Origin of the sequence: Aestuariivivens sp. NBU2969 (genome assembly GCF_019931125.1) — a bacterium.
Classification (GTDB): domain Bacteria; phylum Bacteroidota; class Bacteroidia; order Flavobacteriales; family Flavobacteriaceae; genus Aestuariivivens; species Aestuariivivens marinum.
In genome coordinates this window covers 1-57,671 of record NZ_JAIOUU010000008.1, presented here as the reverse complement: position 1 = coordinate 57,671, position 57,671 = coordinate 1, and the positions used below count along the sequence as shown (strand labels likewise).

48 protein-coding genes, 2 tRNA genes and 1 pseudogene (1 of these 51 running past the window's edge) are annotated in these 57,671 nt (G+C 36.8%); 27 read left to right on the top strand and 24 right to left on the bottom strand.

Annotated elements, in window-relative coordinates:
• The 3 genes from K7G79_RS14750 to K7G79_RS07800 all read right to left on the bottom strand — a co-directional run.
• Window positions 1-4,322, bottom strand: partial view of a cytochrome c3 family protein gene (locus K7G79_RS14750; RefSeq protein WP_304504274.1) — the 5' portion only. Its footprint begins 760 nt before the window's first position; only the first 4,322 of its 5,082 coding nucleotides appear in the window; it begins with the start codon at window positions 4,320-4,322; its stop codon lies off the left edge, out of view.
• Window positions 4,323-4,326: 4 nt separating this feature from the next.
• On the bottom strand, window positions 4,327-8,832 hold the full coding sequence (locus K7G79_RS07805) for a PKD domain-containing protein (RefSeq protein ID WP_223550778.1): 4,506 nt from the start codon (window positions 8,830-8,832) through the stop codon (window positions 4,327-4,329).
• 755 nt (window positions 8,833-9,587) lie between these two features.
• Window positions 9,588-9,661 (bottom strand) — tRNA-Arg (locus tag K7G79_RS07800).
• Window positions 9,662-9,743: 82 nt separating this feature from the next.
• Here K7G79_RS07800 and K7G79_RS07795 point away from each other — a divergent pair.
• The 7 genes from K7G79_RS07795 to K7G79_RS07765 all read left to right on the top strand — a co-directional run bounded on the left by K7G79_RS07795 (window position 9,744) and on the right by K7G79_RS07765 (window position 14,260).
• Window positions 9,744-10,373, top strand: coding sequence for a Crp/Fnr family transcriptional regulator (locus K7G79_RS07795; RefSeq protein WP_223550777.1), 630 nt, complete (start codon window positions 9,744-9,746; stop codon window positions 10,371-10,373).
• A gap of 73 nt (window positions 10,374-10,446) precedes the next feature.
• Window positions 10,447-11,004, top strand: a complete 558-nt coding sequence (locus K7G79_RS07790) for a YeeE/YedE family protein (protein ID WP_223550775.1) — start codon at window positions 10,447-10,449, stop codon at window positions 11,002-11,004.
• Window positions 11,005-11,006: 2 nt separating this feature from the next.
• Window positions 11,007-11,420 (top strand): DUF6691 family protein, encoded by a 414-nt coding sequence (locus K7G79_RS07785; RefSeq protein ID WP_223550773.1) that lies wholly within the window; start codon window positions 11,007-11,009, stop codon window positions 11,418-11,420.
• On the top strand, window positions 11,421-12,212 hold the full coding sequence (locus K7G79_RS07780; RefSeq protein ID WP_223550771.1) for a sulfite exporter TauE/SafE family protein: 792 nt from the start codon (window positions 11,421-11,423) through the stop codon (window positions 12,210-12,212).
• Between the two features lie 110 nt (window positions 12,213-12,322).
• Window positions 12,323-13,732 carry a rhodanese-like domain-containing protein gene (locus tag K7G79_RS07775; protein ID WP_223550769.1) on the top strand — a complete coding sequence of 470 codons (1,410 nt, stop codon included), beginning with the start codon at window positions 12,323-12,325 and terminating at the stop codon, window positions 13,730-13,732.
• Between the two features lie 55 nt (window positions 13,733-13,787).
• Window positions 13,788-13,994, top strand: a complete 207-nt coding sequence (locus tag K7G79_RS07770) for a DUF2892 domain-containing protein (RefSeq protein ID WP_223550766.1) — start codon at window positions 13,788-13,790, stop codon at window positions 13,992-13,994.
• The gene (locus K7G79_RS07765; protein ID WP_223550764.1) at window positions 13,991-14,260 is read left to right on the top strand and encodes a heavy-metal-associated domain-containing protein; all 270 of its coding nucleotides are present in this window, start codon (window positions 13,991-13,993) and stop codon (window positions 14,258-14,260) included. The genes K7G79_RS07770 and K7G79_RS07765 overlap by 4 nt, the downstream gene beginning before the upstream one ends.
• Before the next feature lie 27 nt (window positions 14,261-14,287).
• Here K7G79_RS07765 and K7G79_RS07760 read toward each other — a convergent pair whose 3' ends face one another.
• From K7G79_RS07760 to K7G79_RS07725, 8 genes are all read right to left on the bottom strand, one after another.
• Window positions 14,288-14,563 carry an ATP-dependent Clp protease adaptor ClpS gene (locus K7G79_RS07760; RefSeq protein ID WP_223550762.1) on the bottom strand — a complete coding sequence of 92 codons (276 nt, stop codon included), beginning with the start codon at window positions 14,561-14,563 and terminating at the stop codon, window positions 14,288-14,290.
• 27 nt (window positions 14,564-14,590) lie between these two features.
• On the bottom strand, window positions 14,591-15,427 hold the full coding sequence (prmA, locus tag K7G79_RS07755; RefSeq protein WP_223550760.1) for a 50S ribosomal protein L11 methyltransferase: 837 nt from the start codon (window positions 15,425-15,427) through the stop codon (window positions 14,591-14,593).
• A gap of 42 nt (window positions 15,428-15,469) precedes the next feature.
• On the bottom strand, window positions 15,470-16,219 hold the full coding sequence (gene tpiA, locus K7G79_RS07750) for a triose-phosphate isomerase (RefSeq protein ID WP_223550758.1): 750 nt from the start codon (window positions 16,217-16,219) through the stop codon (window positions 15,470-15,472).
• Between the two features lie 69 nt (window positions 16,220-16,288).
• Window positions 16,289-16,774: a TlpA disulfide reductase family protein gene (locus K7G79_RS07745; RefSeq protein ID WP_223550756.1), complete on the bottom strand. Its 486-nt coding sequence runs from the start codon at window positions 16,772-16,774 to the stop codon at window positions 16,289-16,291.
• 25 nt (window positions 16,775-16,799) lie between these two features.
• Window positions 16,800-17,876, bottom strand: a complete 1,077-nt coding sequence (locus K7G79_RS07740) for an ABC transporter permease (protein ID WP_223550874.1) — start codon at window positions 17,874-17,876, stop codon at window positions 16,800-16,802.
• A gap of 82 nt (window positions 17,877-17,958) precedes the next feature.
• On the bottom strand, window positions 17,959-18,327 hold the full coding sequence (locus K7G79_RS07735) for a four helix bundle protein (RefSeq protein WP_223550754.1): 369 nt from the start codon (window positions 18,325-18,327) through the stop codon (window positions 17,959-17,961).
• Between the two features lie 59 nt (window positions 18,328-18,386).
• On the bottom strand, window positions 18,387-19,481 hold the full coding sequence (locus tag K7G79_RS07730) for a BT_3928 family protein (RefSeq protein WP_223550752.1): 1,095 nt from the start codon (window positions 19,479-19,481) through the stop codon (window positions 18,387-18,389).
• Between the two features lie 87 nt (window positions 19,482-19,568).
• Window positions 19,569-20,108, bottom strand: a complete 540-nt coding sequence (locus K7G79_RS07725; protein ID WP_223550750.1) for a DUF1599 domain-containing protein — start codon at window positions 20,106-20,108, stop codon at window positions 19,569-19,571.
• Window positions 20,109-20,299: 191 nt separating this feature from the next.
• Between K7G79_RS07725 and folP the strand changes: the two genes are divergently transcribed.
• The 3 genes from folP (at window position 20,300) to K7G79_RS07710 (ending at window position 22,726) form a co-directional block, all read left to right on the top strand.
• A complete protein-coding gene (gene folP, locus K7G79_RS07720) occupies window positions 20,300-21,124 on the top strand; it encodes a dihydropteroate synthase (protein ID WP_223550748.1) in 825 nt (274 codons plus the stop codon).
• Between the two features lie 97 nt (window positions 21,125-21,221).
• On the top strand, window positions 21,222-21,905 hold the full coding sequence (locus K7G79_RS07715) for a hypothetical protein (RefSeq protein WP_223550746.1): 684 nt from the start codon (window positions 21,222-21,224) through the stop codon (window positions 21,903-21,905).
• Between the two features lie 35 nt (window positions 21,906-21,940).
• Window positions 21,941-22,726 carry a diadenylate cyclase gene (locus K7G79_RS07710; protein ID WP_223550744.1) on the top strand — a complete coding sequence of 262 codons (786 nt, stop codon included), beginning with the start codon at window positions 21,941-21,943 and terminating at the stop codon, window positions 22,724-22,726.
• Window positions 22,727-22,757: 31 nt separating this feature from the next.
• On the opposite strand, the gene K7G79_RS07705 is transcribed toward K7G79_RS07710, so the two are convergent.
• Entirely contained in the window at window positions 22,758-24,527 is a 1,770-nt protein-coding gene (locus K7G79_RS07705; RefSeq protein WP_223550742.1) for an ABC transporter ATP-binding protein, read from the bottom strand.
• Window positions 24,528-25,271: a tRNA pseudouridine(38-40) synthase TruA gene (truA, locus tag K7G79_RS07700; RefSeq protein WP_223550873.1), complete on the bottom strand. Its 744-nt coding sequence runs from the start codon at window positions 25,269-25,271 to the stop codon at window positions 24,528-24,530.
• A 109-nt stretch (window positions 25,272-25,380) separates the two neighbouring features.
• Here truA and K7G79_RS07695 point away from each other — a divergent pair, with 109 nt between their 5' ends.
• The gene (locus K7G79_RS07695; protein WP_223550740.1) at window positions 25,381-25,875 is read left to right on the top strand and encodes a metallophosphoesterase; all 495 of its coding nucleotides are present in this window, start codon (window positions 25,381-25,383) and stop codon (window positions 25,873-25,875) included.
• 60 nt (window positions 25,876-25,935) lie between these two features.
• On the opposite strand, the gene K7G79_RS07690 is transcribed toward K7G79_RS07695, so the two are convergent.
• A complete protein-coding gene (locus K7G79_RS07690; protein WP_223550871.1) occupies window positions 25,936-26,352 on the bottom strand; it encodes a DUF4293 domain-containing protein in 417 nt (138 codons plus the stop codon).
• Between the two features lie 193 nt (window positions 26,353-26,545).
• Here K7G79_RS07690 and rho point away from each other — a divergent pair, with 193 nt between their 5' ends.
• The gene (gene rho / locus K7G79_RS07685) at window positions 26,546-28,168 is read left to right on the top strand and encodes a transcription termination factor Rho (protein ID WP_223550738.1); all 1,623 of its coding nucleotides are present in this window, start codon (window positions 26,546-26,548) and stop codon (window positions 28,166-28,168) included.
• Between the two features lie 163 nt (window positions 28,169-28,331).
• Here the strand turns inward: rho and rpsT are convergent, their stop codons facing one another.
• The 3 genes from rpsT to proS form a co-directional block, all read right to left on the bottom strand.
• Window positions 28,332-28,583 (bottom strand): 30S ribosomal protein S20, encoded by a 252-nt coding sequence (gene rpsT, locus K7G79_RS07680; protein ID WP_223550737.1) that lies wholly within the window; start codon window positions 28,581-28,583, stop codon window positions 28,332-28,334.
• A gap of 27 nt (window positions 28,584-28,610) precedes the next feature.
• Window positions 28,611-28,682: transfer RNA gene (locus K7G79_RS07675), tRNA-Glu, on the bottom strand.
• A gap of 149 nt (window positions 28,683-28,831) precedes the next feature.
• Complete coding sequence (gene proS / locus K7G79_RS07670; RefSeq protein WP_223550735.1) at window positions 28,832-30,310, bottom strand: proline--tRNA ligase; 1,479 nt, start codon at window positions 30,308-30,310, stop codon at window positions 28,832-28,834.
• Window positions 30,311-30,407: 97 nt separating this feature from the next.
• Here proS and K7G79_RS07665 point away from each other — a divergent pair, with 97 nt between their 5' ends.
• From K7G79_RS07665 to yidD, 5 genes are all read left to right on the top strand, one after another.
• Window positions 30,408-31,571 (top strand): hypothetical protein, encoded by a 1,164-nt coding sequence (locus K7G79_RS07665; protein ID WP_223550734.1) that lies wholly within the window; start codon window positions 30,408-30,410, stop codon window positions 31,569-31,571.
• An 87-nt stretch (window positions 31,572-31,658) separates the two neighbouring features.
• Window positions 31,659-33,155 carry an OmpP1/FadL family transporter gene (locus tag K7G79_RS07660; protein WP_223550732.1) on the top strand — a complete coding sequence of 499 codons (1,497 nt, stop codon included), beginning with the start codon at window positions 31,659-31,661 and terminating at the stop codon, window positions 33,153-33,155.
• 313 nt (window positions 33,156-33,468) lie between these two features.
• Window positions 33,469-34,143, top strand: coding sequence for a GTP cyclohydrolase I FolE (gene folE / locus K7G79_RS07655; protein ID WP_223550730.1), 675 nt, complete (start codon window positions 33,469-33,471; stop codon window positions 34,141-34,143).
• An 80-nt stretch (window positions 34,144-34,223) separates the two neighbouring features.
• The gene (cysS, locus tag K7G79_RS07650; RefSeq protein WP_223550728.1) at window positions 34,224-35,705 is read left to right on the top strand and encodes a cysteine--tRNA ligase; all 1,482 of its coding nucleotides are present in this window, start codon (window positions 34,224-34,226) and stop codon (window positions 35,703-35,705) included.
• 76 nt (window positions 35,706-35,781) lie between these two features.
• The gene (yidD, locus tag K7G79_RS07645) at window positions 35,782-36,003 is read left to right on the top strand and encodes a membrane protein insertion efficiency factor YidD (RefSeq protein ID WP_223550727.1); all 222 of its coding nucleotides are present in this window, start codon (window positions 35,782-35,784) and stop codon (window positions 36,001-36,003) included.
• A gap of 321 nt (window positions 36,004-36,324) precedes the next feature.
• Here the strand turns inward: yidD and K7G79_RS07640 are convergent, their stop codons facing one another.
• A complete protein-coding gene (locus K7G79_RS07640; protein ID WP_223550725.1) occupies window positions 36,325-37,785 on the bottom strand; it encodes an aminoacyl-histidine dipeptidase in 1,461 nt (486 codons plus the stop codon).
• Window positions 37,786-37,858: 73 nt separating this feature from the next.
• Between K7G79_RS07640 and K7G79_RS07635 the strand changes: the two genes are divergently transcribed.
• The 5 genes from K7G79_RS07635 (at window position 37,859) to K7G79_RS07615 (ending at window position 44,126) form a co-directional block, all read left to right on the top strand.
• Window positions 37,859-38,926, top strand: a complete 1,068-nt coding sequence (locus K7G79_RS07635; protein WP_223550724.1) for a DUF3810 domain-containing protein — start codon at window positions 37,859-37,861, stop codon at window positions 38,924-38,926.
• A gap of 22 nt (window positions 38,927-38,948) precedes the next feature.
• Complete coding sequence (locus tag K7G79_RS07630; RefSeq protein WP_223550722.1) at window positions 38,949-39,746, top strand: RNA methyltransferase; 798 nt, start codon at window positions 38,949-38,951, stop codon at window positions 39,744-39,746.
• Window positions 39,747-39,774: 28 nt separating this feature from the next.
• Window positions 39,775-41,007 carry a M48 family metallopeptidase gene (locus K7G79_RS07625; protein ID WP_223550720.1) on the top strand — a complete coding sequence of 411 codons (1,233 nt, stop codon included), beginning with the start codon at window positions 39,775-39,777 and terminating at the stop codon, window positions 41,005-41,007.
• A gap of 281 nt (window positions 41,008-41,288) precedes the next feature.
• A complete protein-coding gene (locus tag K7G79_RS07620; protein ID WP_223550718.1) occupies window positions 41,289-43,064 on the top strand; it encodes a DEAD/DEAH box helicase in 1,776 nt (591 codons plus the stop codon).
• Between the two features lie 285 nt (window positions 43,065-43,349).
• A complete protein-coding gene (locus tag K7G79_RS07615; protein ID WP_223550716.1) occupies window positions 43,350-44,126 on the top strand; it encodes a carboxypeptidase-like regulatory domain-containing protein in 777 nt (258 codons plus the stop codon).
• Window positions 44,127-44,200: 74 nt separating this feature from the next.
• Here the strand turns inward: K7G79_RS07615 and K7G79_RS07610 are convergent, their stop codons facing one another.
• Window positions 44,201-44,875, bottom strand: a complete 675-nt coding sequence (locus tag K7G79_RS07610) for a hypothetical protein (RefSeq protein WP_223550715.1) — start codon at window positions 44,873-44,875, stop codon at window positions 44,201-44,203.
• A 601-nt stretch (window positions 44,876-45,476) separates the two neighbouring features.
• Entirely contained in the window at window positions 45,477-48,761 is a 3,285-nt protein-coding gene (locus K7G79_RS07605) for a glycosyl hydrolase (RefSeq protein WP_223550713.1), read from the bottom strand.
• 160 nt (window positions 48,762-48,921) lie between these two features.
• Here K7G79_RS07605 and K7G79_RS07600 point away from each other — a divergent pair.
• Window positions 48,922-49,478, top strand: a pseudogene (locus K7G79_RS07600) (ExbD/TolR family protein).
• An 11-nt stretch (window positions 49,479-49,489) separates the two neighbouring features.
• On the opposite strand, the gene K7G79_RS07595 reads toward K7G79_RS07600, so the two are convergent.
• From K7G79_RS07595 to K7G79_RS07585, 3 genes are all read right to left on the bottom strand, one after another.
• Window positions 49,490-49,867, bottom strand: a complete 378-nt coding sequence (locus K7G79_RS07595) for a 3D domain-containing protein (RefSeq protein WP_223550711.1) — start codon at window positions 49,865-49,867, stop codon at window positions 49,490-49,492.
• Between the two features lie 75 nt (window positions 49,868-49,942).
• On the bottom strand, window positions 49,943-50,815 hold the full coding sequence (locus tag K7G79_RS07590) for a sterol desaturase family protein (RefSeq protein ID WP_223550709.1): 873 nt from the start codon (window positions 50,813-50,815) through the stop codon (window positions 49,943-49,945).
• Window positions 50,816-50,825: 10 nt separating this feature from the next.
• Window positions 50,826-52,817 (bottom strand): thiamine pyrophosphate-dependent enzyme, encoded by a 1,992-nt coding sequence (locus K7G79_RS07585; protein ID WP_223550707.1) that lies wholly within the window; start codon window positions 52,815-52,817, stop codon window positions 50,826-50,828.
• A gap of 223 nt (window positions 52,818-53,040) precedes the next feature.
• Here K7G79_RS07585 and K7G79_RS07580 point away from each other — a divergent pair, with 223 nt between their 5' ends.
• From K7G79_RS07580 to K7G79_RS07565, 4 genes are all read left to right on the top strand, one after another.
• Window positions 53,041-53,991: an isopenicillin N synthase family oxygenase gene (locus K7G79_RS07580; RefSeq protein WP_223550705.1), complete on the top strand. Its 951-nt coding sequence runs from the start codon at window positions 53,041-53,043 to the stop codon at window positions 53,989-53,991.
• Window positions 53,992-53,995: 4 nt separating this feature from the next.
• On the top strand, window positions 53,996-54,325 hold the full coding sequence (locus K7G79_RS07575; RefSeq protein WP_223550703.1) for a translation initiation factor: 330 nt from the start codon (window positions 53,996-53,998) through the stop codon (window positions 54,323-54,325).
• A 136-nt stretch (window positions 54,326-54,461) separates the two neighbouring features.
• Entirely contained in the window at window positions 54,462-55,334 is an 873-nt protein-coding gene (locus K7G79_RS07570) for a nucleoside phosphorylase (protein ID WP_223550702.1), read from the top strand.
• A gap of 344 nt (window positions 55,335-55,678) precedes the next feature.
• On the top strand, window positions 55,679-56,887 hold the full coding sequence (locus tag K7G79_RS07565; RefSeq protein ID WP_223550700.1) for a T9SS type A sorting domain-containing protein: 1,209 nt from the start codon (window positions 55,679-55,681) through the stop codon (window positions 56,885-56,887).
• Window positions 56,888-56,946: 59 nt separating this feature from the next.
• On the opposite strand, the gene K7G79_RS07560 is transcribed toward K7G79_RS07565, so the two are convergent.
• The coding region (locus K7G79_RS07560; protein WP_223550698.1) for a T9SS type A sorting domain-containing protein at window positions 56,947-57,671 on the bottom strand (725 nt) is incomplete at its 5' end.

The following is a 57,671-nucleotide window of genomic DNA, read 5'->3' as shown; positions in this document are numbered from 1 at the left end:
TGTGAAGGCTCATTGGCCCCGCCACTACCATGGCCCCAATGACATTCACTACAAGTAAATCCATACAATAGTCCTGCATGGGCTTCATGAGCTCCAGTTGCAGGATATTCCTGAGGTCCTGCAGCATCTTCGTGACAGGCGTGACAACTTCCGTTAGGGAATGACGTACCTGTATCAGGGTCTCTATGGGGGTGACAACTGGTACAGGTCTTTCCAGCATTATGGGTATGATCCCCTGCCGGATTATTATAGTGATACGTACTAGGATTGTTAGTATGGCATACCTCACAAATACCATCATAAACGCCATCGCCGTCTGCAAATGATTTGGCAGCAGCCTGAACAGGTGTAGCAGTAGTCCCTTGAGAATTAAATACCACAGTCCTGAGATCAACACCTGCAGTTAAATCAATATCAATTTGATCTTTTATTAGCATAATATTATTCGCATTATGCAATTGGTGACAATCCAGACAATTGAATCCTTGATGCGATTGATAATTATGGCATTCCATACAAGCTGCACTGGTCATGGTTTCCCTAAGTAGGTTACCATCTGTAGTGGTCGCATTGTGAACAGAATGACAACTTGAGCATTCAATATTTCCGCTAACAAGCCCTACCTGAGTACTGCTTAAGGTTGGGGCTGGATCTATATAGTTGCCACCAGGGACATAGGTTAAACCAACAGGATGACTTCCTTTATTATTGACAATATCGTCTGTAAATCTTCCAACATCTCGTGCCGAATGACAATCTTTACACATGGCATCACCAGTATTAGTACTTACCAGTAATTTTCCATTGGTATTGTCGTGAGGGTTATGACAGGTTGAACATACAATATTTCCAGAGTCAAGACGTGCCAACATGCCTGGGTCGGTAGGCGTATTGGTTTGATAGTTACCTGAACTTGCACTAACCGGATTAGTAGCCGTACTAAACGCATGTCCTGTTCCGCTCGTTCCAGGAATGGCAATATCGGCAGAACTGATGTTGGTACTTGCAACACCTCCGTCATGACAGTCATTACAAACTTCGTAATTGGTAGCAAACTTGGTCAACGTAGGATATTGCGATCCATGTCTTTCGTGGCACAACAAACAGGTATCATTTCCTGTATCATGAGGAATGCCTATGTATGACGATTTATCATATGGATTTCCTCCAGGGAAAGCCGTATCTGATATATCTGTCCAAAGTCCGGTAGGAGGTGCTCCGTCGTGGCATCCAATACAATACACATCAGTATCTGTACCCGAAAAAACGGTGTTAAGACTTTCGGGGTTTTCCAATAGCATCTGCGATGTCGGGTGATCTCCTGCACTTTCGTAATGACAGGCCTCACAAGTTATCGCGTCGGGTTCTACAGGTGTTGCTCCGCCAACATGTGTTGATGTTTTGCTGAGTATATCAAACTCTCCACCAGAACCTACGATCTGAACGACTGATCCACGACCTCCACTTTGTGCTGATGCGTGACAACTTGTACAAGATTGTGGCCCAACGGGTTGTGTAAAACTATCATTATGAAGATGACAGCTTGTGCAGGTCTGTCCTCTTTTATCAGTAGCATCATCATGGTTTGATGCTCCAGTATCATTATAATTGTCATGGGTCAAACCCTCATGACAGACTACACAAATACCATCTCGAGAACCTGATAGATTTACAAAAGAATCAGAACCCGATTTATTTAAAAATACCACGGGTCTGTTGCCTCCAGGAGTATTAATATTATCTCTTATCATCATAATATTGTTTCCAACAGTGCCATCCACCGTATTGTGTACTTCGTGACAGTCTAAACAATCAAATCCATTATGATCCTGCGGATAGGTATGACAATCTCTGCACAGGTTGATGTCATTTGAAACGCGCAGTAAATTTCCATCATCGGTTAAAGCCAATGCACCAGTTACATCGTGGGCGGCATGACATGATGAACATTCTATTTTCCCGCCTGGTGTTAATAGAGCCGGGTCATCTGGGGTTGGATTTAATTTGGATAACCCGCCGTCGTAAATAACGCCCACGGGGTGACTGCCCTTATTTGTAGCACCATCTTGAAATCGTTGTACATCCCTTATTGTATGGCACACCTTGCACATGGCATCTCCGGTATTGTCTACCCTTAAATACGGGGAGCCCGCATTACCATTGTTATGCTGGTTATGGCAGGTAGAACAAATAATGTTCCCTTCCGGTAAACGCTTACCCATTGCCGTGGTTGGATCTGGAGCTGTTGTTTGGAAACCTGCACTATTATCAGCTGGAACATCCCAGGAGTGGGAATTTCCGCTTACACCTGGAATCGCCTTATTGCCATCAACCAAAGGTTTTTCTGTGGCAAGTAGGCCATCGGCATGGCAACTTTGGCATAACAGGGCATTTCCCGCCTTATTTGTTAAATTTGCACCTGGTGCATTGTGCCCAATATGACAGGAGGCACAGGTTGTAAAGGTATGATTCAATGAACAGGTCGTAGGAGGAATGATTTCAAAATTGTCTATCGTACACGATCCATCAGTAGCATCGGTAATGGTAATGGTAATTGGTCCTGCCGAAATAAGGTAGGGACCAAAAAGTTCATTCACTCCATATGAAATACTATTTCGAGTGATACCACCACTAACATGATAAGCCGTGCCAAGATTAGTCCCAACAGGCTTTAATGTAAAAGTAAAAGTGTCGTCCGTTTCATCAGACAGCGTTCCTTGATTGTCACAAAAGAGGCTTGATAAACCCGCAGAGGTTAAATTACAGCCGTTGGAACAAGATGCCGGAGCTGTGACCGTAAAAGGGCCGAAAGAGCAATCTGTAGAAACATCGGTTATGGTGATACTTAGATTTCCTCCTGATATGGGGTAAGGCCCAAAATTTGTTGCTGAGCCATAAGAAATTCCAGATTGAGCTACATCCCCGCTTACGCTATAGGTAGCTCCTAAGAGGGTTCCTGTTGGGTTCAGATCAAAATAAAACACATCATCATTAGGGTCTGAAGAAGTTCCATTATCATTACAGGTGATATTTGTTAATCCCGAGGCTGTTAAGTTACAAACAGGTGTAGAACAAGGCACAGGAGCGTTTACCGTTTCAGCAATGGTACAGGAGCCATCGGTGTCATCGGTTATCGTAATGTTAAGATTACCACCTGATATGGGATAGGGCCCAAATGTTGTAGCCGACCCATAAGTGCCAGATCCTGATGCGCCACCACTAACCGTATATGAAGTGCCTAAATTGGTTCCCGTTGGGTTTAAATCGAAGGTAAAGGTGTCATCTCCAGGAATGGTAGGAGTTCCATTGTCGTTACAAAGAATATTTGTTAATCCCGAAGCGTTTAAATTACAATCTGTGGAACAAGTCGCAGGGGCTGTTACCGTTTCACCGATAGAGCAATTTCCAGAAACATCTGTAATGGTTATGCTTAGATTGCCACCTGAAATGGGATAAGGACCGAAATTTGTTGCTGATCCATAAGTACCTGAATCGGTTACGTCTCCTGTGATGTTATAAGTAGCACCTAAATTAGTTCCCGTTGGATTTAAATCGAAAGTAAAAGTATCATCTGAAGGATTTGATGGTGTACCATTATCATTACAAACAATGTTCGATAAGCCAGAACTGGTTAAACTACAGCCCCCCCCTGGAGTATAGGTAATAACAATACGACCATCGGCTCCGGCTCCACCACCTTGATTTTTACAACAGCCACCACCACCACCACCACCTGGGATAGATCCATCGGTACCAGTAGTATTATTACCGCCGGCACCTCCGGCACCGCCATTAGCTCCTGCCCCACCATCACCTCCAGAAGTACCCGCACCGGCACTTCCATTTGTCCCTGCTATATTCGCATCATTTCCTATACCACCGGTTCCACCAACACCTCCAGCACCTCCATGAATACCACCGCCACCTCCATTTGCTAATACAGTTCCACCATCAAATGAGGTATTTCCTCCTTGTGAACCATTTCCAGCTGCTGCACCAGCAGAGGCGCCGGCTCCAACCTGAAAACTATAGATTCCTGGACTAATATTGATGGATCGACTGTATTCTCCACCACCACCACCACCACCGGGTATATTATTTGACCCAGACTTATCACCACCGGCACCACTACCACCGGCACCCCAGCATTCCACAATGACATTGGTTGCACCAGCAGGAATTGTGACCGTATTACCATTATCAGCTGTGGTAAGCGTAACTGTAGTCTGGCTAAAGGCAGTTTGGGATAATCCTAAACAAAATAACAGGATTGTTCCAAAACATACTCCAGATCTTAATATATGGTGTTGTTGTGATTTCATATACCTAATGTTTTAACATTATTTTACCCTGTTCAGCATAACTTCCTGAATGGACATAAATTAAGTAAGTACCACTATCAAAGTTGGACAAGGACATGGGTATATAATAGTTCCCTTCAAAGTAATTAAATGCCCCGGCATTATAGACTTTCATAAAAATGCTTTGTCCTGAGGAATTATTGATATACACATGTATATCTGTAAGTATTAGGCCATCCGTTTTTAATTTGAGCGTAAAATCGCCGGTTGATGGGTTAGGATAGACATCCAATACCTTGTTATTCTTAAAATTATTGGCTATCGATGCAATTGTGCTTTCGTCCACAACTTCTATAGGCTCTGTATACTGGTAAGTTCCACAACTACTGCTTGTTGCTGTATATACCACCTGATAGGTTCCAGAAAAACCGTAAGTATGTATTGGATTTTCATCTGTAGAAAAGTTTCCATCTCCAAAATCCCAATGGTGTGAGTCTACATTATACGAATCATTTATGAATTGTACTTCAAGAACATTTGAGTAATAGTGAAACGAGACTTCAGGTACAGGTATTACCTCTACAGTAACCAAATCGGAGGCCGTACAACCAGAGGCATTACTTACCACAACACTATAAGTACCTGATGTATTGACTTCCAGTATTCGATTGGTACTGCCATCACTCCATAAATAGGATTCAAATCCGAAGCCAGCATCCAATACATAGGAATTACCGGTGCAAATCGAAATATCGGCCCCAAGGTCAACCACCGGCTGCTCAGAAGCAGATACCGTAACCTGTCCTGAGACCAGACCATTACAGTACATATCAGAAACAGCAGTTAGGGCATAAATACCAGGTTGTGAAACCGGAAGCAAGTACGGATTACTGCTAGTTTCAATGGCCACCGGGTTTAAACCATCAATGGTATAGGTAAAATGCCATGAGGAACCTGCTCCCGTAAAAGCTATGGCAATATAATCGGTTTGACCTGTACAGATGTCAATGGCCGCATCGACAATGGTTGCCGTAGGTAAGGTATTGACATTAATATTTGCAATACCTTGGTTTACTGTTCCAGTACAAGCGTAATCTTGAATGGACAAAATTTCATATAGCCCAGATGTTTCAGGAATCAATATAAATGGGTTATCTGTTGTTGTCATTTCAATAGGGTTCTGTCCGTCAATGGCATAAGTGAATGTAAAGGGTGCCATTCCTGTGAATGCGACTTCAATGCCAGTGCCATCAGACTCACATTTAATAAGTTCAGTGGTTAAAAAAGTTGCTGTAGGCAACGCATCGGTCAACACAATATTTGTAGTTCCTGTAAAACAGCTACCGCTAGTCGCCGTGCCATCTGTAAGAGCGCTTATACGATAAAGCCCTTGTTCTGTTACCGGTATATTGAATGTAGTCACTTGTGGATCGGAAGTAATGTTTGAAGTATGGATGGTTTGAGGATTTAACCCATCAATGGTATAAGTAAAGGACCAGGGGGATGTTCCCGTAAGTTGAACTTCAATAACTGCATTTTCCAAAGAACACACGGTTTGATCAGCGCTTGTAATGGTGGCTGTTGGAAGTTGCTCGGTAATGGAATAAATTTCAATGGATCCCTTGTTCATAGATGATACAAAAGCATGATTATCAGAAGTGAAAACGATATCTATGGGAAGATTCAGCTTGCCTTGTTCATTCCCATAACCACCGAGCATGGCTATAAAATTACCGTAATTGTCGAACACACTTACACGCCCCAGATAAGGATCTACAGCGTAATAATTTCCACAAGGGCCTACTGCTATACCCTGTATTCTGTGAAACAAACCGTCTTCCTGTCCAAAACAACCAAAAGTACTCACATGATTGCCTGCAAGATCAAACATATAAATGGACGTTTGAGGACCGGTAGTTGTCCAGCAAAGGCTACAACCGCCACCACATTCCATATCTTCTCCAATGCCTCCATGCTCACCCACCAAAATATATTGGTTATAGGGATCGAAAGCAATTCCTGTAGGATATACAAAAGAGCTGTAGGTAAAATTGGTCACGATACCGCCAGAGCTATTCAGTCCAATAACTTTGCGCTTTTGACTATCGGTAAGATACAAAATGTCGAATCCAAAAACCATTGAGTTTGGTATAAATTCTCCTGAATAGAATAAAGTTTTATTACCGTTTTCAGAAACCCTGTAAATAGTACCGGTTTTTTTATCGCTTACAAAAAGGACGTCTTTAGGGTTAATGGCTATGGCTGAAGCATTAAAATCAAGACTGATGGTACTTATATAATTACCATTGGCATCATATTTAATGATGCTTTTTTGAATGGCATCCGTTACATAGACCTTGTCCTGAGTATCAACAGCCATTTTTCCTGGAGCACTCATGGCTTCAGAGAACGACTGAAGGGGTGTAATCACCGAAACAGGCGGTTCACTTATGGTAACAATAACCGGTTTTATGGAAGCACATCCTTCGGTATTGACCAGCTTGATATAATAAGTACCCGATGTTGTTATGCTTTCAGGTGCAACAAGAGCATTTGTGGCGGCTGCATTGGACCAATAGGTTAAGGTACCGGCATCACTTCCTGCGGTTACGGCTGGATCGGTAAGATTAACCGTGGCAGGCAAATAGGTTTCATTGGGGTTGGTTATGGTTAAGACAGGAGTCGCAACCACCGCCACAGTTGCCGTTACATTACTTAATGATAGGGTACAGTTACCATTGCTTACTTCTGTTAGATTTACAGTAGTATCGGCGGTAACCCCATTAATACTAATATCTACATAACCACTTGGCCCAATTAGGGCAACTCCAGAGGCATTACCAGAATAATTAACGGTATCTCCCGCTGCTCCCAAAATGGTAAACACAGCGTTTGACCCTTGGCAAACGGGGCTTGCCGCACTAATGCTTGGCACTGTTGGTAATGCCATTATGGTTACCTGTACCGGTTTTATAGAAGTATAACCACTAAGATCGTCGAGTTTGATATAATAGGTACCCGATTGGCTAACGGCGTTTGGAGAAACTAGCGCTATGGTAGCCCCAGCATCGGTCCAGTAAGACAAGGTGCCCTCATTGCTTCCTGCAGTTACAGCGGGATCGGTTAAGTCGACCGTTGAAGGGGCACACACCGGAGCTGGATCGGTAATGTTAAGTGAGGTTAATTCGGTTATGGTTACCAATACCGGCTTAATGGTATAACACCCCTCTATATTGGTTAATTTAATGTAATAGGTGCCTGATAGGGTTACCGCCTCAGGAGTAGAAAGCTGATTTGTGGCGGATGGATCGGTCCAGTACGAGAAGCTGCCAGAATCACTGCCAGTAGTAATGGCGGTGTCGGTTAAATTGACCGTTGAAGGCATGAATACCTCATCAGGATTGGTAATAATAAGATTTGGTTTAGCATTGACGCTAATTTGGGTGGTATTGGAGGCCAAAGCCTGTGTCGTATTGGTTTGTAAGCAACCGTTATCGGTAGCATAGCCTACACAGAAGTACCAGCGTGACCCTACATCTGCTGCTGTACTGGGAGGTGTAAAGTTTGCTGAAGTGGCCCCGTTAATTAAAGTAGCCCCGGCAACCTGATTGCTATCTGTTGTATTATAATACCACTGATAAGAAGGCGTGTAAGACCCGTTATTGTAACTCAAAGGATTGCCACTGTCTAAATTTACGGTAGCCCCAGGAACAATGCTTGAAGCTTCCTGTGCGCCCAGTCCAAATCGATTTTTATAATAGTTAAAGTTCTGTATTATTTCTTCAGCCGTAAATGCTTTGTTGTTATAAAGATTAAAAACAGGTATCTTACCCTTAAAAGGTTGGGAAGAAACTCTACCTATTTCATTAACTTGGGATACATTACCCCCTGATGAACTTGATATAGTTTGTGCATAGCCATTTACATATACTTTATAGTTACTAGAAACAGTACCTCCATTATTTGTAATAATAATTTGATTCCAAGCACCATCTATTATTGAGTTTTCAGGAATTCTATAAACTCCAGAACCTCCAAAACCAAAGGCTAAGCTCTTAAGATTATATGAGCCAGTCACATTTGTTAAAAAACAATAAAATGAAGAATTTAAATTGGATTTAACCGTAAATAAACCTGGATACGAATATGAGTAGTCCTCAAGATTGAACCATATTTCTATAGTAAATGAGCTTGTTGAATTTACAGAATACCCACTATTTCCATATACTTTATCATCAATCCCATCAAAAGTCAACACACCGCCATTAACAGCATCGAAGCCCACACCATTTTGTAAAACCGCATTATAGCCATTGCCACTCAAATCCAACCAATCGGTAGCAGAGGCAGCCACAGGGGCCGGTGTGATCGTGGCCGTTAAAGGAGCGAGGGCTTCACCTTCGCATACACTTTGTGATAGCAAAGGAGTTACAGTGGTAGCCGTAGGACAATCTACACCGCTTTGGGCCCATAGTCCAACAGAGCTAGTGATTAAAACTAAATATAAGAATATGTTTTTAAAACTGTCCATTCTTTATACACATTGCGCTGCTTAAAAAATTAATAATTCCTTTATCGCTTGCGCAGCACTTATTTTTCTTATTGATTACGCAAAACATAAAAAATTGCAACATATGATATGTACTTATAAGGTAAACATGAGATTACAACAACCAACTTCAAATATATAATTTGATATCTGTTAATTCTATGACATAAGTCAGCTAATTCATTTATTTTTAAGTCATAATACCCCTACAGCTACTTAGTTAACGCTTCAAGTATAATTGTAAATAGGGACTGAAAAGATTAGACTTTTAAGTTCATCAATTCAATGCCAGATTAATACTGTGTAAACAATGCTTATTTTTTCAATTTTTAAAAAATTAAGCTACTATAAAAGAATAAATAATAACAAAAGGCAAGAGAGATTAGGAACGCTGTAATATACAAGGTTATATAATGAAAAGGATAACCGATATATTTTATATCTTCCAAATCTTGAAAAAACACGCAAGGGTATAAAATGGAAACTAACAATCATTTATTAAAAATTATAAGCTATATTTTAAACTCTTTTTTTTAATAAAAACCCTAATAATATTGATGAAATTAAGCAAGAAAAAGTGTCGTGCAATTAGGCATATGTCATTTCTTCTAAAAATACGGCTTATGCGATTTACAATGCCATCCCTTTGATTAAATTTTCCATTACACTTAACAGGAATAACTTGAAAAACAAAAAAGCAACTTATTGATACTTAATAAGTTGCTTTTTAATTAAAGTGACCTCGACAGGATTCAAACCTGTAACCTTCTGAGCCGTAATCAGATGCGCTATTCAGTTGCGCCACGAGGCCGTTTTGAGGGTGCAAATATAGTATTTTTATTAAAATTTAACCAAAATATTCAATTCAATTTTCAATTCACTATTTTTGATATATGGATAAACTAATACTACAAGAAAAATACGGCCATATCTTGGACGAAAACCTACTAGGTGAGATCTTACAGATAGGCAGGTTTAAAACTTATAAAAAAAATGATATTATCATAGACATTGGTCAACCTCTGAAATTTATTCCGCTTTTAATATCTGGTAATATTAAAATTTTAAGGGAAGATAATGAAGGTAATGAGTTGCTAATTTACTTTTTGGAGGCTGGCGAAACTTGCACCATGTCCCTAACATGCTGCATGGGAACAACTAAAAGTAAAATTCGTGCCGTAGCAGAAAAAGACTCCAGTTTGGTTATGATACCTGTTCAAAACATGCTGCAATGGTTTCATAATAACAGGAGTTGGAGAACTTTTATTTTGGAAAGTTATCAGGAACGCTTTGATGAAATGCTAGATACAATTGATAATATAGCATTTATGAAAATGGATGAGCGACTGAACAAGTACCTTGTTGAAAAAACAAAACTTCATGGTTCAAAAACCATTAATGTAAAGCACCAAGACATAGCTGAAGATTTACATACCTCTCGGGTAGTTATTTCTAGGTTGCTAAAACAATTGGAAAATGAAGAGAAAATAAAATTAAGTAGAAACAAAATCGTAGTGTTATAAGGGTAATTAACTTTTGTAACACAACCAACCTAGATGTAAAACTATTTTCGCATCATATAAACACTAAAACTTCATGGAACACTTATTAAATCCCTGGCCGTGGTATGTATCTGGCCCACTAATAGCATTAGTAATGGCTTTATTGCTTTACTTTGGCAAAACCTTTGGCATGTCGTCTAACCTTCAAACCTTCTGTACTATGGCAGGAGCTGGAAAATTTTCTAATTTTTTTAAGTTGAATTGGAAGGAACAGTCTTGGAATTTAATTGTAGTGGCTGGCGCCATTATTGGTGGATTTATTGCCACACAATATCTATCCAATGATAGTATTACAGATTTAAACCCTACTACAATTAAAGAACTTAACAGCATGGGCTTTTCTAATTCTGGATCTACTTTGGTGCCTAATGAAATGTATGGTACTGAAGCCATAAATTCTACTAAAGGACTTTTATTGTTGATTGTAGGTGGTTTATTGGTTGGTTTTGGCACACGGTATGCCGGAGGGTGTACTTCTGGACATGCCATAACTGGTTTAAGCAGTTTACAGAAACCTTCACTGATTGCTGTAATTGGTTTTTTTATTGGAGGTTTGCTCATGGCTAATTTTATTTTACCTCTAATTTTTTAAGCATGAAATATTTAAAATTTTTATTGGTTGGTATGTTCTTCGGAATTGTTTTAGTAAAATCGGAAGTTGTTTCCTGGTATCGTATCTATGAAATGTTTAGGTTTCAATCCTTTCACATGTATGGTATTATAGGAACAGCCATAGTTTCCGGAATAGTGTTCTTGCAAATTTCTAAAAGAGGCTATATTAAGAATATTGAAGGCGCAGAAATTTATGTTCCCAAAAAAGAAAATGGGTTTATTAAAAACATTGTAGGGGGTAGTATTTTTGGTTTAGGATGGGCCCTTATGGGAGCTTGCCCAGGCCCCATGTACATATTAGTGGGAACAGGTGTTTATAGTATGCTAATTGTTATAGCTGCTGCTATTTTGGGTACCTTTATTTATGGTTTATTAAAAGACAAACTACCACATTAAATGGATAACATCCAACTTTTAGGATATGTAGGTGCCCTTATCGTGGGGTTAATATTAGGCTTAATAGGTGGTGGCGGATCTATACTAACCGTACCCCTATTGGTTTATCTATTAGGTTATAATCCCGTTATAGCAACAGCCTATTCCTTATTTGTGGTTGGAACTTCTTCATTGGTTGGAACCTATCAGAAATACAAAAAAGGATTAGTGGATTTTAAAACGGGATTAGCATTTTCATTTCCTTCGTTTTTAGCTGTTTATCTTTCACGAAGATATTTGGTTCATGATATCCCTGAAACACTTTTTAGCCTAGACGATTACATGATAACGAAAGACATTGCCATTATGGTATTTTTCTCCATTATTATGTTACTGGCTTCAATTTCAATGATCAAAAACTCGAAAAACAATGTCTCAACACACCACAAGCAACCTTACTATAAAACATTTATTCAAGGAATTGTGATAGGCACTATTACAGGTATTATTGGTGCAGGAGGTGGTTTTTTGTATGTCCCCGCTTTAGTTCTCTGGGCCAACATCCCTATGAAAAAAGCTGTAGGAACCTCTTTGGTTATTGTTGCCATAAACTCTCTAATAGGTTTTATAGGTGATGTGCTAACCATAGAAATAGAATGGGTTTTTCTTCTTACTTTTACATTTATATCGATTATTGGTATAGTTTTGGGTGTTTTCCTATCCAAATTTATTAGTGGAGGAAAACTAAAAAAGGGCTTTGGAGTCTTTACGCTGCTTATGGCTATCTATATTATTTATAATGAGATAAGCTAATTTTAATAGATTTATTGTTTGTGACATAAGTCACAAATCATTTTAATAAGGTCAATTATTTTTGGACAACAAAAATTAAAACATTTTTTACCACACAAAATAGCTTAGTTATGAAAATAGAACAAATATATACGGGATGTCTTGCTCAAGGTGCCTACTATATAGAATCTGATGGAGAAGTTGCAATAATTGATCCTCTTCGTGAAACACAACAGTATGTAGATAGGGCCAATAAGGAAAATGCTAAAATAAAATATATTTTTGAAACCCACTTCCATGCCGATTTTGTTTCTGGTCATATAGATTTAGCAAAAAAAACAGGTGCTACAATTATTTACGGCCCTGGAGCAAAAACCAATTATGATATTCATGAAGCTAAGGATAATGAAATTTTCAAATTGGGCAAGGTAAGTATTAAAGTATTGCATACCCCTGGTCACACCCTGGAATCTTCGACGTTTTTATTATTGGATGAAAACGGAAAGGAACACGCTATATTTTCTGGAGACACCCTGTTTTTAGGTGATGTTGGTCGTCCTGATTTAGCCATTAAATCCAATTTAACCAAGGAAGATTTAGCAGGTATGTTATACGATTCCTTGCGTAATAAAATAATGCCCTTACCCGACGATACTATTGTATATCCAGCTCATGGTGCCGGTTCGGCATGTGGCAAAAATTTAAGTAAAGAAACCATTGGGGTTTTAGGTGAACAAAAGAAGACAAACTATGCCCTGCGGGCCAATATGACCCGAGAGGAATTTATAGAAGAAGTTTTGGACGGTATTGCTCCCCCACCCCAATACTTTGCCAAAAATGCCATGATGAACAAATCTGGATATGATGAATTTGAAACGGTATTAAAAAAAGGAGACAATCCTTTATCACCCGAAGATTTTGAAAGCATGGCCAATCAAGAAGATGCATTGGTCCTAGATGTTAGGCACGAAAAAGATTTTGTAAAAGCACATATCCCCAACTCCATTTTTATAGGATTACATGGCGGGTTTGCGCCGTGGGTAGGTGCATTGATAACCGATTTAAAACAACCCATTTTATTGGTAACACCTGAAGGCAAGGAAAAAGAAACCGTTACCCGTTTATCACGCGTAGGATACGATAATACTTTAGGCTATCTTGAAGGTGGTATAAAAGCTTGGGAAAATGCTGGTAAGGATATTGAAAGCATCGAATCTATTTCTGCCAATGAGTATGAAAATAGAATGAAAAGAGAGGTAATAGCCACACTGGACGTTAGAAAAGATGGTGAATACAAATCAGAACATTTAGAAGGAGACCATGTGCAACATTTTGCTTTAGATTATATTAATGACAATATGAATACTATTGCCAAAAATAAAACTTACTATGTGCATTGCGCTGGTGGTTACCGTTCTGTTATAGCGTCATCCATACTAAAAGCAAGAGGCTTCGATGTTATTGATATAGCAGGTGGTTATGCTGCACTAAAAAGCACCGATTTACCAAAAACCAATTATGTTTGTCCGTCAACATTGTAAGGTTTTTTATGATAAAATCACATTTTAAATAAGAGAAATTTTTAAATTCAATATTATGACAAAAAACATGGGAGCCACCGATAAAACCATAAGGGTTTTAGTGGCAATAGGTATTTTTCTGCTTTACTTCTTTAATGTAATTGAAGGTACATTGGCATATATTTTAATGGCTTTAGCTATTATTTTTGTATTGACCAGTTTGGTTAGTTTTTGTCCGTTATACAAACCGTTTAACATAAACACTGGGAAGCATAAAAAATGAAAGCAACCCTAGAAGTTCAAAACTTAAAATGTGGTGGCTGTGCTAGCACTATAGAAACGCGACTAAGTGGTTTAGAACACATTACAGAGGTATTGGTTAACATCGATGATTTTACGGTTACCTTTTTATATCAAGATGAAACCAACCTCACCCAAGCAAAAGAACTTTTGGCTAAATTAGGATATCCCGTAGTTGGAGAAAAAAATGCACTAACAACAAAGGCTAAATCTTTTGTAAGCTGTGCCGCGGGAAGAATGACTAAATAAAAAAAGTGCTTTAAAGCACTTTTTTTATTATACAATCTCCGCACTTAAACCAGCATCCAAGAGCATGGTGCAACGCGGTTTTAAATCGTCGTAAGGTCCAGTTTTAACTGTACATTTACCCTTATAATGTACTATAATAGAACATTGTTCGGCCTGTTCTGCAGTATGTTCGCAGGCATATATTAATGTATCAATAACATGGTCGAAAGTATTAACATCGTCATTGTACAACACAATTTCATTTTGTGCAACCACTTCTTCGTCAAGTAATAGCTCCTCTGATACTTTTTCTTTTGAACCCATAGTATTAACTTTTGCAATTTACTTGCACTAATTTAAAAATTTTAGGGAAACCCAATTATTCCGTTCCAGTTTTTCTTCAAATTTTAACAAATGGGTTTCACATTCTTTTTGTATTACAGGAATATCATCACTGTAAAATCCACTTAAAAGCAAGATCCCGTTTGGATTTAAACAAGACACATACGTTGCCATGTCCTGAAGCAGAATATTTCTATTGATATTGGCAATAATAATATCGTAGCTTTTATTGCTTAAAACAGAAGCATCGCCTTCAATCACCGTGATATGCTCACAATCATTGCGCGCTACATTTTCTAAACTATTCAAATAACACCAATTATCGTAATCGACGGCATCAATAGGCTTGGCGCCCTTTAATTCGGCCAAAATAGCCAAAACTCCGGTACCACAACCCATATCCAATACCGATTTATCCTTAAAATCATTATTCAATATATGTTGGATCATCATGTGGGTAGTTTCGTGGTGCCCAGTGCCAAAACTCATTTTAGGTTCTATAATAATATCATATTGCGTATCTGGCTTCTCATGGAATGGTGCACGGACCGAACATACGTTGTCTACTATAATGGGATTGAAGTTTTTCTCCCACTCCGCATTCCAATTGGTCTGCTCAATTTCTTCAAAGGTGTAGCTAATTTTAAATTCATCGGATTTTAAAATTTGGATATCGTCTAAAATCGCCTCATGCCACTCCTCCTTTTGAATGTAAGCCGTAACACCTTCATTAGTTTCAACAAAACTTTCAAAACCGGCATATCCCAATTCCGCGATAATAATGTCTACTGCTGGTTGCAAAGGGCTTACTTTAAATTGATAGCCTATGTAAGTTGTATTGGACATCTATGTTTTCGTAAGATCGGTATGCTTTAAAAACCTTCTAATTTAAAACGCATTTACAATTGCATAGAAATCTTCAGCATTAAGAGAAGCCCCTCCTATTAATCCACCATCAACATCGGGGTTAGAAAATATTTCCTTGGCATTGCTAGGTTTACAGCTACCACCATATAAAATGGAAACCAAATTGGCCACATCGCTTCCGTATTTATCTTCCAAGGTCTGTCTTATAAAGGCATGCATATCCTGGGCTTGTTCTGGGGTTGCCGTTTCCCCGGTGCCTATGGCCCAAACAGGTTCGTAGGCTAGTATAATATTTTGAAATGAAGAAGCCTCTAAATGAAACAATGCTTTTCTTATTTGGCCTTCTACTATATTTTCGTGGTTACCAGATTTTCTATCTGCTAACTGCTCTCCAAAACAAAAAATAATTTGCATCTCTTTTTCTAATGCTGCATCTACTTTTTTCGCCAAAGATTCATCGGTTTCGTTAAAATATTCCCGACGTTCGCTATGTCCCAAAATAACAGTATTAATACCAACGCTTTTTAACATATTGGCACTAACCTCACCCGTATATGCTCCACTTTCTGCGAAATGCATGTTTTGTGCTATAACTTCTATATTGCTATGCTTTAAAGTTTCGAAAGCTTGGTAGAGGTTAGTAAAAGCAGGTGCAATCATAACTTCAGCATTCGAGGTTTGGGTTTGCTTTTGCAAGTCGGTTAATAACGCTTGGGTTTGTGCCAAATCGTTATTCATTTTCCAGTTTCCGGCAACAATTTGTTTTCTCATAAGTCTGAACTTAAACTCCTTTTGAAAAAGTTAATTTTGTTTATATTAATTTATAATTCCACAAAAATACTATTTTTTTAAGGCCTTTACCAACTTATGGTCATCTGCTTTTACTGCTTTAAACAATTCTATATTTCCTGCTTTATTTATTACCATATATCTTGGAATCCAATCGATTTTTACAAAATCTGCAAACGGACACTTTTTTCCTGAGGCCATATAATAATGCTCCCCATCGACTTGATATCTAGCTATTCCCTTTTTCCAAGCATCTTCGCCCCTATCCAAGGATAAAAAAATGTAGACCACATCCTGATATTGCGATTGCAAGGTCTTAACCTTAGGCAGACCTACCAAACAATCACTGCACCAAGACGCCCAAATATCAATTAAAATGGTTTTACCCTTATGGGTTTCTAAAATAGATTTTAAATCAATTGTTTCGCCCTGTAATGTGGTAAACGTATCACTTAAAGCCGCTTCACTAAATTGTTTAGGGCTTTCATTGACATTACAACTAAAAAGACTAATTAATAAGATGAGTAGGTAGTTCATTTTCTTCATATTTTTAACTAATGCATTACTGTAATTTAACTTTTGGATCCAACCAAACGTATATTATGTCGACTAAAATATTAATCATTACAAATAAAGTTGCAATTACTAAAACTGAACCCATAATTACGGGCAAATCTAAGGTGTTAAGGGCATTTACAATTTCCTTTCCCAAACCATTCCAGCCAAAAATATATTCTACAAAAACAGCACCGGCCAACATGGAGGCAAACCATCCTGAAATAGCTGTAACGACAGGGTTTAAAGCATTCTTTACCGCATGGCGCTTAATGATTTGAAATTCACTTAATCCTTTGGCTCGGGCCGTACGAATATAATCTTGGTTAAAAACTTCTAACAAAGAATTCCGCATTAATTGAATAACCACTGCTAAAGGACGAATACCTAAAACGATGGCCGGCAATATTAAGTTTTTCCATTTAATATGCATGGCCTCACCAAAATCATCAAGCTCATACAAACTACCTGTCATTTCTAAATTGGTATACTCATGCAAAACATAACCAAATAACCAAGCAAACAAAATGGCACTAAAAAAAGATGGTACGCTCATACCCAGAGTACTAAACACCTGTATAACCCTATCTAACCACCTATTCTTGTATAAGGCTGAAACAATGCCAAGCAATATCCCAACAATAATAGCTATGATGATAGCCGAAACTGCTAAAACAAATGTATTGGGTAAAGTTTCGGCCAATACCTGGGTTACTTTTTTACCCTGTTTAGCAAAAGATTCGCGTAAATAAGGAGTTTTAAGGGCAATGGTTGTATTTCTAAAAGATAACAACTCCAGAGCATTGTATTTGCCTTGGCTTAAAAACGTATAATCTTCGGGTTTTTGAGAGTGGAATGAAAGTGGCGACAGGTCATTTAAATAATATAAATACTGAGTCCCCAATGGTTTGTCGAATCCATATTTTTGTTTTACCAATATCAGTTGTTCACTATCTTCGTTTTGTCCGAGCATCATTTGGGCTGGGTCTCCCGGAAGCACATTAAACAAAAAGAAAATAACGGTAACGACTCCCCATAATGTGAGTAAGGCGTAAGTGGTTTTATTTAGGAAATAGTGTATCAGTGTTCAGTGTTCAGTGTTCAGTGTTCAGTGTTCAGTGTTCAGTGTTCAGTGTTCAGTGTTCAGTGTTCAGTAAGAGTTTTATTTATATTTTACAACCAAATTTATCTGGGTTGCATATCATATAGTTTATCAATTTCCCTACTTCTTCACTTTTTTGAAAAAGTTCTTCATAATTCTCTTTTGGCAAATAATCACAAGCCAAAGCAAATTTGAGCCAGGTTTGGGTTTCAGCATTTTCTGCATCACTATCTGTTAGTTTACTGATAAAATGCTTTGGATACAATCTTTTCCTATATGCTTCAGAAATATTTGCACAGACACTTCTTGAAGACCTCCTTACTTGGTCGGTCAAAGCATATTTTTCTTCTTTTGGAAACCTTTTAGACTCATCAAAAATATCCATTGCCAAATCGAACCCTTTCTTATAGGCCAACAAATCTTCAAACTTCATTTTACTGTTTACTTACTTAATTTCACAAAATCCTGCTAACTGCCACTGCCAACTGAACACTAAAATTTCAAGCTTTCTATATCATTCCAATGGACTTTTTGCATCACGGTTCCGCTATTTAATTCCAAAACTCCAGGATTGGATCGAACTACTGTTTTTAAGGCTTTTTCATCACATAAATACCAGTCAAAGTCAATACCATAGTCCTCTTTAACACGTTGTTTGGCATCTTCTCCAGAAGCTGTTAACCCAATGATTTCATAACCATTATCTCTTGCCCTTTCCTGTAAGGTCTTTAGCTTTAAAGCCCCTCCTCTTTCAATTTTTTCCAAGCTATAGGATACCACTACTATAAGATTATGTTCGGTTAAAAAATATTCTGTTAAATCTTCTTCATCACTCTCTATGGAAAAATCGACTACCGGTGGTGCATAGCCTTCCTGAATCATTTTGGTTTCCACACCAACAAATTCTCCTTCAACTGAAGGGTATGATCCATCGGTAACAATGATTTCTTCTTTTCCGTTCACATTAAATTTCCAACTATATTCCAAAATTGGCTTAGGTGCATCTTCTGGTATTTCCATACCCTCCTTTATATTCTTCCCAATGGCATATGCCCTAAAATCTACCGAAGGTAAATGCATTAACACATGGTAACCAAACCATAAACTCAAAACAAAGCCCAATAAAGCAACAATCGTTAAAGGGAATTTTGAAAATATAGGGTTAACATATTTTTTTCCGAAGAATAAAATCAAAATAAAAAACAACAATACCACATCTTTTGTAAAACTTTCCCATGGCGTTAATTTTAGGGCATCACCAAAACAACCACAGTCCTTTACTTTATCGAAGTATGCCGAATAAAAGGTTAAAAAAGTAAAGAACACTATCATACCCAATAAACTCCAAATAGTAAATTTTGGTTTATATCCAATTAAAAGGAAAACCCCTAAAACCACTTCAAAAACGACTACAAAAATGGAAATTCCCAAAGCATAAGGTTCCAAAAAGGGGATGTTTAATACCTCTGCACTAAAGTATTCCTGTAGTTTATAAGAAAATCCAAGTGGATCGTTCAATTTTATTAAACCTGATATAATGAATAATACACCTACAAATATTCGGGAAATGGTTACTAATATTTTCATAATTTAGATCAAACGGTAACTGAGGCTCTCGAAGTCACCTGTATATTTAAAAAATGTCGCTTCAAGAACCTCAGCGACCAAAATCAATTATTCTTCTTTCAAATGAATTAGAGCAAAAACCGCATAATTAATCATATCCTGATAATTAGCGTCAATACCCTCACTAACCAAGGTTTTGCCTTTATTGTTTTCAATCTGTTTAACGCGCAATAATTTCTGTAAAATTAAATCGGTTAAACTGCTTACCCGCATATCGCGCCAAGCCTCTCCATAATCGTGGTTTTTATCCTCCATCAATTTTTTGGTAATGGCAATTTGCTCTTCATAAAGTACTGTTGCTTCTTGTGTAGTTAAATCTGGCTGCTCCACAACACCTTTTTGCAACTGAATCAATGCCATAACACAATAATTAACAATACCAATAAATTCACTTACTTCATCTTCATCAACTTTTCTAACATCATTTTGCTGTAAACCACGAATTCGCTGTGCTTTAATAAATATTTGATCAGTTAATGACGGTAATCTAAGTATTCGCCATGCACTGCCATAATCACTCATTTTCTTAACAAACAAATTTTTACAGGTTTCTATAACAGCATCGTATTGCTTTGAAGTATCTTGCATATATAAAATTCTATTTGGGGTAAATTTCGCATAAATAATTAAAAAGTTCAAAGTTTAAGGTTTAAACTTTCATTTATATTTTATTTATTGCCACTACGAATTCCCTAATCATTATTTTTGAAGGGAATTTTACATTTTTTAAAAAAATCGTGTACCTACCGGAAGGTAGTTTAATGCCAATATTAAATTTTATGACAATTAACTGTAAGGGACAACTCATCGATTTATCAACGCCAAAGGCTATGGGCATTTTAAACATAACCCCAGATTCGTTTTATGATGGTGGATCCTATAAAAATGACAAAGCCATTTTAAACCAGGTTGAAAAGATGATTGATGAAGATGCCACATTTATTGATATTGGAGCCTACAGTTCACGTCCTGGAGCTGACTTTGTTACTGAAGCTGAAGAATTAAAACGTATACAGCCTATAGTTAGATTAATTTTAGATAGATTTCCCCATGCACTTCTTTCCATAGACACGTTTAGAAGTGAAGTGGCCAAGCAATGTATAGAAACTGGCGCCGCAATCATCAATGATATTTCTGCTGGAAAACTAGATAAAAACATGTTATCTACTGTTGCCGAATTGCGAGTCCCCTACATTATGATGCATATGCGTGGCACACCCCAAACCATGCAGCAACAAACCCAATACGACCATTTGATTAAGGATATTCTATTTTACTTCTCTGAACGTATTGCTGTAGCTAGAGAACTTGGCATTATTGATTTAATTATTGACCCAGGATTTGGCTTTGCCAAAACATTGGAACAAAATTTTGAATTATTAAATAATTTGGAATTGTTTAATATGATTGAAAAACCTTTATTGGTAGGTATTTCTAGAAAATCCATGATTTATAAAACACTAGGGAACTCTGCACAAGAAGCTTTAAACGGTACATCGGTATTGAATACCATCGCTTTACAAAAAGGTGCATCCATTTTGCGGGTACACGATGTGAAGGAAGCTGTGGAGTGTATTAAATTGGTTAAGTCGTTAAGTTGTTAAAAAATCATGAAATACCCATTAACAAAAGTTGCAAACCAACTGATAATGATAATTAGGGCATTCCATCTGACAATTAAAAACAAATAAATATTAACAGATGAATTATACTTTCCTATTGGCTATTACCTTATTTATGTTTTCTTGCGGAAATAAAAAAGTAATACAACTGCCTGAAATCGATCATGCAGAAATTACCGAAATCAGTGATGTATCGGCAACTTATTTGTTTTACGACGAGACACAACCTGATAGTGTTTCATTAAATAGAAAAAACTTGATTAGCACCACCAATTGGTTGGTTAATGTAGACAAACGCCTCACGTTGAAACAAGTAATCCCACACATTCAATTTTTACAAGAGAAAAAACGAAATGCAGGACATAAAAATCCCAATGCCAAAAACTATTTTTCCTGCCATGATACCAGCAATAATAATTTAGGATTTGTAGAGTTTACGGATGTAATTTATATTGACTCTCTAAACTCAAAAATTAAAAATGAAAAAGATTCATTAAATATAAACACTTCTATTTTCTTTGATTCTTTAAAATCAATATCTATTAATGAAATTAGTGATTATATTGCTGTAAAACGTACTATAAACTTGAATCAATTACTTAATGAGTATAAAGGCTTAGACTTTTACATTTATAAAGACTCTATAAATATTTCTTTTAACAAAAAAATGTCATTCCAAGTTTATATTACAATTAAGAAGTTTATTGAATCAATAAAACAAGAAGGTGTTAAAGTTTCAAATAAAGAATTAATTTCTAATTAACCCTTTTTTATTAAATTTACCAAAACCATAATCTTTTGGACATTTTTAAAGACCTTTTAAAATTTACGGTTGTAGACGTTATAGACGTTATTCTTGTTGCCCTATTACTATACTACCTCTACAAATTGGTAAAAGGTACTGTGGCAATCAATATTTTTATTGGTATTATTATCATTTATGGAGCATGGCGCTTAACAGACTTCCTAAACATGGAACTGCTAACCGGTATTTTTGGCGGTTTTATGAAGGTGGGGATTATTGCGTTAATCGTTGTTTTTCAACCAGAAATCAGGAAGTTTTTACTTATGGTTGGCTCCACCAACTTTGGCAAGCGGGGAAAACTTTTTAAGCAGTTTAAATTCTTAAAAACAGAAGTTACCAACACCACCAATGTTGACGCCATTGTTTCTGCATGCAATAAAATGGCTATGTCCAAAACCGGCGCATTAATAGTTTTTGAGCGCAATAATAATCTTGATTTTTTATCGTCATCAGGCGATGAAATGAATATTAAAGTCACCCAACCTATCATAGAAAGTATTTTCTTTAAAAACAGTCCGCTTCACGATGGCGCCATTATAGTAAGCAACAATATTGTTAAGGCCACAAGGGTTATACTTCCGGTTAACAATGAAAAAAACATACCGCAACGCTTTGGTTTACGCCATAGGGCGGCCATTGGAATTACCGAAAAGACAGATGCCGTTGCACTGGTAGTTAGTGAGGAAACAGGACACATTTCCTATTTTAAGGATGGGGAGTTTGTGGTGTTTGAAGATACCAATGAGCTAAACAAACTCATTAAAAATGATTTGGTTTAATTGATAAGGAACACAGAGGAATTCTTTTCGATTAAACTACCTCTTCCTTCTGTAAAAACTGTACTTCGTAAAGATTTTTATAATAGCCATCTTTCTTTTTAAGCAGTTCCTTATGGGTACCTTGTTCTACAAGTTTACCCGATTCCATAACCAAAATCTTATCGGCTTTTTTAACGGTAGCCAAACGGTGTGCTATAATGATAGAGGTCCTGCCCTTGGTTATTTTATCGGTAGCATTTTGGATAAGCTGTTCAGAATACGAATCGACAGAAGAGGTAGCCTCATCCAGTATCAAAATACTAGGGTTGGTAACATAAGCCCTAAGAAAGGATATTAATTGTCGTTGTCCAGATGACAACATGGCACCACGTTCCTTAACATTATAGTGATAACCGCCTGGTAAGCTACTTATAAATTCATGCACCCCTATGGCTTTTGCTGCTTCAATAACCTCAGCTTCTGTAATTTCTGGATGATTTAGCGTAATGTTATTTAAAATGGTATCGGCAAATAAAAATACATCTTGTAATACCACAGCAATTTGGGTGCGCAATGATGCTAGAGTCACTTCCTTGATGTTAATATTATCGATGGTAATATAACCGGCATTAATTTCATAAAAGCGATTCAATAAATTAATAATGGTCGATTTTCCCGCTCCGGTTGCACCCACTATCGCTATGGTTTCACCTGCATTAACTTGAAATGAAACCCCTTTAAGTACTTCTTCATTTTCAACATAACTAAATCGCACATTATTAAAGCTAATATGGCCCCTAAAGTGCTCTGCAACATAAGTACCATTATCATCAATCTGTGAGGTAGTATCCAATACCTTAAATACTCGGTTGGCTGCTACCATACCCATTTGTAGCGTGTTGAACTTATCGGCAATTTGGCGCAAAGGCCTAAATAGCATAGGAATGTACATAATAAAAGCCACAAGAACACCCTGGGTTACATTACCTTCCAATACAACGTTTAAACCACCATACCAAGCTACTAATCCTATGGTTACCGATGATGCCAAATCTGCTATAGGAAAAAAAATAGAGTTATACCAGACCGTTTTTAACCAACCCTTTTTATGACGTTCGTTAATGGCTTTAAATTTTTTGTATTCAATGGCTTCCCTTGTAAATAATTGAAGGATTTTCATTCCGGTTAAACGTTCCTGTACAAATGAATTTAAGTTGGACACTTCGGTACGCACCTCTTCAAAAGCCTTCTTCATATATTTTTGAAAAAGACGTGTAGCGTAAATCAACACAGGGAGCATAATAAAAACTATTAAACTCAATCTAATATTAGAGTAAAGCATAAAACTAAACACTACTGCCATAGTGAGTAAATCACGAATAATCATGAACAACCCTTGTCCAAAAATATCCGCAATACGCTCCATATCCGTTACGGCACGTGTTATGAGTACCCCAACAGAGGAGTTATCATAATACTTCATTTTAAACTTAAGTAAATGGTCAAAGAGCTTTACCCTTACATCCATAACCAAATTTTGTCCCAACCAAGAGGCGTAATAGATAAACAATAACTGAAAAACGGTTTGTAGAAACAACACGCCCAACATCAGTATGACATAGAACATAAAATCCTTTTCAACTTTTGTTGCAATACTATTATCAATGGCATATTCAGTAATCTTTGGGGTGGCAGCACTAACTATAGCTAAAAGCACCACCAACACTACCAAACCTAAAAACACGACCTTATAAGGCCTAATGTATTGAAATAAGCGCTTAAAAAGCTTAACATCGAAAATATGTTCTTTTTTCTCCTTCATTTATAATTTTATATCATTCGGATAGGCCACTTTAATTAGATATAAGGCGTGGGCAGGTACAGAAAACCCAGCTTCACTCCTGTTTTTGGATTTAATTATATCATGTAAATCATCAACACTCAATTTTCCCAATCCTATATTAATCATGGTACCTACAATTGCTCTTACCATGTTTCTTAAAAACCTATCGGCCTTAATGGTCAACTGCAGCTCATCATCTATCAATTGCCAATCACACTGCATGATATTACAATGATACGTTTTTACATCGGTATTACTCTTCGAAAAGCATTGAAAATCATTATACTCGAATAACACTTTAGACGCTTGCTTCATTTTTTCAATTGCTAACGTTTGCTTAACAAAATAGGCTGTGTTATATGTAAACACATTTTTCTTTAATGCAATGCGATACAAATATGTTCTGCTTAGCGCATCAAAACGGGCATGTGCCTCTGGTTTTACCTTAAAAAGATTATGTACGGCAATATCGTTGGGTAAAAAGGCATTGAGTTTGTAAACTAGATTGTCATCATCAAATGAAACCTCCGTATCAAAATGAGCAAATAGCTGCTTAGCATGTACTCCTGTATCCGTCCTACCTGCACCAACAATAGCAATAGGTTCACCCAATAAGGTCAATAATGACTTTTCAATTACCTCCTGCACCGAAATGGCATTGGGCTGATTTTGCCAACCATGGTATGCACTGCCATTATAAGACAATTCAATAAAATACCTCAAACGCTTTTTATACTTTTGTTGAAATAGCAAAGATAGCTAGTTTTACTATTGTTGCACAACTACGAATCTTAATTATATATTAAAAGATACTGATATAAATTCAGGATATATGACCAAAATACTTTTGCTTTCAGATACACACGGCTATATAGATGATGATATTCTGAAATATGTGAATCAAGCCGATGAAGTTTGGCATGCAGGTGATATTGGAGACTTAAAAGTAACCGATACCATTAAGGCCTTAAAACCTATAAAAGGTGTTTATGGTAATATTGACGATACAAAAATTAGACTGGAATTTCCTGAACATCATCGGTTTGTGTGTGAGGGTATTGATGTTTGGATCACCCATATTGGAGGTTATCCTGGAGCGTACAATAGTCGTGTTCGTGATGTAATTAGAACCAATCCTCCAAAGCTATTTATTTGTGGACACTCGCACATTCTTAAAGTAATGCCCGATAAAAAACTAAATCTTTTACACATGAATCCCGGAGCTGTTGGAAAACACGGGTTTCATAAAATGCGTACCATGTTGCGCTTTACCATAGACGGAAGTAAAATTGATAATTTGGAAGTAATTGAATTTAAAAAACGATAACAAAAAAACCCAAAGCTCTCGCTTTGGGTTTCACGCACTAATACTACTAAGATGATAGGTTTATCGCAATCGATCTACAGATTTTACAAGATCTTCATCCTTTTTAATGGCCTTATTGGCTAAAACCAAAAATACGATAGAAATGATAGGAAGAAACATCCCAATACCTTTCTCTGAAACCTGAGCTTCTCCAGATACGTTTAGAGATAGATACACGAAAAATCCTAGTAAAAAAAAGTTTAATATGATGTTAAGACGACCCAATATAAATTGAGACTTCCTGTTTTTGTATCTAAAAATAGAAATCACCGACAATAACGCAGATCCTAAAAATAAACTTAAGACCATTATGTCATCCGCAGCATAAACCCACTGCTCACCTTTACCTCTAATTTGAAATAAAGGAAATATAAATATTAGTCCTACAGACACTATAGTGGTAACTAATAAATATATGGTTTGTATGCGTTGTAACATGCGATTTTTTAATATTGGATGCAAAAATACTAGTTTCTTTCATAATTTGGCAGTAAAAATTAAAATAAAGTTGTATAATTGCAGTGACAATCCACAACAATCACAATTGCAGGTTGTTAATTCTTCAGAATAAAAATTCATTTTTTTCAGAATAACCCAAAATTAAAAGTAAAAAATATTCAATTAAACATCAATGTTTGAAATTTCACAATTAAAGGAGAAGAAGCTCTCTGATTTACAAGAGATTGCAAAAAAATTAAACGTTCCTAAGTACCGTTCTCTCAAAAAATTAGATTTAGTATATCAAATCCTAGATGTACAAGCAGCTAATCCCGAAACAGCAAAAGGGATTACCAATACCTCTCAAGAACCTAAAGAAAAAACCGCTGCTAGGAAGCCCAGGAAACGCATTCAAAAAGAAGTTGCTCCTAAACCTCAACAAAAGCAAATAGAAGCTAAAGAGACCAAAACAGATGGACAAACTGAAGACAAGAAAGGTAACGACGATAATGCTAAGGCATCCAAAGACAAACAGAATCAGCATCAAAAAAAAGAACAAGGTCAACAGAATAAAAATCAAAATAAAGAACAAGTTCAACAGCATAAAAATCAAAATAAAGGTCATAAGGGCAATCAAAACAGTAACCAAAATAATGGCAACAAGGACAACAGAAATCGTTACCGTGAGCCAGATTACGAATTTGATGCCATCATTGAAAGTGAAGGTGTTTTAGATATCATGCAAGATGGCTATGGCTTCTTGCGCTCGTCTGATTACAATTACTTATCCTCACCAGATGATATCTATGTATCGCAATCACAAATTAGATTGTTTGGTTTGAAAAAAGGAGATACTGTTCTTGGACAAGTACGACCGCCAAAAGAAGGTGAAAAATATTTCCCGTTAATCAAGGTAACAAAAATTAACGGTCAAAAACCAGAAGTGGTACGCGACCGTGTGGCTTTTGAACATTTAACACCCCTTTTCCCGAAAGAGAAATTTAATATTGCTGAAAAGCAAAGTACTATTTCTACTAGAATTATGGATTTGTTCTCCCCTATTGGAAAAGGGCAACGTGGCATGATTGTTTCCCAGCCAAAAACGGGTAAAACCATGCTGCTTAAGGATGTGGCGAATGCCATTGCCGCTAACCATCCTGAAGTTTATTTAATGATTTTATTGATTGACGAGCGGCCAGAGGAAGTGACAGATATGCAACGCAACGTAAGAGGCGAAGTGATATCGTCTACCTTCGATAAAGAAGCCCATGAGCACGTTAAAATTGCCGATATTGTTCTAGAAAAGGCAAAGCGCTTGGTTGAATGCGGACACGATGTGGTTATCTTACTGGATTCCATTACGCGTTTAGCTAGAGCCTACAATACGGTTCAACCAGCATCGGGAAAGATATTAAGTGGTGGTGTTGATGCCAATGCATTGCATAAACCAAAACGTTTCTTTGGTGCGGCTAGAAATATTGAAAATGGCGGATCACTTTCTATTATAGCCACAGCTCTTACCGAAACTGGGTCGAAAATGGACGAAGTTATTTTTGAAGAATTTAAGGGAACTGGTAATATGGAATTGCAGTTGGATAGAAAAATATCTAACCGTAGAATTTTCCCTGCTATCGATTTGACCTCTTCCAGTACACGTCGCGACGACTTGTTGTTAGACGATACCACTATTCAGCGTATGTGGGTGATGCGTAAGTACCTTGCCGACATGAACCCTGTTGAAGCTATGGAGTTTATTAACGAACGTTTTAAACAAACGAGAAATAATGAAGAGTTTTTAATTTCAATGAATGGTTAAAAATTATTCATTAGTAACATACAAAAAAGCCTTGAATGATTTTTCAAGGCTTTTTTATTACAATTAGTTCTTCCAGGTTTCAAAAACCGGAAATAATATGATCAACAATTCCACAAAAAAAGCCTTTCATTTCTGAAAGGCTTTAAATTTCTTTTGGCTTCTATTAAAGTGCAGCAACGTGCTTTGCTAAACCAGATTTAAGGTTTGCTGCTTTATTAGCATGAATAACGTTTTTCTTAGCCAATTTGTCCAACATAGACGCTACAGAAGGGAATAAAGCTTCTGCTTCTTTTTTGTCTGTCAACTCACGCAATTTCTTAATCGCATTACGAGTCGTTTTGTGCTGATACCTATTGGTTAACCGCTTAGCTTCGTTACTTCTAATTCTTTTTAAAGCTGACTTATGATTTGCCATTTTATTTTTTTACTTGTTAAAATATTGTAGCCCGTAGGGGAATCGAACCCCTCTTACCAGGATGAAAACCTGGCGTCCTAGCCGATAGACGAACGGGCCATTGTTTTTTGAGAGCGCAAATATAAATTTAAAATTTAAACCTGCAAAACTTTTCAATTAACTTAGCAATGTTTCCATTGCGGATGCAAAAATACAACTATTTTTAAATGCTGCAAGCACAAAATATTTTTTTTTGAAAAAAAATATTATCAATATGCTTTTGCAAATAAAACCCTGCCTTTAGAAGGTTTTCCACTGTACACACAAACCCCTTCTTCAGCACTCATTTCTAACGGAATACACCGTATGGTGGCTTTTGTTAGCTCTTTAATCTTGTCTTCAGTTTCATTGGTACCATCCCAATGCGCAGAGACAAAACCTGTTTTTGTTTCTAAAACAGTTATAAAATCCTCAAACGTATCAACCTTAGTAATATGTTCATCCCTGTATAATAATGCCTTATTGAATAGAGATTCCTGTATCTCTGTCAACAAGACTTCAACTTTTTCTTTTAAATCTCCTAAAGCAATAATCTCTTTAGTTAATGTATCTCGTCTAGCTAATTCCACTGTGCCATTTTCTAAATCTTTAGGGCCTATGGCTATTCGTAATGGCACGCCTTGCAATTCATGTTGGGCAAATTTAGCACCTGGTCGTAATGTATCTCTATCATCATACTTCACAGAAACGCCACTACCTCGCAAATCTTTTATAATACTATTTACTACCTCCGTAATGGCATTAAGTTGCTCTTCGCCTTTATAAATGGGAACAATCACCACTTGGTTAGGGGCTAAACTTGGTGGCAACACAAGACCATTATCATCACTGTGTGTCATAATCAAGGCTCCCATTAAGCGTGTAGAGACACCCCAAGAGGTTGCCCAAACGTAATCCTGCTTGCCTTCTTTCGTTGCAAACTTAACATCGAATGCCTTGGCAAAGTTTTGCCCTAAAAAATGAGATGTTCCAGCTTGTAATGCTTTACCATCCTGCATTAAAGCTTCAATACAAAAGGTTTCTTCGGCTCCCGCAAAACGTTCATTTTCTGTTTTCACACCCTGAATCACTGGAATGGACATAAAGTTCTCAACAAATGTAGCATAAACACTATTCATCAATTTAGCCTCTTTCATAGCTTCATCTTTAGTAGCATGTGCTGTATGGCCTTCCTGCCATAAAAATTCGGCAGTACGCAAAAACAAACGTGTCCGCATCTCCCACCGCACCACATTGGCCCATTGATTTACCAAAATTGGTAAATCCCTATAAGACTGGATCCAATTTCTATACGTATTCCATATAATAGCTTCACTGGTTGGCCTTACCACAAGCTCCTCTTCTAACTTTGCTTCAGGATCTACACGCAGTTTTCCTGGATTTTCTGGATCGTTCTGTAGTCGATAATGCGTAACAACCGCACATTCTTTTGCGAAACCTTCGGCATTTTTTTCTTCAGCTTCAAACAAACTTTTAGGCACAAATAACGGAAAATACGCATTCTGGTGTCCCGTTTCTTTAAACATTCTATCGAGTTCTGCTTGCATTTTTTCCCATATGGCATAGCCGTAAGGCTTAATGACCATACATCCTCTAACTGCCGAATTCTCCGCTAAGTCTGCCTTAACAACCAATTCGTTATACCATTTTGAGTAATCCTCAGCTCTACTTGTAAGTTTTTTGCTCATACTAGTGTTTTGGCACAAATATTGTGACTATATTAAATGAAAATAGTTTGGCAAAACTAACTATTTTTGTTATGTTCAACAATAAAATTCTGTAGATATGCAATTTAACAACTACCTAAAAAGAAAAATGCCAATTTTAGCCGTTTTAGGTCTAGCAATTGGATTAACGTCGTGTGGTTCATATCAATATGTAGGTGTTGATAATGATGGAATTTATGGTACAACAGAGCCGCACGTAACCTATGAACAAGCTGTTGTTGAAATACCTAATCAATCAAATAGCAATTACTACAAAAACTATTTCAGAAATAAATCTCTAGAAGCCCAACAAATATCTGCAGAGGACGCCATATTCACTGATATAGACTCTTACTCAAGTGACAATTATGTTGTAAATGACACCTTAACTAACGACTACCAAGGTTATGCCGGATGGGGAGAAGACAGTAACAGTATTACTATTAATTATATAGATAATGGTTGGAATAACTGGGGATGGAATTCAGGCTTAGGTTGGGGATGGAATAGTTGGAGATGGAACCGCTGGAACAACTGGGGATGGAATGTAGGCTTTGGTTGGGGATGGAATAATTGGGGCTGGAACAGTTGGGGATATTACGATCCGTTTTGGTGCCCACCTTACTATGGGTATTACAACAGCTGGGCCTATTATAGACCATATAGATATGGCGGGTATTACAGCTATCCTTACAGATCACGCTATTATGGATACAACAGTTATTATAGCCCAAGGGTTTCTTATAGTGCGAGTAGACGAGGAAGCTATGCCACTAATAGAAGAACCTCTAGTGCCTCTAGTGTAACAAATTCTAAATATACAAGACGAAGCAGCGTCGCATCATTAACTAATCGCAGAATAGCATCTAGTGCAAATTCTAATGCTTCATCTCGCAGATCTTATGGCACTTCCAATAGAACTTATAATCCTAGTGGACAAAGACCGTCATCAAGTACGGTAAGACGAAGCACGTCAGTATCGCCATCGGCAAATTCAACGCAACGTTCATCATCTTCAACAGTAAGAAGGAACTCTAGCAGTGTGTATCGTTCATCACCTTCATATAATAATTCAAGAAACAGTAATTCGTCTTACAATAGAAGAAGCTCAGGGTCATCCTCAAATAACCGTAGCTATAGCAGTGGCAGTAGTAGCTCTAGATCTTCTGGTTCGTACTCACGATCTAGCAGCAGTGGCAGCAGTAGAAGTTCTGGAAGCAGTAGTAGTGGAAGAAGGCGTTAAATTAAAATTAAATTTTTTAATTCATTAGAATATCAGTAACATTGGTACGTGGATGCCTACATCCTTGTTTAAAAACAACTTAATACTATGAAAAAGTTAAATTTACTACTTATAACCGTTCTTTTCTTAACCACAATGCATGCTCAAGATTTGAGTGATGCCTTACGTTATTCACAGGACAACATACAGGGAACTGCACGCTTTAGAGCTTTAAGTGGTGCTTTTGGCGCCCTTGGAGGCGATATGAGTGCCGTAAGCATTAACCCTGCCGGTTCGGCTGTTTTTAGTCAAAGTCATGCATCCCTTAGTTTGTCTAACGCCACTGTTACCAATGACACCCGGTATTTTAATGGATTAGGATCTACTAGTGAATCTAACTTTGACATTCACCAAGGGGGCGCTTCCTTTGTATTTGCGAGTAGAGACAATTCTCCCTGGCGTAAATTCTCTATTGGTATCGCCTACGATAGAACCAACAATCTTGATAATAGCTGGTATGCTAGAGGCACCAATACCAATAATCAATCTATTGACCTTTATTTTCTTAACTATGCAGATGGTGTAAGGCTTGGGGACATTTCTTTATTAAATGGAGAATTTATAGAAGACGCTTATAACGATATTGGAAATGTATTTGGCTTTGCACACCAACAAGCTTTTTTGGGTTATCAATCTTATATTTTGGAACCTGATGCTGATGACGATAATAATACAACATATTATTCAAACCTAGTAGATGGTGATTTCGCACACGACTACATCTACACATCTACTGGATATAATGGTAAAGTCGCTTTTAACTTTGCCGCACAATATGAGGACAATTTGTATTTAGGATTAAATTTGAATTCCCACTTTATAGATTACCAAAAGTCAACCTCTTTAGAAGAAACCAATAACAATTCTTCTTTAGACTTTATTAGATTCGATAACACACTTTTAACTAGAGGTAGCGGATTCTCATTCCAGATAGGTGGTATTTTAAAATTAAGTCAGGAGTTTAGGGTTGGCCTAACCTACGACTCCCCTATTTGGTATACTATTGAAGAAGAAACCACCCAACTCATTGACTCAAATTTAGCTGATCCTGATATTGTATATGTTTCAGATATTGTTAACGTTTACCCTGAATACAAACTACAAACACCTGCTAAGGTAACAGGTAGCCTAGCTTACATTTTTGGACAACAAGGCTTGATTAGTTTTGATTATTCCAGAAAAGATTACAGCAACACCAAATTTAAACCAGAATCGGATTACTCCGATTTAAACGCCGATGTTAATGATACGTTCACTAATGCTGCTACGTACAGGTTAGGCGGTGAATACAAACACAAACAATTCAGCTTTAGAGGCGGATATCGATTTGAGGAAAGTCCGTATGCCAATGGTAAAACGGTTGGTGATTTAACTGGTTATTCTTTAGGATTAGGCTACAGCTTTGGAAACACTAAACTAGACTTTACCTGGGATCAAGCCAATAGAGCGTTTGAAACACCGTTGTACAATGTTGGTTTAACTGATGCTGTTTCAATAGACAGAACAAATTCTAACCTTACACTTTCTTTAAGTTTTAATATATAAAAGCCCCATTATACCTGAAAGCGTTTGAACAATATCTAATTCAAACGCTTTTTTCTTTGTAATTTATCAAAACATTTTAAGACTAACTGTCAATAATCAATTGTTTACTAAAGAGTAAGCATAAAAAAAGTGAAATGTTTATCTTTGCAGATTAAAATCTAGATTTCTAAAAAATGAAACGAGCATTAACAAATTTTAAAAATTTCTTTTTTGCAGGGAATATTTAAAATTTTTTATGTGAGAGCGGAGTGGTTGCACACGTTCTCAATTTTATAATTAACATATTGTTAGCGAATTACTAAAATTAAAACGTGTGAAAATTAATAATTTGGATGAGTTTGACGCTTTAGGCAACGACCACATAGGCACATCGGAAGATACACCCATGCGCAACGATGCTTTTAAATTATCGAAAGATGAAAAAATCGATATTATAAAAGATGATGTACGCCACATTATGGAAACCTTAGGCCTAGACCTTAGTGACGATAGCCTAAAAGGAACACCTTTGCGTGTTGCCAAAATGTTCGTTAAAGAAATTTTTGGAGGTTTAGATCCTGAAAAAAAGCCAAGTGCCTCAACTTTCGAAAATAAATACAAATATGGCGAAATGCTGGTTGAAAAAAATATCACGGTTTATTCAACCTGTGAACACCATTTATTGCCCATAGTTGGCAAAGCACATATTGCTTACATTTCCAATGGTACTGTTGTAGGACTTTCTAAAATGAACCGTATTGTGGATTATTTTGCTAAACGTCCGCAAGTACAAGAACGTCTAACCATACAAATTGTTAGGGAACTACAGAACGTTTTACAAACCAAGGATGTTGCCTGTGTTATTGACGCCAAACACTTATGCGTGAATTCTAGGGGCATTAGGGATATTGAGAGTAGTACCGTGACTTCAGAATTTGGTGGACGCTTTAAAGATAAAGCCACAAGACAGGAATTTTTAGATTACATTAAATTGGATACCAAGTTTTAATGCGTTGAATCGTTTGGCGTGTTGTTATATAGACGACAAACGAACAATTTAACGACGTAAAAACAAACAACTAAACATAAATGCAACCATACCATTCCCAAAGTATCAAAATATACAACTCACTTACTGGAGAAAAAGAAACGTTTAAAGCTATTAACGAAGGCCATATAGGCATGTATGTTTGTGGTCCCACGGTTTATAGCAATGTACACCTAGGAAACGTAAGAACGTTTATGTCGTTTGATGTTATTTTTAGATATCTTAAGCATTTGGGATACAAAGTACGCTATGTACGCAATATAACCGATGCTGGTCATTTGGAAAACGATGCTGATGTTGGGGAGGATCGTATAGCAAAAAAAGCGCGTTTGGAAGAAATTGAGCCTATGGAAGTGGTGCAACGCTATACGGTTGATTTTCACAACATTCTTAATGCCTTCAATTTTTTACCACCCAGTATAGAGCCTACGGCAACCGGTCATATTATTGAACAAATTGAATTGATAAAAACCATTATAGACAATGGCTTTGCCTATGTGGTTAATGGTTCGGTATATTTTGATGTACACAAATTCAACGAAACCAATGATTATGGTAAACTGAGTAAGCGTAAACTTGAAGATTTAATCCACAACACCCGTGAGTTGGATGGGCAAAGTGACAAAAAGAACCCGCAAGATTTCGCTCTATGGAAACGGGCCGAACCACAACATATTATGCGATGGCCTTCGCCTTGGAGTGATGGTTTTCCGGGTTGGCATTTGGAATGTACCGCCATGAGCACCAAGTATCTTGGAGAACATTTCGATATTCATGGTGGCGGTATGGATTTAAAGTTTCCACACCACGAATGTGAAATAGCACAAAATGAAGCTGCCAAAGGACAAACCCCTGTAAATTACTGGATGCATGCCAATATGCTGATTATGAACGGTAAAAAAATGGCAAAATCAACTGGCAATTATATTCTTCCTGGTGAAATATTTACCGGCAATAACTCCAATATTTCAAAGGCCTTTTCGCCTAGCGTAGCACGTTTCTTTATGCTGCAAGCTCATTATAGGAGCATCTTAGACTTTACCAATGATGGATTATTGGCTGCCGAAAAAGGGTTTAATCGCCTTATGGATGCCCTAAGCATTTTAGATGGTCTAAAAGCTTCAAACACATCATCTTTGGATATTAATAACTGGAAACAAAAATGTTATGATGCGATGAATGACGATTTTAATTCGCCCATTTTAATCGCACAATTGTTTGAAGCAGTAAAATACATTAACCAAATAAAAGAAGGTAGTGAAAGCATTTCCATTGAAGATTTAGTGCTTTTAAAACAAACCATTCATACTTTTATTTTTGATGTTCTAGGTTTAGAAAACGTTACCGAAACAGCTTCGGGGAGTGACAAATTATCGGGAACCGTAGAAGTTCTTATTAAATTAAGGCAAGAAGCTAGAGCCAACAAAGACTTTGCTTTATCTGATAAAATTAGGGACGAACTATCTGAAATTGGCATTCAACTTAAAGATGGTAAGGACGGGACAACTTTTTCTATAAATTAGTTATTTTGTTAAGTCATATAACTGTTTAGTTGTAAAACGATTGAACAACTACACGATTTACGACAGAGATATTATTATGAAAAAACTACTCATAGCACCATTTTTGTTGTTAATCAAGATGTATCAAACCTTGATATCGCCACTTACACCTTCAGCTTGCAGATACACCCCCACATGCTCACAATATTCTAAGGAAGCCCTACAAAAACACGGCTTGATTAAAGGCGGTTGCCTAGCCATAAAACGTATTTTTAGTTGCCACCCTTGGGGTGGTTCAGGGTATGATCCTGTTCCTTAAAGCCTTTGCTGATTGTCATTCCTGTGTCACACTGAGCGCAGTCGAAGTGAAGGCAGAAACCCATATTAGTATCCCGCTCTTTAGCGGGATCCATGCTTGCCAGCAGGCAAGAGTTCAACCTATAAATTTAAAATCGCTTAAAAGCTTTTTAAATTTGGGGCACACTAAAAAAGCATTATTCTGAATGTTTCTTTTTAGAGGCAGATCGGGGTGCTTACTTTATGTTTCATTCAAAAAATGCTTTTAGCATAGAATGCTACTCAAATATACAAAAATATCGTTCAAAAGCAAATTTTATCGATTAAATGTTTTAAAAAATTATTAATTCTCTGGTATTTGTCTTAAAATCTCCAAAACAAATGTCCAAAATTTTTGCACAGAAGATATTTGTACTCGTTCATCGGGTGAGTGCGCCCCTTTGATATTGGGCCCAAAACTTATCATATCCATATCGGGATAATTTTGCCCCAAAATACCACATTCCAAACCAGCATGACAAGCCGCCACATGAGGTCTGTCATTATTTAAATCCTCATAAAGTTTTGTCATCACCTTTAAAATTGTAGACTCCATATTAGGCTGCCACCCTGGATAGTTTCCCGAAAACTCTACTTCACAACCAGCTAGTTCAAAAGTTGCCTGAAGCGCATTGGCCAAATCCATTTTAGAACTATCGACCGAAGACCGTGTTAAACAGGCAATATGTATGCTCCCGTCCTTAACCAAAACCCTGGCTATGTTGTTGGATGTTTCCACTAAGTCTGGAATATCTGCACTCATCCTATATACACCATTGGGAGCAGCATATATAGCTCGTGTTAATCCCACTTGAACAACTAAATCCATTAAATTTTTTGGTGTATTACACTTTGCAACTTCAATTATTAAATTTGGCTCTGTAGTTTTTAATTCCAGTTTAATAGTATTGGCAAGCAAAGCCATTTCCATTAAAAAAGCATCTTCATGAATGGCATCAATAGCAACAACAGCATTACTTTCCCTTGGAATAGCATTACGCAAACCTCCGCCATCAATCTCAGAAATTCTCAGTCCGAAATTCCTAAAACCTTCGAATAGTATCCGATTCATTATTTTATTGGCATTACCCAGCCCTTCATGGATTTGCATTCCCGAATGTCCGCCTTGCAATCCCTTAACAATTATTTGAAATCCTGTTTTAAATTCCGGTGTTACTTCTTGCTTATAATCTATTCTTGCTGTTATATCAATCCCACCTGCACAACCTACACCAATTTCATCATCCTCCTCAGTATCCAAATTGAGCAAAATGCCTCCTGAGAGCAACCCTTCTTTTAATCCCATAGCTCCGGTCATGCCTGTTTCTTCATCAATAGTAAATAAAGCTTCAATAGCTGGGTGAGAAATATCTTTACTTTCTAAAATGGCCATTATGGTTGCTACACCCAAACCATTATCGGCCCCTAAAGTGGTCCCTTTAGCCTTTACCCAATCGCCATCTACAAACATCTCAATACCTTGTGTATCAAAATCAAATACAGTATCGTTATTTTTTTGATGGACCATATCTAAATGCGACTGCATCACCACCGTAGTTCTGCTTTCCATACCTTTAGAGGCAGGTTTTTTGACAATCACATTACCTACCTCATCAATTATGGTTTCTAACTCTAGATTTTCACCAAATGCCTTCATAAAGGCAATAACACGCTCTTCTTTTTTAGAGGCTCGTGGTACTGCATTTAAATCGGCAAAATTTTTCCAAACAACGCTAGGTTCAAGTAATCTGATTTCTGAATTCATAATATTTATATTAATAGCTTACAAAGGTACATATTCCTATCAGGATTTATAAATAGTTTTCTATTTTTGATTTATGCTGAAGAACAAAAAACTATTGATAGCACTTAGTATAATACCACAGTTTATACTAATAAAAATACTAGCCCATTACCCTGTATTTGTTGAACAATATTACAGTAATGGTCTGTACCCATTTATTTCAAAATGGTTTCGACACACCTTAGGTTGGATACCTTTTTCGTTTGGAGATATCGTATACACGCTTACCACATTTTACGCCTTACGGTGGTTTTACAAAAACCGAAAGCGCTTGAGAAAGGATACTAAACGCTGGTTTGTTGATATACTTGTAGCCGTATCGGTTTTTTATTTTGCTTTCCACATATTATGGGGCATCAATTATTACCGTTTACCACTTCATGATAATTTAAATTTAAATGCCGATTACACTACCGAACAACTCATAAAGGTTACTGAAAAACTGATAAAAAAAACAAATAGTTTACACTTAGAAGTTGTAAAAAACGACACAATTAAAGTCGATCTACCGTACAGTAAAAGTGAAATCCTATTTCTGGTTCCACAAGGTTATAAAAACTTAAAAGTCAAGTTTCCACATTTGGAGTACCACCCAAAAAGTATTAAAAAATCATTGTACAGCTATCCTTTAACCTACATGGGGTTTAGTGGGTATTTAAATCCGTTTACCAATGAAGCCCAAATAGATGGTATTATCCCTAAATTTAAATTCCCTACTACAGCTTCGCATGAAATTGCACATCAATTGGGCTATGCCGCAGAGAATGAAGCTAATTTCATAGGTTTTCTCTCGGCTTCTAATCACGATAACACCTATATTAAATACTGTGGCTATGCCTTTGGTCTACGCTTTTGCCTTAATGAAATTTACTTACGGGACGAATGCCTTTTTGAAGATATGGTAGCCGATGTAAACAAAGGTATTTTAAAAAACTATAAGGAGACCAGAGAGTTTTGGGAGGCTCATGAAAATCCGTTAGAGCCCTTTTTTAAATTGTTTTATGGTAATTTTTTAAAGGTAAATAACCAAACCAAAGGCATGGATAGTTACAGTTATGTTGTGGCCTTACTGGTTAATTATTTTAAAGAGAATGAGGTTTAATTAAAGTATTTTTACAATTCTTATGGCCAAAGAAATTACAAGTACACAAAATGAGTTTATAAAGCAACTCGTTCAATTAAAGGACAAATCGCGAGAGCGCAAAAAAATGGGATTGTTTTTAATTGAAGGGCAACGAGAGATTCTATTGGCTTTAAAAGGTGGTTATGCGTTGGAAACCATTTTATTCTATCCCGATTTATATTCCGAAGCACAACTCAATGATTTAACAACGCAGCACATTAACACCATTGAAATCTCAAAACAGGTGTATCAAAAACTAGCCTATCGCAGTACTACTGAAGGTATTTTGGCTGTTGCAAAAACCAAACCACACGATTTGGATCATTTGGAACTTGAAACCAAAAACCCATTAATCTTAATTGCTGAAGCCCCAGAAAAACCTGGAAATATTGGTGCCTTGTTACGTACAGCCGATGCCGCCCATGTGGATGCAGTAATTATTGCTAACCCTAAAACCGATATGTACAACCCTAATATTATCAGATCTAGTGTGGGATGTATTTTCACCAATACCATTGCAACAGGAAATACACCTGAGATCATCTCCTTTTTAAAAGAAAACAATATTAATATTTATTGCGCTGCATTACAGGCCTCGGTTAACTATCATACAGAAGACTTTACCCAACCTACTGCTATTGTTGTAGGGACCGAAGCCACGGGCTTAAGTAATGATTGGCTTGAACATTCAACTCAAAATATCATTATTCCTATGCAAGGTGAAATAGATTCCATGAATGTGTCGGTTGTGGCAGGAATTCTTATTTTTGAAGCCAAAAGACAGCGGGACTTTAAATAACCTTCATTAATAATTATTAATTAATTCTATGACAGCAAACACCCTTTTTTATATTATCATTGCTATATTGATTATCAATTTTATAGTCGATAAAATTATTGATGCTTTAAACGCCAAACATTTTAATGATATTTTACCTAAAGAGTTACAGGATGTTTATGAGGATACAGAGTACAAAAAATCTCAACGTTATAAAGCCACAACTTACAGATTTGGCATACTAACCTCAACTTTTTCTTTGGTATTGACTATAGGGTTTTTATGGCTTGATGGTTTTGAATTTGTCGATAATATTGCAAGGAGTTACAGTGATAAACCTATCATAATAGCTTTACTCTTCTTCGGAATTATCATGATAGGCAGTGATATCTTAACAACGCCTTTCTCATATTACAGCACCTTTGTTATTGAAGAAAAATTCGGATTCAATAAAACCACTATTAAAACATTTATTTTGGACAAACTAAAGGGCTGGCTTATGATGGGTATTATAGGCGGTGGACTTTTGGCATTGATTATTTGGTTCTATCAATTTACGGGACAACTTTTTTGGCTGTATGCTTGGGGCTTGGTGACCTTATTTACGGTATTTATGAATATGTTCTACTCCAAACTCATTGTCCCTTTATTTAATAAGCAAACACCTCTGGAAACAGGTAGTCTACGTGATAAAATTTCAGAATATGCCCAGACTGTTGGCTTTAAGTTGGACAAAATTTTTGTGATAGACGGCTCAAAACGCAGTACCAAAGCCAATGCCTATTTTTCAGGATTTGGTAATGAAAAACGGGTGACCTTATATGACACTCTTATTAACGACTTGGAAGACGAAGAAATTGTTGCTGTTCTTGCACACGAAGTGGGGCACTACAAAAAGAAGCATATTATTTTCAATCTCATGGCCTCTATTCTGTTAACCGGATTCATGTTGTTTGTTTTATCTTTTTTTATTTCCAACCCCTTGCTATCAAATGCTTTAGGCGTAGAAATCCCGAGTTTCCATATTGGACTGATTGCTTTTGTTTTACTGTATTCGCCCATTTCTGAATTTACTGGATTGGTCATGAACCTTGTGTCTAGGGCTTTTGAATACCAGGCAGATGACTATGCCAAAAACACCTATAAAGCCGAGCCTTTAATTACCTCACTTAAAAAACTCTCCAAAAACAGTTTAAGTAATTTAACACCTCATCCCGCTTATGTGTTTATGCATTATTCACATCCTACCCTTTTACAACGGATCAGGAATTTGAGAATGTAGATAAATTTCTTTAAATGCTTGGTGGCTTAGCGAATCTCTGCTACTAAAAATAAACAACCTATTAAAGGCATATAAAAAGATTACTGCTTGCTCATGAATTACAATCCAAATAATAATGTATCTTTGCCGGCTGAAACTCAGAAGTATAAACCATTGCTTTAAATTTGAGTTTTATAAAAAATTCCTCAGTGTGAGGATGTGTTACGGGAAGTTTTGGTTTAAGTATGTCGATTCGCTTCTTTATGTAACACTACATAATAAATCGCATACATAACACAAGAATGAACACATTCCAAAACTTAGGTCTTAATAAAGACCTACTACAGGCTATTACAGATTTAGGATTTACAACCCCTAGTGAAGTACAGGAAAAAGCCATCCCCGTTTTATTAAATTCTGAAACCGACTTGGTAGCCTTAGCCCAAACGGGGACTGGAAAAACAGCCGCTTTCGGTTTTCCTATGCTCCAAAAAATAAATATTGAAAGCCGAACCACACAAGGGTTAATCCTATCTCCTACACGTGAACTTTGCTTACAGATAACCAACGAAATGAAACTTTATGGTAAATACTGTAAGGGTTTAAATGTGGTTGCTATTTATGGTGGTGCCAGTATTACCGAGCAGGCCCGTGAAGTAAAACGGGGTGCACAGATTATTGTGGCAACACCAGGTAGAATGAAGGACATGATTAGTCGCAATTTGGTAGATATTTCTAAAATAGAATACAGCGTTTTAGATGAAGCTGATGAAATGCTAAACATGGGTTTTAAGGAGGATATTACAGATATTTTATCACACACTCCTAAAGATAAAAACACTTGGTTATTTTCGGCCACTATGCCTAACGAAGTTGCGGCTATTGCCAAAAACTTTATGCACCAGCCACAGGAAATTACGGTTGGCAAAAAAAATGAAGGTTCTAGTCAAGTTTCACATGAGTATTATTTGGTAAATTCCAGAGATCGTTATCTAGCCTTAAAACGATTGGCCGATGCCAATCCGGATATCTTTTCAGTGGTCTTCTGTAGAACTAAAAGAGACACCCAAAAAGTAGCCGAAAAATTAATAGAAGATGGTTACAATGCTGGAGCCTTGCACGGTGATTTAAGTCAGAACCAACGTGATTTGGTAATGAAGGCCTTTAGGAATAATCAAATACAAATGTTGGTCGCAACCGATGTCGCCGCTCGCGGTATTGATGTAGACGATATTACACACGTAATCAATTACCAACTGCCCGATGAAATTGAAACCTACACCCACCGATCGGGCCGAACAGGACGTGCCGGAAAAACCGGGGTGTCCATGGTTATTATTTCCAAAAGCGAAATACGTAAAATAAAAAGTATTGAACGCATCATAAAAAAGCAGTTTAATAAAAAGGATATTCCCAATGGTATGGAAATATGTGAAGTGCAGCTCATGTCTTTGGCCAATAAAGTGCATAACACTAAAGTAAACCATGATATAGACAATTACTTAGGAAAAATAAACGACCTATTTGAAGACACTACAAAAGACGAACTGATTAAAAAATTCTTTTCAGTTGAGTTTTCACGTTTTTATAACTATTACCAAAAAGCACCCGACTTAAATGCATCTGAAAGCTCAAAAAGTAATGACGATGATCGCCCTGTTGGAAATTCAACCCGTTACTTTATTAATGTTGGTAAAAAAGATGGGTACGATTGGATGAGTTTAAAAGACTTTTTAAGGGATCTCTTAGAATTAGGCAAAGACGACTTATTTAAAGTGGAAGTAAAAGATAGTTTTTCATTTTTTAATACCGAAAATGAACTACAAGAGAAAGTACTTTCGTTTTTTACCGACTTTAAATACAACGGACGCTTTGTCAATGTAGAAGTTTCAGAAAACCGAGGTGGTGGCGGTGGAAGAAAGCGAGACAGAAAGCGAAGCGGTGGCAAACGTGACGGAAAAAAAGGTGGTGGATTTAAAAACAGATCTGAAAGACGCTCAGGCGAAGGCAAATCGAAGTCAAGACGCTCTAAATCTAACGATTTTGCAGCTTCCAGACCCAGACGTTCTCGCAGATAGAGGAACTTTCTTGCCATAGTTAAGGAAAACCACCTCTGTAAGTTTCAAGACAATCCTTGGAAATATTTAAATCTCAATTATGATGTAAATTTGTTAATTTTAAGTCAAAATAAAAATTGTTGGTACCCTACTAATTTTTTCTTTAGTACTTTTATAACGCAATAAGTAAAACCATGAAATGAGCCATAACCAAACTTGACACCCCTCGAGATGATTATTGGCAAATTACATCCCTGCGCTGAGCTTATCTAAGCGTGAGGATAAAAAACAATAAAATTTAAACAGATGAAACATTACCTACTTCTTATTATTTTTCTATTCACTTCTGCTATACTTATAGCACAAGAAGAAGGAAAAGCTGTAGGAGTGGTAATTAATGTAACAGGTGGCACCCCATTAGAAAATGTAAATATTGTTAATCTAAATAAGGTTATTGGAACCACAACCAATGAAAAAGGGGAATTTGCAATTAAGGCCAAAGTTAATGATACACTACACTTTTCGTATTTAGGTTTTAAATCTATTAAAGTTAGGGTTACTAGTGATTGGTTGAAATTTGGTAACGCCAATATAGAATTGACAGAATTAGCATTAGCTTTGGAAGAGGTTGTTGTAAATCAACTAAGGCTTACAGGGTATCTGGAAGTAGATATTAAGCAAGTACCCATTATTAACGACAATTACCGCTACAGTATTTCAGGGTTGCCCAGCACAGGTTATGAAGCTAGAAAACCTAGTGGTGTAAATAAAATACTAGGCTCTATATTTAACCCCGCCGATTTCCTACACCGTATGTTTGGAAAGAAACCCAACGAACTGCGTAAGCTAAAAAAAATGAAGGAAGATGACGAAATCCGTAATTTATTGGCTACTCGTTTCGACAGGGAAATGCTAACAGTTTTACTTCAGGTGGAACGTGTAGATTTAGATGAAATAGTGAGCCAATGCAACTACTCTAAAGGATTTATCAAGACTGCTAACGACCTTCAAATTCTTGATGCCATTAGCGAATGTTACGAAGAATATAAGCTGTTAAGCAGAGGTAGAAGCAAACGCCTGTAAGAGTTTCTTATTTATTAAAAAATGCTTAAGATCAGTAAAAACTGAGGGAAAAACCATTTTTAACCAAATACATATTATTCCTTAACAACAATAACAGTAGCTTTAACACCTGTAGCTAAGTTCCATTGATTATGGGAAACCACAATTCCTTTATCGTCTATGACCTTAAACTCTGCTGTATTCGGCCCAGATTCACCTTGGTTTAATGCCAAAAAATCAATTTTATTAAACCCTTTCAATAAGTTAAGCTTAAAACCCTTAAACCCTCCCGTGAGATAAACCCTAGCATGAACAATATCGTCGTTAACCAATACCTGGATAATATCACCATCGGTATAACCATGGTCACGGTAAACCACGTTTACAAACTCGGCATCACTTTTAAAATCCCCAAAATACTGGTCCGTCGTGCTCCCATTACGGCGTTCAATTTCTTCCTTGCTAAGTTTTAAATCCGCTATATTGTTACTTATTCGCTTTTGGTACAATTCCCCAGGGTTGCCAAATTCTTCTTGCGGAAACATAGAAAACTCCTTTTCGGGAAAATCTAACAGCGGTGCTGTTTTGGGTATATTTAGAGCATTTGAAGGATTTATTATAGATTTAGATGGACTTAATGTTACTGTTTCTGACGAATCGGTTTTGCTTTCTTCAGTACCAACAATTTTAAGCTTCTTCTCAGTATCAATTTGAGCAGCTAATGATAGTGTGAAACACATTAATATAAAAGTAAGGCCAAATTGCTTCATTTTTTTAATACTGTCTTTTCATTTCTCGCTTTGCAAAAATAAAATCCAAGTCAAAGATATTTCATTATCAACAAAATTCTTAAACTACACACTAATTTTCAGTATATCTTAACAAAAACCATTCCTAAACCACCACATATTACATCAAAAAGCAGCTAGATTGCATCAACAAAATGTTAAAAAATGTTAATTATGTACTTTGCTATACATAGTACTGTAACAAAAGTAAAGTTTTGTCGTCTATATAGTATAAATCAATTAAAAAACGAAAAACAATGAGAACTTTAAACACAAATCAGTTATCAAGTACATTACCTAACAGTAAAAGTTACAGTTGGAACAGTAAAAGACGTTACAGATAAGTAACGTCTTTTTAAAAACTTTCATCAATCAAAAAACATCAAATACTATGAACTCAGTTATTAAAATTTCCAGGCACAGAAATAAATTTGTAGAGGATTGTTTAATACATACCCGTCAATTTTTGCACCTTTATCATCAAGATGTAATTTGGAAAGGTTCTAAGCGCTATGCACACTAAAAAGGGCTCTAATTAAATTAGAGCCCTTTTTGGTTATAAAACCAAATATGCTATCATTTATCAATCTTGTGGTAAATGCGTTAATCTTCCTGGAGTATAAGGCGCACCAGCAACTTTCAATGCTTTTTCAATTTCCTTTATATCCTTTTCATAAAGTTTTTGTACGCTTTCCTTAATTGGTGAAAACTGTGATTTAGCTATAGTAAAACTTTCCAAATGGGTTTTTGTTGGAGATGCGGTCGAATACTTTTGCTCGTTAATGATTTTACCCACTCTACTTGATGGTGGTAAAGGTTGTCCCATATCTAAACGAACTTTTAAAGGATCACCGTTTAATTGTACATGATACTCCTCTAGATTCTTTTCAAATTCCATGACTCTTTTCGTCATATTTTCTATGGGAAGTTCAGATAACTTAATAGCTTCTTTTATATACTTTAGTTTATTTCGCATATCGGCCATTTTAGCGTTTGCTTCACTTATTTCGGCTTGTAAGGTATTCACGCCTCTTTGGAATGCGACCTTTTCGTCTCTATCTGTTGCTGGCATAATAGTGTTGTCCAAGGCCTTGATATTAAATCTTATAGCTGTTGCCAAAGGCTTTAGGTCACTGCCTTCCAATAGATTCATTTCTACGGTATAGGCTCCAGGTGCGACCAAGGTCCCTTGCCTTCTTTCTGCCCAAGGATTATAAAATCCTAGGGTTTCAAATTTGATTGGTTTTTGAAATTCATAACGCATATCCCAATGAAAACGCTGAATGCCCTCATTAGGTTCCTGATACACTTTCTTTACAATTTTTCCAGTGTTATCCTTAATTACAAATACCAGCTTGGGTGCAATCTCATTGACTTCCATTTTTAAGGACTCATAACTGGGATACGCAACATCCTTTTTATCTTTTATTTGTTCTTTTTCTTTTTCTTGACGACTTTCTTTTAGAGTTTTATGGGTGTTATTGTAATAATAGGTAAACATAACCTGGGGGCCCAAATTTTCGGCTGAGAAGAAATTATCTCCCATAAATGATTTTTTAGGCAATCCCAATGGGGTACTTTCTTCCCATATTAAAGCATCCCTGACAGGATATAATAGGGCGCTTTCTTTAATAGACTTATTTTCAATTGTTCTTAAGACTGAATAATCATCAAGAATATAAAATCCTCTACCAAAAGTTGCTAATACCAAATCGCTTTCACTTTGTTGAATGGCAATATCTCTTACGGCAATAGTAGGCAACCCATTATCTAGTGCTTTCCATGTATGTCCACCATTTGGTGAAAAATAAACGCCAAACTCGGTTCCACAAAAGATTAAATCCTCTTTTATCGGGTCTTCTTCAATAGCATAAACGCTACCTCTTTCTGGTAGATTATTACTAATGGAACTCCATGTTTGCCCCTTATTGGTCGATTTAAATACATAAGGCTTAAAATCACCATATTTATGATGATTAAACACGGCATACATAACATTAACATCATGCTGTGAAAGGTATACTGCGTTCACGTAGCTCTGTTTAGGTGCATTTGGAATATTATCTATTTTCTTCCAAGATTTGCCGCCATCATCTGTTATTTGTATTAAACCATCGTCGGTGCCAACAGCTAATAACTTCTTATTAATTGGAGATTCAGAAAGTGCTACAATCGTTCCATAAGGTGATGTAGAGCCATTTTTTTCAACTGCATCAATACTTATTACACGATCGTAAACCTGTAACTGGTTCCTGTTTATTTGCCGTGTCAAGTCTTCACTTATAACCTCCCAACTGTTTCCAAAATCATTAGAACGAAACACTTTATTAGCTGCAAAAAATAGCGTACCGTTATCATGCCTGCTCAACACCAATGGGGCATCCCAGTTCCAACGGTATTGATTTTCATTCTTGCGTTCTGTTGGTTTGATACCTACTTCCTCCCCACTTTTTTTATCGTATCTAACCAACCAGCCATATTGTGACTGGGCATAAACAATATCTGGGTTAGTAGGGTCTACCTGACTCTCAAATCCATCTCCGCCATGCGTTATGATCCAATCTTGATTCGTAATCCCATGTGAGTTAACTACACGGGAAGGCCCTCCCAAAGAAAAATTGTCCTGTGTGCCACCATAGACATTATAAAAAGGAGTATCGTTATCCACTGCCACCTTGTAAAATTGTGTAACTGGAAGGTTTTCTTTAAAGTCCCAATGTTTCCCTGCATTAAAAGTTTCATAAATACCACCATCACAGCCCACTAACCAGTGTTGGTTATTATTAGGGTTAATCCACATACAATGGTTATCGACATGCTTATAGGTTTCTCCAACTTGAGTAAAGGTTTTACCGCCATCATAACTCACGTTCAACCAGGTATTCATAGAATAGACGGTTTCTGTATCTATAGGGTCTGCCACTATCTCTTGGTAATAGTTTCCACTAGTCACATAATCACTCCTTTTTTCCCAACTTGCACCTCGATTGGTTGAGCGAAAGAAACCGCCTTTACCATCACCAGCTTCAACTATAGCATAAAGTATTTCAGGGTTGACTGGTGACTGTGCCAAACCAATCCTGCCCAGCTCCACTTCTGGCAATCCTTTGTTAATTTCAATCCATGTATCTCCTCCATCAGTACTTTTATGCAGTCCAGAACCAGGACCGCCACCCACATAGGTATATACATGCCTTCTACGTTGATGGGCAGCAGCATAAAGAACGTTAGGATCCCTTGTATCCATAATTATATCATTAATTCCCGTATGCTCATCGACCGCTAATATGGGCATCCAGTTTTCTCCACCATCAACTGTTTTATAAACGCCTCTATCTCCACCCTTGTTCCATAACGGACCGATGGCAGCCACATATACTATATTTGAATTTTCGGGATGGACAATAATTTTTCCAATATGTTCAGAATTTTCAAGGCCCATATTCTTCCAAGTAGCTCCACCATCTATAGATTTATAGACGCCATCTCCATATGCAACAGATCGCTGACCGTTATTCTCGCCCGTTCCCACCCATATCACATTAGGGTTATTGGGATCCATAGTCACACATCCTATGGAATACGAGCCTTCTTTATCAAATATAGGTGCATATTCTATGCCTGCATTAGTGGTTTTCCAAACACCTCCCGATGCGGTGGCTATATAATACTCGTACGGATTATTTGGGTTTACAGCAAAATCTGAAACCCTCCCAGAGTTTACAGCAGGTCCTATATTTCTCCATTTAAGACCTGTAATTTTAAGATCATTTAAAGGTTGTGGTTCACTTTTTTTAGCCCTTTGCGCCTGTAGAAACTGTAAACTAAGAATTGTTAATAAAACAATCCTTATGGAATTTTTTCTCATTTTGATAAGTTTGTGTGGTTAAAAAGGGTAATTTATGGATTATTTAAAAAATTATGCTGTTGATTTTCCTTTTTAACTTAATTTTATAAGACCTTTTCGAATTGCATTTATGGTATTGTTTTTGTGATTTGTTTAACAACTCACATAAAAAACACATACCATGAGACACTCCAGACCAACGCCCGAGGTGAATGCGGGTTCGATGGCAGACATAGCCTTTTTACTGCTCATCTTTTTCTTGGTAACGGCAACCATTCCAAAAGACCAAGGTATTAACCGAAAATTACTCGCCCCATGTCCAGACGGACAAATCTGTGAAGTTGACATAAATGAGCGTAAATTTTACGTATAGCCCTTAATAACAAAAATGAACTTATGGTTAATGGAGAGATCATTACTATTGAAGAACTTAAGGATGTCACAAAGGCCTTTTTAGACAACAATGGTGATGGTAGCTGTACCTACTGCAATGGGGCTAAATTGGAAACCTCATCGGACAATCCCGACAAGGCCATTATATCACTACAAAATAGCAAGTATACTAGCTATAATCAATATATTAAAGTTCAGGATGAATTAACCTTGGCATATTTTGAGTTACGACAGGCTTATTGTGAATCTATACTAAAAAAATCCATCGACAACATTAATAATGAAGAACTGAAAGCTGTAAAAGAGGCCTATCCTTTTATACTTTCGGAAGCGGAAACCAAGTAAAAAAGAATTATTTATGGTTTTTTAGGAATCCCATAAGCAATAGTCACCTTTTTTCTGCCCCATTGTTTTGCTGCCATAACATTTAATCCCATATAAATATCTATGCGGTTTTTCCATCGGTAATGCATTTTATCCTTAACAATATAGATACTATCCAGTCCTTCAATCTTAACTGGTATATTATGGCTTAACCCTTTTTTCAATAAATCCCTTGAAACGGCGATATAGTGATTGCCCGGAACTAAACTATCTCCAAAAGCCGTAATATGTGGATCTCCATCGGTTTGAGAGCTTAACGAGTTATACGCTGTTGCGGTAACTTCAATAGTGTGCCAATTATAATTTGCATAGGGGTCCTTTTTTTTACAGCTAATTAAAAGGAAATTCATAGATATTGATATGATTAAGAATCTAATCATATTATAATTATAACCATATGAAATAAGACAAGTAAACACTTACTTTTAGTCTCTCTTTTTAAATCCATATAAAAGCTGCTTAAAAAAGGTTTTAGGCATTTTATAATCATCATCATACCCAAGTGTAATCTTACCACTCGTCTCTGGAATATAGTTGGTTTTAAATAGGTAATCCCATAGACTTAGACTTATACCAAAGTTAACACCATATTTTTTGTTCTTAGGTAAGGTATAGGCATGATGGTATAAATGCATTACTGGGTTATTAAAAATATACTTCAATGGCCCATAAGTCAATTTAATATTGGAATGGTTTAAATGTCCAATAGTTATGGCTATGAAGTGTACTACATAAGCCTGATCGGGTTCAAAACCGCCCAAAAGCATTACAGCAAACACTTTAAGAGGTTTATAAAAAATATTTTCCATCCAATGGTATCGTAAATGAGCTGCAAACCCCATTTCTTTTACCGAATGATGCACCTTGTGAAACCGCCAAAGCAAGGTATAACGATGTAACAACACATGAGTAAACCATTGAACAAAATCCAATAATACAAAGAAAATAAGCAATTGGATTCCTTTAGGTAAATTGGATATATCGATGAGTGCCATGGATTTCATCGTGATCCCAAATTGGGAAAACACGACTTCCAGAACCTTATAAACCCCACTAATGACTATGGCGAAAATGAAGAAATTAAAAAACATATAAAGGGCGTCCAACCAAAAGTCCTTTCTAAACATAGATTGTTCCTTACGCCATGGAAACAACAATTCTAAACACCAAACACCAATTGAAATAACTATTAAGCCCCAAAAGTAATTGGTATACCAAGGCACATCAAAAACAATGGATCGCCAAGTCCAATTTATGGTGCCCTTAAAAGCTTTAAAAAAAATATCTAAGTAATCCATTCCTAAACTTTTAGTATGTCAACAATAACTTCAAAACTTCTTTAAATCTATCTTTTGGTAAATACTGTTTTTCCAGCTGAGTTGCAAAAGGAATTGGGGTTTCTATGCTGGCAACCCGTTTAACTGGGGCGTCAAGGTATTCGAAACAGTTCTCCATAATCATTGCCGATATATCACTGGCTATGCCTCCAAATAAAGTATCTTCATGGAAAATAATTGCTTTACCTGTTTTTTTTATAGAAGTAAAAATCACTTCTTTATCCAATGGCTGGAGTGTACGCAAATCAATGACATCGGCTAAGATATCAGGATTGTCATCTAATGCCTCCAAAGCCCAATGCACAGCTGCCCCATAGGTAATTACGCTAATCGCTTTACCTTCCCTCAAAATAGCTGCTTTTCCAAAAGGTAAAGTATAATAGTTGGTCGGTACATCTTGTCTAATTGTTCTGTACAATCCTTTATGTTCAAAAAACAACACAGGATTAGGGTCATTGATTGCTGTTGCTAAAAGGCCTTTGGCATCATAAGGAAAAGCTGGGTATACCACTTTTAATCCTGGGGTTTTAGTAAACCAAGCCTCATTGGTTTGTGAATGGAACGGCCCTGCACCTACTCCGCCTCCACAGGGCATCCTAATGACCACATTGGCCAGCTGTCCCCAGCGGTAATACGATTTTGCCAAATAGTTGACAACGGGGTTAAATCCAGACGATATAAAATCAGAAAATTGCATTTCAACAACACTTTTCATATCAGCAATAGATAGGCCCATTCCCGCTTCAATAATTGTTGATTCACAAATAGGCGTATTACGCACCCTATCTTTACCAAATTGCTCTAAAAATCCTTCGGTTATTTTAAACACACCACCATATTCGGCAATATCCTGCCCCATAATCACCAAATCGGCATGCTGTTCCATACTTTGTCTAAGTCCCTGGGAAATGGCATCTATAAACCTAATATCTTGAGTTTTATTTTCTGTTTCAACCTCTATATATTCAAAAGGCGCATAGACATCCTTTAATTCCTTTTCTAAATTAGGCTTAATAGATTCTTCGTTAAAAGCAATCTCTAAATGTTCATTAATTTCAGAAACCATTTGCTCCTTGATCAAGACTACATCTAATTCGGTTAAAATCCCTTCATCCTTTAAAAAGGATTGAAAATTCATAACCGGATCTTTAGCTGCCCAAAAATCCGTCAGTGACTTAGGAACATACTTTGTACCACTAGCTTCCTCATGCCCGCGCATTCTAAACGTCTTAAATTCCAATAAAATAGGACGTGGATTTCTACGCATATCCTCAGCAAATTCAGAAACTTTTGTGTAAATCTCGATTATATTATTGCCATCAATAATATGGGATTCGATGCCATAACCAATAGCTCTATCGGCTAAATGTTCACAACGAAACTGCTCACTTGTTGGGGTAGACAATCCATAGCCATTATTCTCGATACAGAACAACACGGGTAATTGCCAAACCGAAGCTACATTTAAAGCTTCATGAAAATCACCCTCGCTCGTTCCCCCTTCACCAGTAAACACAGCTGTTACCTGCTTCAGGTTTTTTAATTTTGAAGCCAAAGCAATACCATTGGCAACACCTAATTGAGGTCCTAAATGGGAAATCATTCCCACAATTTTGTATTCTTGTGTACCGAAATGAAACGAACGATCCCGACCATTAGTAAACCCATTAGCTTTACCTTGCCATTGTGAAAAAAGTCGGTAAAGCGGAATGTTTCGAGTAGTAAACACCCCTAAGTTTCTGTGCATAGGAAGTATATATTCATCGTTTTGGAGGGCTAAAGTTACTCCTACAGCTATGGCTTCTTGACCAATACCAGAAAACCACTTACTAATCTTCCCTTGCCTCAAAAGAATAAGCATTTTTTCTTCAATCAATCTAGGCTTGAGTATGTTCTTATAAAGCAGAATTAATGCTTCAGAATTTAGATTTTCAGTGTTATATATAATCGTTTCCGGAATCATCAATACGATTTGAGTTGCTTTTTTTGAGTATATCAAATATAATACAAATTCACTCGCAGTTATAGCACCCAGTGATTAGTTATCAATAAACTTAGCTATTTTATCACATCTTGCATAGACAACAAAATTATAGAAGAAATCGCAATAACTATTATCATAACAACCAAAACAATAGCCATGTTTTTGTATTTTTGTAACAACCACATTTTTAATCAAAATGCTTATGAATACTATTCCTAGTGTTAATTTATCAGATTTTATTTCAGGTAATACCGAAAAAAAACAACAATTTGTAGATGCCATTGGAAAAGCTTACCAAGAGATTGGGTTTGTGGCTTTAAAGGGTCATTTTTTAGATGATAAATTAGTTGAGAATCTATACAAAGAAATTAAAAATTTTTTCGATTTACCTATTGAGGTAAAACAAAAATATGAGATTCCAGGTATTGGTGGACAGCGTGGTTACGTTTCCTTCGGAAAAGAAAGCGCCAAAGGGAAAAAGGAAGGTGACTTAAAGGAATTTTGGCATTTTGGTCAATATGTTGAAAATAATCCAGAACTTGAAAAGGAATATCCTAAAAACGTTTATGTAGAAGAACTGCCCAAATTTAATATCATAGGCAAGGAAGCATATAAAATGCTCGAAAAAACAGCAAAATATGTTTTACGGGCTTTAGCGTTACATCTCAATTTAGAAGAGACCTATTTCGATGAGTACATTCACAATGGCAATTCTATTTTGAGGCCCATACACTACCCTCCTATCATTAAAGAACCTAAAGAGGCCGTTCGTGCTGCTGCTCATGGAGATATTAACCTAATCACTTTATTAATGGGTGCTCAAGGGCGCGGACTGCAGGTCCAAAACCATAAAGGCGAATGGATTGATGCCATAGCCGGGCCCGATGAGCTAATGATTAATGTAGGTGATATGTTGTCCAGACATACCAATAACAAACTAAAATCTACCATTCATCGCGTTATAAATCCACCAAAAGAATTATGGGGGACGTCAAGGTATTCCATTCCATTTTTTATGCACCCCATAAGCGATATGAAACTGGATGTTTTAGACAGTTGTGTGGATGAAAATAATCCTAAAGTTTATGAAGATATCACGGCAGGGGAATTTTTGAATGAACGTCTCATAGAACTTGGTCTCATTAAAAAATAAGAAAATGGATTTACAGGACCAGTTGAAAAACCTATTTCCAGATCATGTCCCTGATGAATCTCCCGAAGCGGTTTCAGAAGATGACAATCTATGGATACAAGATGATCCCATAATATGCAAATACGAAAAACGAAAAGGCAAACCCATTACTATTCTTGAGGGCTATACAGGATCAAATGAAGATTTTAAGACTTTAGCAAAGGATATTAAAACCCAATTGAGTGTGGGTGGTAGTTTTAAAGATGATAAGATTATTATTCAAGGGGATTATCGCGATAAAATCATGCAAATACTAAAAGACAAAGGTTTTAAGGTAAAACGTGTTGGAGGATAATTTTTTAGTTTGCAGCTGGCAGTCGCAGTATCCAGTTAGATTGATGGGACTGAAATAGATTATATCTCATGAAACCTTAAACTTTAAACATTGAAGTCCCTAATAACTATTAACCAATAACTTATTAACTTAAAAAATGTCCATAAAACATTCTGAACTCATCCTAAATCCAGATGGCAGCATCTACCATCTTAACCTAAAACCTGAGCATATTGCTGACACCATTATTTTAGTTGGTGATCAGGACCGAGTGGAAAAAATTTCCAAACATTTCGATACTATTGAATTTTCAACTCAAAAGAGGGAATTTAAAACCCATACCGGTTTTTATAAAGGAAAACGTTTATCGGTTATTTCAACAGGGATTGGTCCAGATAATATTGATATTGTTTTAAACGAACTGGATGCCTTGGCAAATATTGATTTCGAGACCAGAACAGTTAAAAATGATCTCAAGACTCTTAATTTTATAAGAATAGGTACCTCCGGAGCCCTTCAAGAGGATATTCCTGTAGATGCTTTTGTTGCTAGTGAATATGGGCTTGACTTAAATGGTATGCTTCATAGTTATCAAACCTGCGACATTACAAACCCAAAAATAGAGAGTGCTTTTATACAACATACCCAATGGCCCAATTTTAAGGCAAGACCCTTAATCATAAAATGTAATGAGACCTTAAAAAATTACATGATAAGTGATCAAACACACCTAGGCATCACCCTAACGGCTATAGGATTTTATGGGCCACAGGGACGGGTTTTAAGATTGCCCCTTCAGGACGAAGCTTTAAATTCTAAAATTCAGACATTTGGTTTTAACGGATTACGTGTTACCAATTTAGAAATGGAAACCAGTGCTATTTATGGCTTATCCAAATTAATGGAGCATAAGGCTTTATCTTTAAATGCCGTTATTGCTAATAGAACCCTCGGCACCTTCAGTAAGCATCCGGGTAAGACCATTGAAAAGCTTATTTTGTATACTCTGGACCGACTTTCAAGTATATAAAATAACGGGTGACAAAACCTATACTAAAACGATAACGATATCTGTTAGTGACATCCTGAATCTACAGACTAACAGATACCTGATACAGACAAATTTTAACCTATTAAACTAGTCGCTAATAACTTTTACTTTCCTTGTTTAAAGTTTATTTTCAATAAGACTATAATAAAAGCTTTAAGAAATTTTTAATTAGCATTTTATAAAAAGTATGTCTTCATTATTTTAACATCCCTTTGAAATCTTCTTTTAAACTAATTAATTCTACGCTTAAACCATAAAACGAAGTTAGTTATCATTTTTTTTTTAATTTTAAATATCTCTTAACTTAATCCTTATTAGTCCTTATGAAAAAAATTACATTTCTGATTTCTATATTTTTATTGACCTTTAGTTATTCGATGGTTGGTCAGGCCCCTGACAATGATTTACCTTGTGGAACTTTACCTGAACTTACTGTTAATTTGAGCGAAACCTGTACCAATGAGATTATAACTTTTACTGGAAATGAAACAGATTCAGGTTTAGGTTTACCTACCTGTATATCCAATCCTGACTGGTACAGTAGAGATTTATGGTTTAAATTTACTATGCCTTCCAAAGGCGCTGTTCGTATAATTACTTCATTTAATAATGATAATATTTATGACTCTGGAATTGAAATTTTTACAGGTGGAGATTGCAGTAGTTTAACCTCTTATGATTGTAATGATGATGGTAATCCAAATGGGGGTAATGATGAATTTTTCTCTCAAATTGATATTGCTCAACCAGCCTCTTCTGTGGTTTATCTTAGAGTATGGGATGTTGATGATATAGGAGCCGGATCTATGAATATTTGTATTTATGAAATTGACCCTCCTTTAGTTACTGATAACGATGAATGTTCCTCAGCTAATGACTTAGCAATTACAAGTGATTGCTCTTCTCCTACATTAACGACTAATTTACAATCAACCGATTCAGCAGAAACAAATCCAACCTGTACTTCTTTTTATGAAGGTAAGGATGTATGGTATAAGATTACATTAGATGACAATGATGATTATGAAGTTACCATTGAAACTTCAGAAGATTCTGGATCCCCTGTATACGATACAGGAATAGCTGTATATTCCGGGAGTTGTGGATCACTTACTGAAATTGGATGTGATGATGATGGAGGTAGCAATTTATTTTCTAAAGTTGTTTTATCCAACAGAAGAAATGAAATTTTATTTATCCGTGTCTTTATGGTTGACATTGCTCAAACTGGCACATTTAATATTTGTGCCTCTGCGACGGGAACTTTAAACACTGTTGATAAGGATTTAAATGACTTTAAATTATTTCCCAATCCGGCTCAGGATGTGGTCAACCTAAAGTTTACACAGTCATCAAGTTCTAAGGTGGCTATCGCTATATACAACCTCCAGGGGAAACTGGTCCAGGCAGCATCCAAAACACCTGGCAATCAAAATGTGGCACTCCCTATTGCACATCTGGCTACTGGCATGTATTTCGTGAAGCTGAATGATGGTACTAACGAAGTCACCAAAAAATTGATGGTCCGATAAGCCTCGAAAGTTTATAAAAAGCAGCAAGGCTCTAAAGTTGATTTAGAGCCTTTTTTTGTCTAAAGCTTAACCAGGCGTTTGAATCCTGATCTCGTATCCTTATAGCTGATCCTAAGCAGGTACAATCCTTGTTCAATACCTTCCAATCGCTCCATGGTTATACGGCCCTGTATCGCCTCCTTCTCTTCATGCCTGATCATCTTGCCGGTAATATCATATAAGGTAATCTTAAACTCTTCATTGTTCAGCTGCACAGGCAACTGAATGTTAATCACCGCATTGAACGGATTGGGTATAATGGACACCTCCTTAAAGGTAAATTCGGCATTATCGAGTCCTTCACAGGCATCCCCTATGCCATCGGTATCAGCATCCGCCTGATTCGGATTGGCAACACTCGAACAATTATCACAGCCATCAGGAATACCATCTGAGTCGGTATCAATGGTATCATCAGAACCTTCACAGAGGTCATTGCAGTCCAAAACACCGTCACTATCAGTGTCCGTCTCTGCTGTACCACAGCCGCAGACACCGGGATCGGTCTTGTTGGGATCGTCAGGACAGCCATCCAGGCAGTTGGGCGTGCCATCACTGTCATCGTCATTGGATACCCCGTTGATATCCACATCCAGTGGACATGGGGAGTTGATTTCTAAGTCATTGCAGTCCAAAACACCGTCACTATCAGTATCCGTCTCTGCTGTACCACAGCCGCAGACACCGGGATCGGTCTTGTTGGGATCGTCAGGACAGCCATCCAGGCAGTTGGGCGTGCCATCAC

Bases quoted from the DNA above. Each gene is read 5' to 3' on its own strand.
- K7G79_RS07805 (WP_223550778.1), bottom strand. From the start codon at position 8,832: ATGGACAGTTTTAAAAACATATTCTTATATTTAGTTTTAATCACTAGC.
- K7G79_RS07795 (WP_223550777.1), top strand. From the start codon at position 9,744: ATGGATAAACTAATACTACAAGAAAAATACGGCCATATCTTGGACGAA.
- K7G79_RS07790 (WP_223550775.1), top strand. From the start codon at position 10,447: ATGGAACACTTATTAAATCCCTGGCCGTGGTATGTATCTGGCCCACTA.
- K7G79_RS07785 (WP_223550773.1), top strand. From the start codon at position 11,007: ATGAAATATTTAAAATTTTTATTGGTTGGTATGTTCTTCGGAATTGTT.
- K7G79_RS07780 (WP_223550771.1), top strand. From the start codon at position 11,421: ATGGATAACATCCAACTTTTAGGATATGTAGGTGCCCTTATCGTGGGG.
- K7G79_RS07775 (WP_223550769.1), top strand. From the start codon at position 12,323: ATGAAAATAGAACAAATATATACGGGATGTCTTGCTCAAGGTGCCTAC.
- K7G79_RS07770 (WP_223550766.1), top strand. From the start codon at position 13,788: ATGACAAAAAACATGGGAGCCACCGATAAAACCATAAGGGTTTTAGTG.
- K7G79_RS07765 (WP_223550764.1), top strand. From the start codon at position 13,991: ATGAAAGCAACCCTAGAAGTTCAAAACTTAAAATGTGGTGGCTGTGCT.
- K7G79_RS07760 (WP_223550762.1), bottom strand. From the start codon at position 14,563: ATGGGTTCAAAAGAAAAAGTATCAGAGGAGCTATTACTTGACGAAGAA.
- prmA (WP_223550760.1), bottom strand. From the start codon at position 15,427: ATGTCCAATACAACTTACATAGGCTATCAATTTAAAGTAAGCCCTTTG.
- tpiA (WP_223550758.1), bottom strand. From the start codon at position 16,219: ATGAGAAAACAAATTGTTGCCGGAAACTGGAAAATGAATAACGATTTG.
- K7G79_RS07745 (WP_223550756.1), bottom strand. From the start codon at position 16,774: ATGAACTACCTACTCATCTTATTAATTAGTCTTTTTAGTTGTAATGTC.
- K7G79_RS07735 (WP_223550754.1), bottom strand. From the start codon at position 18,327: ATGAAGTTTGAAGATTTGTTGGCCTATAAGAAAGGGTTCGATTTGGCA.
- K7G79_RS07730 (WP_223550752.1), bottom strand. From the start codon at position 19,481: ATGAAAATATTAGTAACCATTTCCCGAATATTTGTAGGTGTATTATTC.
- K7G79_RS07725 (WP_223550750.1), bottom strand. From the start codon at position 20,108: ATGCAAGATACTTCAAAGCAATACGATGCTGTTATAGAAACCTGTAAA.
- folP (WP_223550748.1), top strand. From the start codon at position 20,300: ATGACAATTAACTGTAAGGGACAACTCATCGATTTATCAACGCCAAAG.
- K7G79_RS07715 (WP_223550746.1), top strand. From the start codon at position 21,222: ATGAATTATACTTTCCTATTGGCTATTACCTTATTTATGTTTTCTTGC.
- K7G79_RS07705 (WP_223550742.1), bottom strand. From the start codon at position 24,527: ATGAAGGAGAAAAAAGAACATATTTTCGATGTTAAGCTTTTTAAGCGC.
- K7G79_RS07695 (WP_223550740.1), top strand. From the start codon at position 25,381: ATGACCAAAATACTTTTGCTTTCAGATACACACGGCTATATAGATGAT.
- K7G79_RS07690 (WP_223550871.1), bottom strand. From the start codon at position 26,352: ATGTTACAACGCATACAAACCATATATTTATTAGTTACCACTATAGTG.
- rho (WP_223550738.1), top strand. From the start codon at position 26,546: ATGTTTGAAATTTCACAATTAAAGGAGAAGAAGCTCTCTGATTTACAA.
- rpsT (WP_223550737.1), bottom strand. From the start codon at position 28,583: ATGGCAAATCATAAGTCAGCTTTAAAAAGAATTAGAAGTAACGAAGCT.
- proS (WP_223550735.1), bottom strand. From the start codon at position 30,310: ATGAGCAAAAAACTTACAAGTAGAGCTGAGGATTACTCAAAATGGTAT.
- K7G79_RS07665 (WP_223550734.1), top strand. From the start codon at position 30,408: ATGCAATTTAACAACTACCTAAAAAGAAAAATGCCAATTTTAGCCGTT.
- K7G79_RS07660 (WP_223550732.1), top strand. From the start codon at position 31,659: ATGAAAAAGTTAAATTTACTACTTATAACCGTTCTTTTCTTAACCACA.
- cysS (WP_223550728.1), top strand. From the start codon at position 34,224: ATGCAACCATACCATTCCCAAAGTATCAAAATATACAACTCACTTACT.
- yidD (WP_223550727.1), top strand. From the start codon at position 35,782: ATGAAAAAACTACTCATAGCACCATTTTTGTTGTTAATCAAGATGTAT.
- K7G79_RS07640 (WP_223550725.1), bottom strand. From the start codon at position 37,785: ATGAATTCAGAAATCAGATTACTTGAACCTAGCGTTGTTTGGAAAAAT.
- K7G79_RS07635 (WP_223550724.1), top strand. From the start codon at position 37,859: ATGCTGAAGAACAAAAAACTATTGATAGCACTTAGTATAATACCACAG.
- K7G79_RS07630 (WP_223550722.1), top strand. From the start codon at position 38,949: ATGGCCAAAGAAATTACAAGTACACAAAATGAGTTTATAAAGCAACTC.
- K7G79_RS07625 (WP_223550720.1), top strand. From the start codon at position 39,775: ATGACAGCAAACACCCTTTTTTATATTATCATTGCTATATTGATTATC.
- K7G79_RS07620 (WP_223550718.1), top strand. From the start codon at position 41,289: ATGAACACATTCCAAAACTTAGGTCTTAATAAAGACCTACTACAGGCT.
- K7G79_RS07615 (WP_223550716.1), top strand. From the start codon at position 43,350: ATGAAACATTACCTACTTCTTATTATTTTTCTATTCACTTCTGCTATA.
- K7G79_RS07610 (WP_223550715.1), bottom strand. From the start codon at position 44,875: ATGAAGCAATTTGGCCTTACTTTTATATTAATGTGTTTCACACTATCA.
- K7G79_RS07605 (WP_223550713.1), bottom strand. From the start codon at position 48,761: ATGAGAAAAAATTCCATAAGGATTGTTTTATTAACAATTCTTAGTTTA.
- K7G79_RS07595 (WP_223550711.1), bottom strand. From the start codon at position 49,867: ATGAATTTCCTTTTAATTAGCTGTAAAAAAAAGGACCCCTATGCAAAT.
- K7G79_RS07590 (WP_223550709.1), bottom strand. From the start codon at position 50,815: ATGGATTACTTAGATATTTTTTTTAAAGCTTTTAAGGGCACCATAAAT.
- K7G79_RS07585 (WP_223550707.1), bottom strand. From the start codon at position 52,817: ATGATTCCGGAAACGATTATATATAACACTGAAAATCTAAATTCTGAA.
- K7G79_RS07580 (WP_223550705.1), top strand. From the start codon at position 53,041: ATGAATACTATTCCTAGTGTTAATTTATCAGATTTTATTTCAGGTAAT.
- K7G79_RS07575 (WP_223550703.1), top strand. From the start codon at position 53,996: ATGGATTTACAGGACCAGTTGAAAAACCTATTTCCAGATCATGTCCCT.
- K7G79_RS07570 (WP_223550702.1), top strand. From the start codon at position 54,462: ATGTCCATAAAACATTCTGAACTCATCCTAAATCCAGATGGCAGCATC.
- K7G79_RS07565 (WP_223550700.1), top strand. From the start codon at position 55,679: ATGAAAAAAATTACATTTCTGATTTCTATATTTTTATTGACCTTTAGT.